Here is a 47,271-nt window from a genome sequence, read left to right on the forward strand (position 1 = left end):
CCTACCTTGAGGGTAGGGAAGGAGGCCTTCACGGAACGCCGGAAACTACCGGTTCGCCCGGTTCACGGCCGAGACGACGGCCCGCAGCGAAGCGGTCACGATCGACGGGTCGATCCCGATACCCCAGTACACCCGGTCGGAGATCGCGCACTCGATGTACGACGCGGCCCGCGCGTCGTCGCCCGGCGAGAGCGTGTGCTCGCTGTAGTCCAGCAGCCGCAGGTCGAACCCGACGGTCGACAGCGCGTCGAAGAACGCCGCGATCGGACCGTTGCCCCGGCCGGTGACCTCGTGCTCGTCACCCTCGACCCGCACGGTGGCGGTGATGTCGTACTCGCCGTCGCCGTTGTCCCTGACGTGCTGGCGCACCAGCTCCAGCGGCGTCTTCAGGTCCAGGTACTCGGCCGAGAACGCGTTCCACATCGTGGCCGGGTCGACCTCGCCGCCCTCGGTGTCGGTGTGGCGCTGGACGACCTTCGAGAACTCGATCTGCAGGCGCCGCGGCAGGTCGAGCTGGTGCTCGGCCTTCATGATGTAGGCGACGCCGCCCTTGCCGGACTGCGAGTTCACCCGGATCACGGCCTCGTAGTTGCGGCCGATGTCCTTCGGGTCGATCGGCAGGTACGGGACCTCCCACGGGTGCTCGTCGACCGGCGTCCCCACCTTGTCGGCGGCGGCCTTCAGCGCGTCGAGGCCCTTGTTGATCGCGTCCTGGTGGCTGCCGGAGAACGCGGTGAACACCAGGTCACCGGCCCACGGGCTGCGTTCGTGCACCGGCAGCTGGTTGCAGTACTCGACGGTCCGCTTGATCTCGTCCATGTCGGAGAAGTCGATCTGCGGGTCGACACCCTGGCTGTACAGGTTCATGCCCAGCGCGACCAGGTCGACGTTGCCGGTGCGCTCGCCGTTGCCGAACAGGCAGCCTTCGATCCGGTCCGCCCCCGCCTGGAAGCCCAGTTCGGCGGCGGCGATGCCGGTGCCGCGGTCGTTGTGCGGGTGCAGCGACAGGATCACCGAATCGCGGCGGTCCAGGTTGCGGTGCATCCACTCGATCGAGTCGGCGTAGACGTTCGGTGACGCCATCTCGACGGTCGCGGGCAGGTTCAGGATCACCGGCTTCTCCGGCGTCGGCTGCCAGATCTCGGTGATGGTGTTGCAGACCTCGAGCGCGTACGACAGCTCGGTGCCGGTGTAGGACTCCGGCGAGTACTGGAACCGGAAGTCGGTGTCCGGCTGCTTCGCGGCGTAGTCGACGACCAGCTCGGCGGCCTGCGAAGCGATCTTCGTGATGCCGATGCGCTCCTCGCGGAACACGACGCGGCGCTGCAGGATCGAGGTCGAGTTGTAGATGTGGACGATCGCGCGCGGCGCGCCTTCGAGCGCCTTGAAGGTGCGCTCGATCAGCTCCGGCCGGCACTGGGTCAGCACCTGGATGCTGACGTCGTCCGGGATGGCGCCCTCGTCGATGATCTCGCGGACGAAGTCGAAGTCCGTCTGCGAGGCCGCCGGGAAGCCGACCTCGATCTCCTTGTAACCCATGCGGACCAGCAGGTCGAAGAACTTGCGCTTGCGCGCGGGCGACATCGGGTCGATGAGGGCCTGGTTGCCGTCACGCAGGTCGACGGCGCACCACAGCGGCGCGGTTTCGATGCGCTTGTCCGGCCAGGTGCGGTCGGGCAGCGAGATGTCCTCGACCAGGTCGTACCAGGGGCGGTAACGGTGTACGGGCATCGAAGTGCCGCGCTGGGTGTTCCACGAAGCCTGCTCGGAAGGGGCAGGACGGGTGGGCTTGCGGATACTCATGAGGGGACGGTTCTCCTGAAGAATCGGGTGCGACGACCGGCACCACGAAGCCCCGCGACGGGGAGCCGGTCCGATCAGGCCCCGTCGCGGCAGCGAAGCAGGAGAGCTCGAGCCACGACGTCACCTTAACCGCGAGATCTCTCGAAAGGAAACCCGGGCCGCGATCGAACCGTGACTCAAGTGGCGCCCATTCGGGTTACTCACGGGTAGCAATCGGACCAGGCGGCGTGCCACACTGCCCGGCATGGGCGAGCACGCTGAAGAGAAGGAAACCGCTGATCAGCCGACCGGACGCAAGGTCGACTGGCGAGCGGGCGGTGGTCGCGCGGCCGGGATACTGGCGAGCGTGGTCCGCTGGGTCGGCTTGATCTTCGCGGCCATCCTCGTGCTGCACGTCGTCTTCGTGATCGGCGAGGCGAACCCTGACAACGGCATCGTGTCGTTCGTCCGCGGCTGGGCCGACGGGCTCCTACTCGGCTTCAAGGATCTCTTCATGCCCGAAGACGCCAAGCTCCGCGTACTGATCAACTACGGTATCGCCGCGATCTTCTGGATGGTGGTCACCGGGATCCTCGCCAAGATCATCCGGCGCGTGGGCGGAGCGAACTAGCCGACGCCGAGCCGTTCGTAAGCCTCGACAGCGGCCTTCGGGTCGTCCGCCTGGAACTTGACGACACGGACGGTCTCGGTCGCGCCGAGCGGCCGGGTCACCGTGATCGGCTCGCGCAGCTCGACGACCAGGTTCGTCTCGTAGAAGTTGTCGTAGCTGAACCAGGTTCCGTCGCGAAAGGCCTTCGCCTTGAGGGGCTCGTGGCTTTCCTTCACGTGCCGCAGGCTGACCACGTTCTCCCTGGGGATCCGCACGTCGTAGAAGGAGCCATAGCGCACCCGCACCTCGCGCGACGAGATCACGTGCGGCCGGACGACGGTGCCGGCGTAGACGCCGAACACCAGCAGCGCCGAGTAAACGCCGAGGGCCAGCAGTAGAAGGTCGACGACGAGGCCGAAGTCGATCAGCCAGAAGAGACCCGCTTCGACGGCGCTCACCACCGCGAACACGATGAAGATCGACTTCCCGTTCGCGCCGTACGGCACCGCGACGGCGTCCCCGTCGACGCCGTCCTGCCGGCGCCTGAGATACAGCCAGAGTCCGGCCATCGTGCGGGATTCGTTGCGGAGAACGCTGCGAAAGGCCCCCATGACCCCAGGTTAGCGATCGAAGTGGGTCAGGATCTTCAGCGCGTCGGCGGATCCCGGGTCCTTCGGCGTGTAGATCTCCAGCCGGTGGTCAGGGCTGTCGGGCTGGAGCCACACCTGGTAGTCGACGCTCACCGCACCGACCGTGGGATGCCGCAGGTGCATGGCGCCGACGGTGCAGTCGGCGACGTCGCCGGTCGCCCACAGGGTCGCGAATTCGTCGCTGCGCATCGAAAGTTCGCCGATGAGCCCGGCGAGGCGGGCGTCGGTGGGATAGCGGCCCGCGGTCAACCGCAGGTAGGCGACGTGGATCGGCGCGAGTTCGGCCCGGTTCCGGTGCAGCTCGCGGGTCAGCGGGTCGAGGAAGAACATGCGCGGCAGCGACGGCCGCCGTTCGGGATCCTTCGGCGCGTCGAAATCGAGGTGTTCGGCCATGAGCGTGTGTCCGGCGTGGTTCCACGCGAGCACGTCGCCGCGACGGCCGAAAACGAGGGCGGGCACGGCCTCGCCGAGGTTCTCCAGCAGCGCGAGGACCCGCGGGTGCGGGTCTTCGGGGCCGGGGTCCGACAGCTTCGGGAGCGAAGTCTGCCGGGCGAGGTTGTGCAGATGGCCGGTCTCGACGTCGTCGAGCCGGAGCGCGCGGGCGAGCGCGTCGAGCACCTGCCGTGAAGCGGTTTCGGCCAGTCCTTGCTCCAGTCGTGTGTAGTACCCGGCGCTCACTCCGGCGAGCTGGGCGAGCTCTTCGCGGCGTAGACCAGGTACACGGCGCGAAGTGCCGTACGTGCGCAGGCCGATCTCGGCGGGCGTCACGCGATCACGACGGCTCTTGAGGTACACGCCGAGGCTCTCCATGACTCCGAGCCTAAGTTCTCCGCCCGCCGCGTGGGTGTACCCGCCGGGTGTACCCACGGCACGGGGATGGCTGCTCACTCGAAGCCGGTACAGCGTCGAGGGCATGACACGACAGCACTCCCGGGCCTGGTTCGGCCTGCTGGTGATCCTCTGCCCGGTGTTCCTGGTCTCCATGGACGGATCGATCCTGTTCCTCGCGATGCCCGAAATCAGCCAGGCGCTCACCCCCACGGCCGATCAGGCGCTGTGGATCCTCGATGTCTACGGCTTCGCGGTCGGCTCGCTGCTGATCGCGTTCGGCAATATCGGCGACCGGTACGGGCGGCTGAAGCTGCTGATGATCGGCGCCGCGGTGTTCGGCATCGGTTCGGCGGGCGCTGCGTTCGCCCCGAACCCGGAGCTGCTCATCACGTTCCGTGCCCTGATGGGGCTGGCGGGAGCGACGCTGCTGCCGTCCGCGCTGGCGGTGCTGAGCGAGCTCTTCCCCGACGCGCGACGCCGGGCGCGGGCCATCGGGATCTTCGCGGCCGCGTTCGCCGCCGGTTTCGCGATCGGCCCGGTCGTCGGCGGTGTCCTGCTGGAACGGTTCGCGTGGGGCTCGGTCTTCCTGGTCAACCTGCCGGTGATCGCGGTGTTCCTGGCGCTCGCGCCAGTGCTGCTGCGGGAGGTGCGGGCCACCGGGAAGGGACGCGTCGACGTGCTGAGCGTCGTGCTGTCCGCCACCGGGCTCCTGCTCGCGATCTACGGGATCAAGCACGCGGCCGCCGACGGACTGTCGGTCACCGCGGTCTCCGCCGCCGTCGCCGGGGCGGGGCTGCTGGTGTGGTTCGCCCGGCGTCAGCGGGGTCTCGAGTACCCGCTGGTCGAGTTCTCCTTGTTCCGCGACCGTGTCTTCACGATCGCGATCGTCACCGGGCTGCTGCCGCTGGCGGCGTGGTCGGCGGCCGCGTACCTGTCGGGGATCCACTTGCAGTCCGTGCTCGGCCTGCCCGTGCTGCACGCGGCGCTGCTGGCGTTGCCGGGCGCGGCCGTGCTCACGATCATGTGCGTCGTCACGCCCGCGCTGGTCGACCGGATCGGCGCACGCGCGGCGCTGGTCGTCTGCCACTTCTCCATCGCCGCCGGGCTCGCCCTGCTGCTCATGACCGGTGTCACGGGCGGAGCGGGCTGGTACGTCGCGTCGACGGTGGTCGCCGGCGTCGGCTACGGCATCTCGTTCAGCGTGGTGGCCGACACGGCCGTCGCCGCGGTGCCCGCCGAGCGCGCGGGAGCGGCGGGCGCGATCGCCGAAACGAGTAACGAGATCGGCAACGCGCTGGGGATCGCGCTCATGGGCTCGCTCGCCGCGCTGGTGTTCCGGCTGGCCGGGCCGGACCTGGCCCCCACCCTCGGCGAAACCCTCGATATCGCGCCCGCGACCGCTAATGACGCGAAGGAGGCCTTCGTCGCGGGTCTCCACACCGCCGTCGCGGTGCTCAGCCTGCTGCACGTCGGGCTCGGAATCCTCGCCCTTCGCTGGCTCCCTCAGCCGTCGAAAGCGCTCGTGCCCCAGGCGTCGGCGTAGGCGAAATCAGCCAGCGGGACTCGCTCGCGCGGCGCCTTTTCACGCTCGACGCGCCAGTCCTCTTCGAGCACCGAGGGGTCCGCGGGCGAGCCGACGGCGATCGCGACCTTGGGGACGACGTCGTCAGGGAGGCCGAAGAAGTCCTTCGCCGCTTCGGCGGAGAAGCCCGCCATCTGGTGCGCGATCAGGCCGAGGTCGACGGCCTGGAGCACGAGGTTCTCGCTCGCCAGCCCCAGCCCGTACTCGGCGTACGGGACTTCGCCCTTCTCGTTCGTGGTCACCATCACGCCGATCAGCAGCAGCCCGGCGCGATGGGCCCACGCTCGGTTGCCCGAGTTGAGCGTCGAGAGGATGCGGTCGAACGACGGCGTTCCCCGCAGGCCGACCAGGTAGCGGGCGGGCTGGGTGTTGCCGAACGACGGCGCCCAGCGGGCCGCTTCGAGCAGCGCGCGGAGCTGGTCTTCGGTGACGATCGCTGACTCGTCGTAGGCGCGCGGGCTCCACCTGGCGGCCAGGATCGGCGCGATCGGGGTACTCGTCTCGGCGGGTTTGTCCACCGCCGGACCCTAACAAGGGGTGCTCTCCGTCACTAAAGCGAAAGCCCTCCGACTATTTCGTTGGTGTTGAGGAAGATTTACTTCCAGGAGTCCTCGAACTGGTGGTCAGGACCACTTACGAGGGTGGCGAGCGCGCGTCACCCCGGTAGGCTTTCGCCCAAATAAGGGACGCGGGGGCTCCTCGGTGCCCACCAGGAGCACGCCCGGCCCGTCGAGGAGGTTCGGGCGTGGCCCTCGTGGTCCAGAAGTACGGCGGTTCGTCGCTGGAAAGTGCCGACCGGATCAAACGCGTCGCGGAACGCATCGTCGCCACCAAGAAGGCGGGCAACGACGTGGTCGTCGTCTGCTCCGCCATGGGCGACACGACCGACGAGCTGCTCGACCTGGCTCAGCAGGTCAACCCGGCGCCGCCGGAACGCGAGATGGACATGCTGCTCACCGCGGGTGAGCGTATCTCCAACTCCCTGGTGGCGATGGCGATTTCGGCGCAGGGCGCGGAGGCCTGGTCGTTCACCGGCTCGCAGGCCGGTGTGGTGACGACGTCGGTGCACGGCAACGCGCGGATCATCGACGTCAGCCCCAGCCGGGTGACGGAAGCCCTCGACCAGGGCTACATCGCGCTGGTGGCCGGGTTCCAGGGCGTGTCGCAGGACACCAAGGACATCACCACCCTCGGCCGCGGGGGTTCGGACACCACCGCCGTCGCGCTGGCCGCCGCGCTGAACGCCGACGTCTGCGAGATCTATTCCGATGTGGACGGTGTGTACACCGCCGATCCCCGGGTCGTGTCCGACGCGCGGAAGCTCGACACCATCGCCTACGAGGAGATGCTGGAGCTGGCGGCGAGCGGGTCGAAGATCCTGCACCTGCGTTCGGTGGAGTACGCGCGCCGCTACGGCGTCCCGATCCGAGTCCGTTCTTCCTACAGTGACAAGCCGGGCACCACGGTGACCGGTTCTATCGAGGAGATCCCCGTGGAACAAGCGTTGATCACCGGTGTGGCGCACGACCGCTCCGAAGCCAAGATCACGGTGACCGGCGTGCCCGACACGACCGGTGCCGCCGCCCGGATCTTCCGCGTGATCGCCGACAACGAGATCGACATCGACATGGTGCTGCAGAACGTGTCCAGCACCTCGTCCGGCCGCACCGACATCACCTTCACGCTGTCGAAGGCCAACGGGGCCAAGGCCGTGCAGTCGCTGGAGAAGATCAAGGACGAGATCGGCTTCGAGTCGGTCCTCTACGACGACCACGTCGGCAAGGTCTCGCTCGTCGGCGCGGGGATGCGCTCGCACCCCGGTGTCACGGCGACCTTCTGCGAAGCGCTCGCGCAGGCGGGCGTCAACATCGAAATCATCAACACCTCGGAGATCCGGATCTCGGTCCTGATCCGGGACGCGCAGCTCGACGACGCGGTGCGCGCGATCCACGAGGCGTTCGAACTCGGCGGCGACGAAGAAGCCGTCGTCTACGCGGGGAGTGGTCGCTGATGCCGGAAGGTCTGCGGGTAGGCGTGGTCGGGGCGACCGGTCAGGTCGGCGGCGTGATGCGCCGTCTGCTGGCCGAACGGGATTTCCCGGTCGCCGAAATGCGGTACTTCGCCTCGGCGCGGTCCGCCGGTTCGAAGCTTCCTTGGCGTGACGGGGAAATCGTCATCGAGGACGCGACGACCGCGGATCCGTCCGGTTTGGACATCGCGCTGTTCTCGGCCGGTGGCGCGACCTCCAAGGCGCAGGCGGAGCGGTTCGCCGCGGCCGGTGCCACGGTCATCGACAACTCGTCGGCGTGGCGCATGGACCCGGACGTCCCGCTGATCGTCAGCGAGGTCAACCCGGAGGCGGTCAGGGAGGCGCGCAAGGGGATCATCGCGAACCCCAACTGCACCACCATGGCCGCGATGCCGGTGCTCAAGCCGCTGCACGCCGAAGCGGGCCTGGTGCGGCTGGTCGCCAGCACCTACCAGGCCGTGTCCGGCAGCGGGCTCGCGGGCGTGGAGGAGCTGGAAGGCCAGCTCGCGGCGGCGGCGGCGAACGCGGGCGCGCTGACCCACGACGGCGCGGCGGTGGACTTCCCCGAGCCGAAGAAGTACGCGCGGCCCATCGCGCACAACGTCCTCCCGCTGGCCGGGTCCATTGTGGACGACGGTGAGTTCGAGACGGACGAGGAGAAGAAGTTCCGCAACGAGAGCCGCAAGATCCTGAGCATCCCGGAGCTGCTGGTCTCGTGCACCTGTGTGCGGGTGCCGGTGTTCTCGGGGCACTCGATCTCGATCAACGCCGAGTTCTCGCAGCCGCTTTCGGTCGCCCGCGCGACCGAACTGCTGACCGGCGCCCCCGGCGTGGAGCTGTCGGACATCCCGACGCCGCTGCAGGCCGCCGGCCAGGACCCGTCGTACGTCGGGCGGCTGCGGACGGACCCGGGCGTCGACGGCGGTCGTGGTCTGGTGCTGTTCCTGTCGAACGACAACCTGCGGAAGGGCGCGGCGCTCAACGCCGTGCAGATCGCGGAACTGGTCGCCGCGAACTCCTGATGTGGGCTGAAAGGGCCCTTCACCGCATGCGATGCGGNAGGGGTCGTGAGCGATAAAGACGGTCCTTACCACTCACGACCCCGATCAAAAAGGGCCCTTTCGCTGCGTCCTATGCGGGGAAAGGGCCCTTCACGTCGTAATTGCGTTGTCGGGGACCTTCGGCCAGTGCATGCTCTGTGGCGACAAACGTTTCCACGAAGGGAAAATCATGTACACGGCGGTCGAAGGCTCGCGGGTTCCGATCCGGATGTGGGCAGACCCCACGTCGGTCGAGGACCAAGCCATGCGACAGCTGCACAACGTCGCCAACCTGCCGTGGGTGCACGGCGTCGCGGTCATGCCCGACGTCCACTACGGCAAGGGCGCGACCGTCGGCAGCGTGATCGCGATGCGCGACGCGGTGTCCCCGGCCGCCGTCGGCGTGGACATCGGCTGCGGGATGAGCGCGGTACGGACCTCGCTCACCGCCGCCGACCTGCCCGACGACCTGCTGAAGCTCCGCCGCCGGATCGAATCGGCCGTCCCGGTCGGGTTCGGCCTGCACAAGACCCCGGTGAACCCGGCGAAGGTGCACGGAGTCGGTGGCTGGGACGCGTTCTGGAAGTCCTTCGGCGACCTGCATCCCGGCGTTCAGGACCTGCACGACCGCGCGTCGCGCCAGATCGGGAGCCTCGGTGGCGGTAACCACTTCATCGAGGTCTGCCTCGAACAGGGCGGCGAAGACGAAGGCCGCGTGTGGCTGATGCTGCACTCCGGTTCCCGCAACATCGGCAAGGAACTCGCGGAACGGCATATGGCCGTCGCGCGGAAGCTGCCGCACAACGCGGATCTGCCGGACCCGGATCTCGCGGTGTTCGTCGCGGGCACGCCCGAGATGCAGGCGTACCGGCGCGACCTGTTCTGGGCGCAGGACTACGCGGCGCGCAACCGCGCCACCATGGTCGCGCTCGTGAAGCAGGCGCTGAAGGACGTCGTGCCGCAGACGACGTTCGACGACGCGATCAGCTGCCACCATAATTACGTCGCCGAAGAGACCTACGATGGCGTCGATCTTCTGGTGACCCGCAAGGGCGCGATCCGCGCGGGTTCGGGCGACCTCGGGATCATCCCGGGCAGCATGGGCACCGGTTCGTACATCGTGCGCGGTCTCGGGAACGAGTCGTCCTTCCAGTCCGCGTCGCACGGCGCGGGCCGCCGGATGTCGCGGAACAAGGCGAAGAAGCTGTACACCGCCGAGGACCTCGCCGCGCAGACCGCCGGCGTGGAATGCCGCAAGGACTCCGGTGTGGTGGACGAGATCCCGGCCGCGTACAAGGACATCGAAACGGTGATCAAGGCGCAGACGGATCTCGTCGAGGTGGTCGCGCACCTCAAGCAGGTCGTCTGCGTGAAGGGCTGAATTACCGGGCGGTTCGTGGGTGGTGGCCGGGGGAACCCGACATACCACCCACGAAATCGCTAGTCTTGACCGTATGAAGAGGTTGGGAATCGCGGCGCTCCTGGCGGCCGCCGGGCTCGCGCTGGCGGGCTGCAGCGAGGTCACGAACGCGGTCGATCAGACGAACAAGGCGGCGACGAAGGTCAGCGCCTGCGCCGAGGCGCTCAGCCTCGCCGACCTCAATCCGGACCCGGCGACGCTCAAGGAGCGTGCCGCGGACAAGGAGAAGCGTCTGCGTGAGCTGGCGGGCAGCGTCGGCGAGCAGAACGTGGCGGGTGCGCTCACCGGAATGGCCGACTCGTACCTGCAGGTGCAGAAGGAGAACATCCAGGACGCGGGCAAGGTCGCGGACTGGACCAAGCGCAACCTCGAGCAGCTGGAAGCCCTCCGGAAGGTCTGCGCCTAGCCGGAGCTGAAGGGGACTTTCCCCGCATGAGACGCCACAAAAGGGCCCTTCACCGCATCGCATCTGGTGAAGGGCCCTTTCGGCTCACGTCAGGAGGAAGTGAGCGCGGGCACCCGCGCGGGGGTGCGGGAGCGGCGCCAGAACAAGCCGACCGAGGCGATCGCCAGCGCTCCCAGCGCCGAGGCCGCGAAGCCCCAGCCGGGGCTGGAGTGGTCGATCACGAACCCGATGATCGGGCTCCCGATCGCCAGCCCGATCCGGCTGGCCGCGTCCAGCAGGCCCATCGCCTCCCCGCGCACGCGGGCGGGCGCCGCGGCGCTGACCGTCTCCGTGCTCGCCGCGAGCGTCGGCGCGCACAGCACGTTGCTCGGGAAGAGCACGATCGCCAGCAGCCACCACGGCTCGGCGATCAGCCCGACCGGCAGGGTCAGCACCGCGAGCAGCACCATCAGCGTGCCCTGCGAAAGCGACCGCCGGACCGCGCCGTGGATCGCCCCGCCGAGCACCGACGCGACGCACATCAGCGTGATCAGCAGCCCGGACCAGGCGATGTCACCGCTCGCGCGCAGCGTCGCCAGCGCGGCGAGCTCCATGCCGACCAGGCAGAACAGCGCGCCCGCGGCGATGAACATCGCCATCACGAGCCGTCCGGTGAGCCAGCTCCGCACGGCCGGCCGCTCCCCGGTGAACACCTCGGCGTCGGCCTCGGCGCGGATCGGCGGGTCCTGCCGGTAGATCAGCGTCGCCGAAAGCGCGAAGCAGACCCCGATCCCGGTGAGCGCGTAGACCGCGGGCAGCTGAGTGATCGCCATGATCCCGGCCGACGGCCCGATCATGAACGACGCCTCCACCAGGATCGTGTCCAGCGAGTAGGCCGCCCGCCGTTGTTCGAGTGGCACGAGCGCGGTGAGCACCAGCCGCGCGAGCGTGCCGGCGGGCACCGACAGCACCCCTGCGGGGAGCGCGACCGCGAGCAGCACCTGATACGGCAGATGCGGCGCGCTGATCCAGAAGGTCGACGAGGCCAGCCCACAGATCGCGACCACCGGCCGCAGCCCGTAGCGGTCGACGTACCGGCCGACGAGCGGTGCCCCGATCGCGCTGCCGAGCGTGGTGGCGGCGCCGATCAGCCCGGCCGCGCCGTAGCCGCGGCCCAGGTCGTTGACCACGTACAGCGTCATCGTCACGCCCATGGCCGTCATCGGGAGCCGGGCCAGGAACATCAGCAGCATCGAGCTGGGAACTCCGGGCACGGCTAACACACGACGATACGGAGCGAGGGCCATACGTCCGATGAGAACGTAACTTGGTACGCGCGTGCAAGTTTTTTTCGCGTAGCCAGGGTCACCCGGTCCGGGGTGTTTTCTTGACTGATTCCAGATTAGGCGAGAGGGTGGAGACGACTGACCGCTCACCACCACGAACCAGGAGGCATCGGCGTGACCTTGCCGACCACGAACAACGTGGGCATCCCCGTCGCGAGCGACAACGATTCCCTGACCGTAGGCGCCAACGGCCCGATCCTGCTCCAGGACCACTACCTGATCGAGAAGAACGCCCAGTTCAACCGTGAGCGGGTGCCGGAACGCGTCGTCCACGCCAAGGGCGGCGGTGCGCACGGCTTCCTCGAGGTCACGGAGGACGTCAGTCAGTTCACGAAGGCCGCGCTGTTCCAGCCGGGCGTGCGCACGGAGAGCCTGGTCCGGTTCTCCTCGGTCGCCGGGGAGAACGGCTCGCCGGACACGTGGCGCGACCCGCGCGGTTTCGCGGTGAAGTTCTACACCTCCGAGGGCAACTACGACCTCGTCGGCAACAACACCCCGGTGTTCTTCATCCGCGATCCGATCAAGTTCCCCGACTTCATCCACTCGCAGAAGCGCCGCGCCGACAACCATCTGCGCGACCACGACATCCAGTGGGACTTCTGGACGCTGCGGCCCGAGTCCGCGCACCAGGTCACCTGGCTGATGGGCGACCGCGGCATCCCGTCGAACTGGCGCGAGATGGACGGCTTCGGCTCGCACACCTATCTGTGGGAGAACGCGGGCGGCGAGAAGTTCTGGGTCAAGTACCACTTCAAGACCGACCAGGGCATCGGCTACCTCGCGCAGGCCGACGCGGACCGGATCGCCGGCGAGGACTCGGACTACTACATCCGCGACCTGTTCAAGAACATCAAGCAGGGCAACCACCCCAGCTGGACGCTGTACGTCCAGGTGATGCCGTACGCCGAGGCCGCGGACTACCGCTTCAACCCGTTCGACCTGACCAAGGTGTGGCCGAAGGGCGACTACCCGCTGATCAAGGTCGGCCGCTGGGTGCTCGACCGCAATCCGGCGAACTACTTCGCGGAGATCGAGCAGGCCGCGTTCGAGCCGTCCAATCTGGTGCCGGGCATCGGCCCGTCGCCGGACAAGATGCTGCAGGGCCGCCTGTTCGCGTACCCGGACGCCCACCGCTACCGGATCGGCGCGAACTACACGCAGCTGCCGGTCAACGCGCCGAAGTCCCCGGTGAACAGCTACTCGCGTGACGGCGCGATGCGCTACAACAACCCGGGCGACCCGGTGTACGCGCCGAACTCGTACGGCGGTCCGCACGCGAACGCGGAGATCGCCGCCGAGACCGCTTCGGGCTACGGCGTCGAGGACGAGGTCATCCGGTCGGCGTACAAGCTCCACGCCGAGGACGACGACTTCGGTCAGCCGGGCACGCTCGTCCGCGACGTGATGGACGACGCGCAGCGCGACCGGCTCGCGAGCAACATCATCGGCCACGCCTCGAACGACGTCTCGCGCCCGGTGCTCGAGCGGGTCTTCGAGTACTGGCGGAACGTCGACAAGGACCTCGGCGACAAGGTCGCGGACGCCTTCCGCGAGTAAAGGACCTCTCCTCAGAGGCTGCTCCCACCACGGAACGCCCCCGGTGCGCGCACCGGGGGCGTTTCCATGTCCCCACTCGCATGTGAAACCAGAAGAGGGCGTGGCGTGCGTGGGGGACAACCCGAGTGGAGCAGTGCGACACGCCTGTCCGACGGAGTGATCAAGCGAAACGATCACCGTTTACACCGCTGTGGGTGAACGAGTCGCACCACGGTGTCGACCGGTCACAGGTGGTCATAAATCGACGGGAAAAGGATGATCTTCAGGGGGAGGCGCAAGATTTCGCCGTTAATCAATTGCGGGAGTCTTACCCGGGAATGAATCCGGCACGTAAGGGTTAGAAAAGTGTTCCAACCGGTGATCGGGTGGTGTTCGGCCGATACGGGGGGTATCGATTTACCTCGTCAGGTCCCAGAGGCCAGGAGGTAAGGGAATGAAAGGCAACATTGCCCGGACGATTGCCGCGGTCGCCGCAGGCAGTCTGTTGGCGGTGGCCTCGGCCGGCGCCGCTACGGCTAGCACCGATGGTGGAAAGGGCTCGTCGAACACACAGGCGCTCGCCGCGCAGGTGCTGCAGATGCGAGACGGCCTCACCAAGGTGGCCTACGCCGGCGACGTCGCCAAGACGCGGGCGGACTTGGACAAGCTCAGCCCCGTCCTCGGTGACATCGCCGCGGGCAAGCGCTACCAGATCCAGACCGAAACGCAGAAGCTCGGCGACCTGGCCCAGGGCCGTTCCGTCGAGTCCAGCAGGCTGCTGGCCGACCCGACGGCGAAGGCACGACAGCTGCCGCCGCTGCCGGTGCCGATCCCCTCGCTCCCGGACCTTCCCGGACCGCTGAAGATCGTCAGTGACCTGGTGAAAGCCCTGCTCACAGCCGTGACCGGCATTCTCGCCGGCCTGCTCGGCGGACTCCCTGTCCCGCCGCTGCCGGTCCCGCCCGTACCGCTTCCCACACCCTAGAGGGAGACCGGGAGTCGTCGGGTTCCGCCGTGCAGGGCGGCGGGCCACGATATGGGGGCCGGAGCCCGAGTGGGGACATTTCTCCTCACTCGGGCTCTGGCTTTCACTTCGGGGCGAGCCCCAGACGCAGGGCTCCCGCCGCTTCGGCCGTCGCCTCACGGAACCGCCGTCCGACGCCGAGGAAGTTGATGTACCCGTGGATCAGGTCCGGCTGGCGGCTCAGTGCCACCGGGACCCCGGCTTTCCGCAATTTCTCCGCGTAGGCCTCGCCCTCGTCGCGCAGCGGATCGAAACCGGCCGTCGCGATATACGCGGGCGGCAATCCGGAAACGTCACCGTGCAGCGGCGACAGTTTCGGGTTGTACAGATCGGTGCCCTTCGGCACGTAATGTCCTTCGAACCACGTCATATCCGTGTCGGTCAGGAACAGATCCTCCGCGAACAATTCCCGGGAGCGGCGGCGCACGGTGAAATCGGTCGCCGGGTAGAACAGCAGCTGGAACGCCGGGACCCCGCCGCCGCGTTTCACGGCCTGCTGCGCCGTCACCGCGGCGAGGTTCCCGCCCGCGCTGTCGCCGCCGACGGCGATGCGCGCCGGGTCGGCGCCCAGGTCCCGCGCTTTCGCGAAGGCGTACTCGAACGCCGCGATCGCGTCTTCGGTGGCGCCCGGGAAGCGCGTCTCCGGCGCGAGCCGGTACTCCACCGAAAGAACTCGCACGCCCGCCTGTTTCGCCAGGTAGCGGACGGTGTTGTCGTGGGAGACGCGGCTGCCGACCACCCAGCCGCCGCCGTGGAAGAACACCAGTAGCCCGGACGGATCCGGCAGCCCGGCCGGCGTGTAGAGCGTGGCGGGCACGTCGCCGTCACCCGTGGGGATGAGCAGTTCCCTGGTGGCGACCGGTTCGATCGTCGGCCCGCTGACCAGGTGCCTGCTCGCCAGGAGCATGGTGCGCGACTCTTCGACGGTTCCCCGCACCAGTGACGCTTTCGCCAGCTTCTGCAGGCGGAGCAGGAGCTGGGCGTCCAGCGCGAGTTCCTGTCTGTCCAGGCGGAGGGGCGGTCCCGCGATGGCCCGTCTGACCGGCTTCGGGAGCCAGAACGCAAGCTGCGAAAACGCGGCCTCGGCACGGATCTGGAGCGGTATCGCCATGCTTCCTCCTGAGGGCTTCCCGTCAGGTTACTTTCGAGTAGGTATGCCGTCTAGCGGGGAACGGGGCGGTTGGGGCGAACGGGTGTGACGCAGGACTCCGTTCCAGATCCTGGTCCTCCACTTAAGTAGAGGGGCTAGCCTCGAAAGCGTGACTTCGACGAACGCGGTGCATGTCCTCGGGATCGGCGGCTCTCTGCGGGAGGGCTCGCAATCCGAGCGTGCGCTGCGCATCGCGCTCGGCGCCGCGGCCGAAGCCGGAGTCACCACCGAGCTGATTTCCGGGCCGGAGCTGGTGTTGCCGTTCTACGACACCGCGCTGGACGAGCGGCACGAGCGGGCCACCCGCTTGGTCGAAGCGATTCGCCACGCAGACGGGATCATCGTCGTCTCGCCCGGCTACCACGGCGCGCTGTCCGGCCTGGTCAAGAACGCCTTGGACTACGTCGAAGACCTGCGTGACGACGCCCGTCCGTACCTCGACGGCCGCGCGGTCGGCCTCGCCGCCGTCGCCTACGGCTGGCAGGCCGCGGTCACCACGTTGGAGCAGCTGCGCACGATCACGCACGCGTTGCGCGGCTGGGCCACCCCTTTGGGTGGTTCGATCAACACGGCGGAGACCAAGTTCGACGAGGCCGGCGGCGCCTCGGACGAGAAGAGCGTCCGCACACTCCGCCTGATCGGAAGCCAGGTCGCCGAGTTCGCGCTGAGTCGCGCCGGTCACTAGTCGTTTGCTCCGGTCATCGTCCGGGTAGTCCCCGGACGTGATGCCTGCCATGGGGTGGCAAGGTTTCGCGGTTGCGGGACGTTGACACCGAAGAGACGCTCAACGGGGCGTGTCTTGAGACCAGGAGGTAGGCGAAGAATGGCTGAGGCTCTGTACACCGCTGTGGCCACCGCTCGCGGCGACGGCCGCAACGGTGAGGTCACGTCCTCTGACGGCGTCATCGACGAGTCGCTGGCGATCCCGAAGGAGATGGGCGGGCCGGGCGGGGACAAGACCAACCCCGAGCAGCTCTTCGCCGCCGGCTATTCCGCTTGCTTCCACTCCGCGTTGCAGCTCGTCGCGCGCCAGGCGAAGGTGACGCTGGACGGCTCCACCGTGACCGCCGAGGTCAGCGTGCTCAAGCAGGGCGAGGGCTTCGGCCTCGGCGTGGCGCTCAAGGTTTCGCTGCCCGGCCTGGAGCAGGCGCAGGCCGATCAGCTCGTCGAGCAGGCGCACCAGGTGTGCCCCTACTCGAACGCGACCCGCGGCAACATCGAGGTCGCACTGTCCGCGACGGTCTGATCCCGTCCGCGGCAGGTCCATTCCCGAACCGACTGATTTCTGAAAGGAAGACCGAAGATGGGCAAGTCTCCGATCAAGAGTCCGCTGAGCGACGCCGACAAGGAGATCACCGGTAACGCCTTGCAGGCCACGCTGGTCGATCTGGTGGATCTGTCGCTGATCGCGAAGCAGGCTCACTGGAACGTCGTCGGCGCGAACTTCCGCAGCGCGCACCTGCAGCTCGACGAGCTGGTCGCCACCGCGCGCCAGTACGTCGACGAGGTCGCCGAGCGTGCCAACGCCATCGGCATCTCGCCGAACGGCCAGGCGAAGGCCGTCGTGGAGAGCTCCGGACTGCCGGACTATCCCGACAACTGGCAGTCCGTCGAGTCCACGGTCGCCGCGATCGTCGACATCCTCGCGGCGCTGATCGAGCGGCTGCGCAAGCGCATCGACGAGACCGACAAGAGCGACCTGGTCACGCAGGATCTCCTCATCGAGATCACCCAGGAGCTCGAAAAGGCGCACTGGATGTGGCAGGCGCAGCAGGCCTGATCCGCCCTCTGACGCGCTCTCGCGTGCGATGAAGGGGCCTTTCATAGCAAAATTTGCTATGAAAGGCCCCNGCCTTTCATAGCAAAATTTGCTATGAAAGGCCCCTTCATCGCACTTGGCGGAGGGCGAGTCCGAGTGCCGGTTCCACGCTGCCGGGTTACGTTCGGTCCATGGTGTTGCACAAGGGATCCGTGCCCGATCCGACGTCCGGCCCGGGCCGCAGGAGCGGGGCCAACCCGCTGCACGCCGGCGCGTATCCGGCGCTCGCCGCGAACATCCGCCTCCCGCACGACAGCCTCGCCGAAGACCCGCTCCCGCCCGACACCGCGCTCCAGCTCGTGCGCGACGAGCTGATGCTCGACGGGAACGCCCGGCTCAACCTCGCCACGTTCGTCACCACGTGGATGGAGCCGCAGGCCCGCGAGCTGATGGCCGAATGCGTCGACAAGAACATGATCGACAAGGACGAGTACCCGCAGACCGCGGAACTCGAGCGGCGCTGCGTCAACATTCTCGCCGATCTGTGGCACGCGCCCGATCCCACCGCGATCATGGGCTGCTCCACCACCGGTTCGTCGGAAGCCTGCATGCTCGCCGGCATGGCGCTGAAACGCCGCTGGTCGAAACTGGGCCGCACCGGGAAGCCGAATCTGGTGATGGGCGCGAACGTCCAGGTCTGCTGGGAGAAGTTCTGCGAGTACTGGGAGGTCGAGCCGCGGCTGGTGCCGATGGACGGCGACCGCTTCCACCTCACCGCCGACGAGGCGATCGCCCGCTGCGACGAGAACACCATCGGCGTCGTCACGATCCTCGGGTCCACTTTCGACGGCAGCTACGAGCCGGTCGCCGAGATCGCGGCCGCGCTCGACGGCCTGGCGGAACGGTCGGGCTGGGACATCCCGGTGCACGTCGACGGCGCTTCGGGCGCCATGATCGCGCCGTTCCTCGATCCCGAGCTGAACTGGGACTTCCGCCTGCCGAGGGTGGCGTCGATCAACACCTCCGGGCACAAGTACGGGCTGGTCTACCCCGGCGTCGGCTGGGTGGTGTGGCGCGACAAGGAGGCGTTGCCGGAGGAGCTCGTCTTCAACGTCAACTACCTCGGTGGCGACATGCCGACTTTCGCGTTGAACTTCTCCCGTCCCGGCGCCGAGGTGGCCGCGCAGTACTACACGTTCGTCCGGCTCGGCCGCGAAGGTTTCCGTGCCGTGCAACAGGCTTCGCGTGACGTCGCGACCCACCTGGCGGACGGGATCGCCGGACTGGGTCCTTTCCAACTGCTGACGCGAGGCGATCAGCTGCCCGTGTTCGCCTTCACGACGAAGGCGGATGTAGAGGGCTTCGACGTCTTCGACGTGTCACGGCGGCTTCGTGAGCGTGGCTGGCTTGTCCCGGCGTACACGTTCCCGGACAACCGGACCGATCTAGCGGTGCTGAGGATCGTGGTGCGCAACGGTTTCACGCACGACCTCGCCGAGCTGCTGCTCGCCGACCTCCGGCGGCTGCTGCCCGAGCTCGATCACGGCCCGCGACCGCGGACCGCGTTCCATCACTGAGCCGGGTGCCCTGCGTCACGCCGGATTTCCCCGCGTCCTACCGGCGCGTAACGTCGTGGGGTATGGGAGTCGCCGGAGACGAACGTCGTGCGTTGAGCGAGCTTTTCGAAGAAGTCGGCCCGGACGCGCCGACCCTGTGCGCGGGCTGGAAGACGCGGGATCTCGCGGCGCATCTACTGGTCCGCGAGCGGCGGCCCGACGCGGCGCCCGGCATCCTGGTCCCTGCGCTGGCGTCGTACACGCAGCGGGTGCAGGACTCCTACGCCGCGCAACCCTGGTCCGAGGTCGTCGGCAAGGTCCGGTCCGGCCCCGCCTGGTACTGGCCGACGTCGATCGCCGCGCTCGACGAGCTGGCGAACAGCGCGGAATTCCTGATCCATCACGAGGACGTCCGCCGAGGGCAGCCCGGCTGGGAACCCCGTCCGGCGGACTCCGCACGGGACGCGGCGGCGTGGAAGTCGGCCAAGCAGGCCTCGAAGCTCAATCTGCGGAAATCGCCGGTCGGCGTGATCCTGAAGACGCCCGAAGGCCGCGAAGCGCGGGTGAAGGAAGGCCCGGACACGGTGACCGTGATCGGCGCGCCGATCGAGCTTCTGCTGTTCGTCTTCGGCCGCGACGCGGTCCGTCTCACCTTCGAGGGTGACGCCTACGCGGTGGACAGGCTCCGGAAGCACGATCGCGGCCTTTAGAGTTCCGGCCATGCCGATGATCAGTGTTTCGATGTTCCCCGGCCGCACGGCCGAACAGAAGCAGGCCCTCGTGCGCGAGGTGACCGACGCCTTCGTCCGCACCTGCGGTGGCAACGCCGAAGGTGTCTGGGTGACGATCAACGAGATCCCCGCCGAACACTGGGCGGCCGGCGGGACTCTCTTCTCCGAGCGCTGATCCCTCCGCGGATGCCGGGAAAGGGTCGTTCAAGACATTTTTCGCCCTGAACGACCCTTTCCCGGCATTTCAGCGAAGCCCGACCGCCCGCAGCGCGAAGAACACCTCGATCGCGGTCTGCTTGATCGTCTCGGCGATCACCAGCGACCCGTGGCCCGCGTCGTACCGGTAGAACTCGAACGGGATCTCCCGCTTCGCGAGCCTGTCGAGGTAGTTCTCGACCTGCCGGATCGGGCAGCGCGGGTCGTTGTCCCCGGCGAGCACCAGCACCGGCGCCGTCACGGCTTCGACGTAGGTGATCGGCGAGCATTCGCGGTACACCGCCGGCACCGTCTCCGGCGAACCGCCGAACAGCGCCCTGTCGAACGAGCGGAGCTGCTCCATCTCGTCCTCGTACGCGGCGACGTAGTCCGCGACAGGCACTCCGGCGATCCCCGCCGCCCAGCGCGCCGGCTGGGTGCCCAGTGCCAGCAGGCTCAGGTACCCGCCCCACGAAGCGCCGTTCACCACGCATTTGGCCGGATCCGAAAGTCCACTTTGGACGGCCCAGTCGTGTACGGCGGCGACGTCTTCGAGTTCGGTCAGGCCGGGACGGCCTTCGATGGCGTCACGCCAGGCCGAGCCGTAGCCGGTCGAACCGCGGTAGTTGACCTCGACGACGGCGAATCCCGCGTCGAGCCACACGGCGCGGTACGCGGAGAAGCGGTCCTCGTCGGCCGAATGCGGCCCGCCGTGCAAGGAGAAGACCGTGGGCAGCGGACCTTCCGGCGCGTCGGCGGGGCGCGAGACGAGTGCGTGGATCCGCCCGCCGATCCCGTCGACGAACGCGTCGGTGACCGGTGCCGAACCCGGGGCGCGCTCGCCCGGCGGTTCGAGGAGCACCGAGTCTTCGCCGTCCGCCGTCCGTGCGCGCACGGACGGCGGCTGCGCGGCACTGGACCACGAGTACTCGACGATGCCGTCGGGCCGCACTCCCGCGCCGCCGATCCGGCCGGGTGGGGTGTCCAAAGAGGACAATTCGCCACTGGCGAGGTCGTAGTGGTGGAGGGAACTGCGGCCTTGGTGGAAGTGGACGATCAGCAGGGCCCGCGCGTCCTGGTACCAGCCCGCGACCACCTCGCCGGGCAGGTCCAGCTCGATCTCCTGCTCGGTGTCCGCGGCCGTGTCCCAGATCAGGAGCTCTTCGCGACCGCGCCGCTCGTGCAGCACCAGCAACCGCTGGTCGCCCGCGACCGGGGAGAACTCCAGTGCGCCGAGGCCCTTGCCCTCGCCGTCCCATTTGTCGGCGACCGTCGTGAAGCCGTCGGTCGACAGGACGCGAAGCGCGGGGTGTCGTGAATCACCGTGCTCGGAGTGGGAGATCACGAGCAGCGACTCGTCGCGGGACAGTGACGCGATCCCGGCGTCGTCCTCGTGCTTGTAGAAGGACGTCGTTTCGCCGTCGATATGGGCGAAGAGTTCGCTGCCGTCGTCGGTCGAGACGCCGACGGCGACCACCTTGGTGCCGATCTCGAGCCCGGCGGGGTAGCCGTCGTGGACGCCCGGCACCGCGCGCTCGGCGGCTGCCCCCGGCGCGAACGGTTCGCGGACCCAGGAGCCGAATTCGTCGCCGTCGGTGTCGTTGAACCACCAGATCCAGCGGCCGTCGGGGGACGGGGTCGCGTGCATGGTGCCGTTGGGCCGGTCGGTGACGCGGCGGTGCTCACCGGTCGACCGGTCCCAGGAGTAGACCTCCCACACGCCGCTGGCGTTGGAAACGTAGACGTTGGCGTCCGGGGCGTCGATGGCCCATTCGGGCACCGAGATGCGCGGCGCGCGGAAGCGGGCCCGCCACCTGGCCTCGGCTTCGGCGTCGTCGAACAGGCGGTCCGGGACCACCGCGGACGGATATTCAGTGCCTGGCTGCGTGCTCACCCCTCGATCCTGCCACTCCGGAGCCGTACTGTGTGCGGGGTGCTGGAGGGAAACGCGCCGCGCGCCGCGGTGTCCGCGCGGTTCGCGCGTCAGGCGGTCGAGCGGGCCGTGTTCGCGCAACCGCTGTTCGGGCCGGGGATGGGGTGCGTCGACGTCGGCTGCGGGCCGGGTTCGATCACCCTCGGTATCGACGATGGGCACAGAAAGTCCACAGTGGACTTTTTAGTGGCGGAGGCGTGCGCGCTGCCGTTCGCCGAGGCTTCGGTGGACGTGGTCTTCGCGCACGCCGTCTTCGAACATCTGAAGGAGCCGGGCGCCGCGCTGGCGGAGCTCCGGCGGATCCTCAAACCGGGCGGCGCACTCGCACTGTCCACATCGGACTGGAGTCGGGCTCGGCTGCGGCCGAAGACGGCGAACGTCGACGCCGCCCTCCGCGGCCACTACCTGCTGTGCCGCCGCGCGGGCGGTGACCCGTTCGCCGGACGCTCGCTGCCCGCCGCGGTCACGGCCGCCGGTTTCACCGACGTGCGAACAAAAATCCGCTACCGTACGGACACGACGTACCGGGCGCTGGCGACCTCCGTGGAGGCGCGGCTGGTGACGGCGCTGGAAACCGCGACGACCCCGGACCGCGATCAACTCGCTTCGGCCGCCCGCTCGGCCTGGTCGTGGGCGCGCTCGGGCGATGGGGATTTCGCCCAGTGCTGGACCGAACTCCTCGCCACCCGCTGAGGCCTCTCTCGCGCGCCCGATGCCCTCTGCTCCCAGGAACCCCCGGACTTCGGCGGCCGCCTCCGTTGTCCACAGCCAATCGCCGTTGTGGACTACCGGCCCCGCCAGCCCCTCTTTCGCCCAGTCCGGACGCCCCCCGCCGATACGCTGGGCTCGGGGTCGCCCCCCTGGGAGTGGCGGGGGCTGCCCAGGGCTCGTGTTTTGGGGATGGGCCTGTTCGGTGGGGGAGGGCGTGTCCTGAAGGGAGCCGTTGGGACGTTGAATGTCTTGAAGGGGGCCTTCAGGACATCCGGTTCCAGCCGCTCGACCAGAGGGCGGGAGCCCACAACGCGAAAGAGCCTTGCCCGCCAATGTTGGACCGCCTGGCAGCACCTGAGACGTNCTGCGTGACCACGGGCCGCTCAAACCCGCCCGGATCGCCGAAGCCCTGCAGCTCGTCCCGAACACGTCGGGGTGGCGGGATTCGAACCCACGACCTCCTCGACCCGAACGAGGCACGCTACCAAGCTGCGCCACACCCCGGGGTACTGCTTAACGGGTCGTGGAGAAGTCTAGCGGACGGTGTTCCGGGCTTTGCGGGGGGCCGCGTTCCGGCGATTGTCGCTGGTCGTACCCCGTGGGACGAGGGTCAGCAGGCTCGCTTCGGGAGGGCACGCGAAGCGCGCGGGAGCGTACGGCGAGGTGCCGAGCCCGGCGGAGACGTGAAGCCACATCTGGGCGCCCCACCGGGACGCGCCGCGGGCGCGGGTGCGGTCGAGTTCGCAGTTGGTGACGAGCGCGCCGTAGCCGGGGACGCGGAGCTGCCCGCCGTGGGTGTGCCCCGCGAGGACGAGGTCGTAGCCGTCGCCGGCGAACTCGTCGAGAACGCGGGGCTCCGGCGAATGCGTGACGCCGATGCGGACGGCGGCCGCGGTGTCCACCGGGCCGGCGATGTCGGCGTAGCGGTCGCGGTGGAGATGCGCGTCGTCGACGCCGGCGGTGAACACGTACTGGTCGGCGACCTCGATGGTGCGGCGGACGTGGGTGAGGTCGTGCCAGCCGTGTTCGACGAAGGCCGCGCGGAGGTCGCGCCATGGCAGGTGCTCGCCGTGGATGCGCTTCTTCTTGCCCTTCGGCATGAGGTAGCGCGCGGGGTTCTTCGGTTTCGGCGCGTAGTAGTCGTTGCTCCCGAAGATGAACACGCCGGGCCGGTCGAGCAGGGGGCCGAGCGCGCGCAGCACGGACGGGACGGCCTGATGATGTGACAGGTTGTCACCGGTGTTGACGACGAGGTCCGGTTCGAGTTCGTCGAGCGCCGCTACCCAGCGTTGCTTGCTCACGTGACCGGGCAGCATGTGCAGGTCCGAGATGTGGAGGATCGTGAAGGGTTTCGCCCCTGCCGCGAGGACCGGGAGCTCCGCGGTGCGAAGCGTCCACCGGCGCCTTTCGATTCCGACCGCGTAACCGAGGGTCGCGGCTCCCAGGGCGACGGTTCCCACGGCCAAGCGCCGTACCGTCGCCCCCGAAGTGCTTTCGTTACTGAGCGTGCTCACAATGTCCAGTTTACGTGCTCTTCGGTGGTGACCGTTCGCCCCCATTCCGGCGATCTCGGTAAATCGCTGGAATGGCCTCTTTCCTTCACCTTCCGTGGTCGGCGCGGGGTGTCGCGATCAACCGACATGATCCCGTCGACCGCTGTTCCCCGTTAGGCCGCCAGCCGCTCACTCAAAGTTAGATTTGTGTGACTCATCGTGATTTGTGCTGGTGAACGCGGCCGTTGCGGATCAGCGTCCGCCGCCCATGTACTTCGGGTCCGGCTGCGGCAGCGGCAACGGTTCCTGGCCTTCGAGGATCTTCGACATCGCCCCGAACCAGGTCTGCGCCGGCGTCTTCCCGCCGAACATGTTTTCGCAGCCGCGAGTGGTCACGTTACCCGGGCCGAGGTAGCAGAGACCGCCGTTTCCACCCTTCGGACGGAACACCATCGCGGCGCCCGCGAGCTGCGGCGTGGCCCCGAGGTACGTCCCCGAGCCGTTGCTCTGGGTGGTCCCGGTCTTGCCCATCACCGGCCGGTTCCACCGGGCACCGTTCGCGGCGCCGAACGACGTCCCGCCGGGCTGGCTGTCCCTGCTCATGCCGACCGCGAGGGTGTTGGCGAGCCCTTCGGGCACCACCTGCTCGCAAGCGGCTTCCTTGACGGGCACCGGCTTTCCGTCCCGGTCGGTGACACCGGCCAGCGGGGTCGGCGGGCACCAGACGCCGCCGCTCATGATCGTGGCGCCGACATTCGCCAGCTCCAGACCGCTCAGCGGGGCGGGGCCGAGGGTGAACGACGCGTTTCCGGGCCAGCCGGGCCTCGGGCCGAAGGCCTGGAGCTGACTGGCGTTGACGCCGGGATTGTCGGACTTCGGGTCGACGGCGCCACCGCCGAGGTTGCTGGCCATGGTGTCGCGCATGCCGAGTTTGCGCGCCATCTCCACGATCGGGCCGGTGCTGCCGACCCGCTCCTCCAGTGCCACGAACGCGGTGTTCGGCGAGGTCGCCAGTGCCTGCTGCAGTGACATGGTCCCGCCCGCCGGGTTGTAGTCGCCCGCGTTGCCGAGGCAGTACCAGCGCGAGCGCAACGGCGGCCCGGTCGGGGCGCACTTGTTCCCACCACCGGCGAACACGTGGGAGGTGTAGAAGTCGGGCACCGGCAAGGGAGAGTTGATCCCCGCCACACCGGCTTCCAAAGCCGCCGCGGCGGTGAAGACCTTGTACGCAGAGCCGGCACCGCCGGTGTTGTAGACGCCGGAAGGCAACGCGAACGTCGTCTGTCCCTGGTCTTCGTGGAGCCCGTAGTCACGGTTCGCCGCCAGCGCCACGACTTCGTGCCGTTGCTTGCCCGGCTTCACCAGCGAAAGCGTGTTCGCGACGTTGTCCTGGGTCTTCTTGACCTGGGCTTCGGCCGACATTTTGGCTTCGTGGTTCGCCCGTTCGTCCAAAGTGGTCTTGATCTTGTATCCGCCGGTGTAGAGGTCGTCCTTCGTCATCCCGGACTTGAGGAGGTAGTCCTCGACGTACTGGCAGAAGAAACCGTTCTCCGGACCGGCGCCGGTGCAGTTCGAAGCGGGCTTCTGCGGGCCGCCTTCGACGACGCCGAGCGGCTCGGTCTTGAAGCGTTCGGCGTCCACCTTCGCGAGCTTCTGGTTGTCGACCATGCGGTCCAGCACCAGGTTGCGGCGCTCGGTCGCCTTCGCCGGGTTCTTCCACGGGTCGTTGACGATCGGGTTGTTCACCAGGCCGGCCAGCAGTGCCGCCTGCGGCACCGTGAGCTTCTCGACGGGCGTGTTGAAGTACGCGTTCGCGGCCGCGCCGACGCCGTAGATCTCGCGCGAGAACTCGACGACGTTCAGGTAGCCGGTCAGGATCTGCATCTTGTTCAGCTTGGTTTCCAGCTGGATCGCGATCCGGGCTTCCTTCAGCTTCCGGGCGACCGACTGCTCCTGTGCGCGCTTCTGCCCCGGCTTGTCGTCCCGGTAGACGACGTTGATCAGGTAGTTCTTGACGTACTGCTGGGTCAGCGTCGACGCGCCCTGCGTGTCGCCGCCGGTGCTGTTGCTGACCGCGGCGCGCAGCGTGCCTTTCCAGTCCACTCCGTTGTGCTCGTAGAAGCGCTTGTCCTCGACCGAGATCAGCGCCCACTTCATGGCGTCGTTGATCTGGGTCTCGCTCGTCGGGATGCGGAACTGCTTGTACAGGGTCGCGATCTGCTTGCCGGTGTTGTCGGTGATCGTCGTCACCAACGGCGGAGGTATGTCCGCAAGGTCCGAAGATGTCTTGTCGACGGTCTCGCTCGCCTGGTTCGACAACACCCCCGCGGCACCCGCCACCGGGAACAACATCCCCGCGACCAGCACCCCCGCGAGCACACACAGGCCAATGAGCTTCAGCAGACCGTCCGTTTTGCGCACGCTGACCAGGGTACGCGGATCCCGTTAGCCCACCGTGACGTCACCTCGCTGTAAGTGGGTATTCGGTCACGAAATCGACCCCATGAGGTGACGTTCGGTAACAGCAGGCATTCTAGGGCTTGGCGGGGGGAACCGAGGGCCCCTACAGTCCGTCAACGTCTCACGTATGAAAAAGCCGACAGACGGGCGAGTGCGAGCGGCAGTCGCATTCGGCCGAACGGAGGCACCGGCACCGGGGAGGTGCCGGCTCAACCGACGTGAGCACACAGGGAGACACGCTCATGGGGGCAGGAGCGCAGGCTTTTCGTCCCCCCGTGGTGTGTCGAACACCAGGGTAGGGAGCTGGGGGTATGGAAACCAACCAGTCGAGCTGGCGAGTCAATGCGTCGTGCCGCGACACCGATCCGGACGGTTTGTTCGTCCGGGGGGCGGAACAGAACCGGGCCAAGGCGGTCTGCCTCGGTTGCCCGGTCAGGACGGAATGCCTCGCCGAAGCGCTCGATGGCCGGATCAACTTCGGCATCTGGGGAGGTATGACCGAACGGGAACGGCGGGCGCTGCTGCGGCGGCGGCCGGACGTTTCCAGCTGGGCGGACCTGCTTGAAGCGGCGAAGCGCCGTTTCACCGGGATCGACGAAGAGGAAGACGTACGCGTCCGAGTCTCGTGATCATGGTTTCGTGGAAGGCCCCTTCCCTGAGTCCAAGGTAGGGAAGGGGTCCTTCACGGAAACTCAGGACTGGGTGGCCAGCCTGGTCCCGATGTCGCGCAGGCCTTCGAGATCGTGCACGTCACTGGGGAGCGCGGGCACCCGCACCAGCGGGACCTCGGGATGCGCCCGCGTGAACCTGGCGAGCAGCCGCGTCTCTCGATCGGCCAGCGCGACCCGGTCCGCGTGCAGACGAAGGACGGCTTCGGCCAGCGGAGCGCTGGCCTCGCCCTTCGCGAGCTGCTCGGCGGCCGCGATGGCTTCGGCGCTGGACAACGGCGCCAGCACCGGGTGCGTCCGGTTCGCGACCAGCCCGGCCAGCGGCATGCTCTCTTCCGAGAGCCGCTCCACGAAGTAGGACGCCTCGCGCAGCGCGTCCGGCTCCGGCGCGGCCACGACAAGGAAAGAAGTGCCGCCGGACCGCAGCAGCTCGGAGGTCTTGCGCGCGCGTTCGCGGAACCCGCCGAACATGCTGTCGAAGGCCTGCATGAACGCCGAAGCGTCGGTCAGCAACTGGCCGCCGATGATCGTCGAGACCGCCTTCGCGAACATCGAGAACCCGGCGTTGACGACCTTGCGCAAGCCCCAGCCGCCCGCCTTGGCGGGACCGGTGAGCAGCCGGATCATCCGGCCGTCGAGCGCGCTGGAAAGCCGCGTCGGCGCGTCGAGGAAGTCCAGCGCGGACCGGCTCGGCGGCGTGTCGACGACGATCAGATCCCACTCGTCGGTGGCCGCGAGCTGCCCCAGCTTCTCCATCGCCATGTACTCCTGCGTTCCGGAGAACGACGTGGAAATGGTCTGGTAGAAGGGGTTCTGGAGCAGCTGCTCGGCGCGTTCCGGGCCGGCGTGCACGCGCACCATGTCGTCGAAGGTGCGGCGCATGTCGAGCATCATCGCCCAGAGCTCGCCCTTGGGTTCGAAGCCTTCGACCCGCACCTGCTTCGGGTGGTTGCCCAGTTCCCGCAGGCCGAGTGCCTGCGCCAGCCGCCGGGCCGGGTCGATGGTGAGCACCACCGTCTGCCGCCCGCGTTCGGCCGCGCGCAACGCCAGCGCCGCCGCGGTGGTCGTCTTGCCGACCCCGCCGGACCCGCAGCACACGATGACCCGGCTCTCCGGATCGTCGATCAGCCTGTCGACCTCCAAGACGTCCGACATCAGCGCACCCCCTGCTCGGTCAGCGCTTCGGCGAGGTCGTAGAGCGCCGCGACGTCGACCCCGTCGGTCAGGTCCGGCAGTTCGAGACCCGGCAAGTCCGCTTCGGACAGTTGCTCGCGGGCGCGTTGCTCGGCCGCGACCCGCACGGCGTGCTCGACGGTTTCCTCGACCAGCGCGTCGAGGGTGCTGTCGGGCAGGTTCAGCCCGGCCGACGCGAGCCCGGCGCGGACGCGCGAGGCGTCGACGCGGCCGTCCGCGGCGGCGGTCACCGAACGGGCGGGCAGCCGCGGCGGGCGAACCCGGTTGACCAGGACCGCGCCGGGGCGCAGGTCGGCGCCGTCGAGTTCGGCGACCGCTTCGACGGTCTCCCGCACCGGCATCTCTTCCAGCAGCGTCACCAGGTGGACCGCGGTCTCGCCGGAGTGCAGCAGGCGCACGACCCCGTCGGCCTGGCCGCGGATCGGGCCGGTCTTGGCGAGATCGGTCAGTGCCTTGGTGACGTCGAGGAACTTCACCACCCGGCCGGTGGGCGGCGAGTCGACGACGACGGCGTCGTAGGTGTGGCGGCCGTCCGATTCGGTGCGGCCGACGCATTCCTTGATCTTCCCGGTGAGCAGGACGTCGCGCAGACCCGGCGCGAGCGTGGTCGCGAACTCGATCGCGCCCATCCGCCGCAGCGTCCGCCCCGCGAAGCCGAGGTTGTAGAACATCTCGAAGTACTCGAGGAGCGCGGCCTCGACGTCGATGTGCAGGGCGCGCAGTTCGCCGCCGCCGGGAACGGCCGCGATGCGCTGCTCGGCGTACGGCAGCGGCTCCGTGTCGAAGAGCTGGGCGATGCCCTGGCGGCCCTCGACCTCGATCAGCAGCACCCGGCGTCCGCCCTTGGCGAGCGCGAGGCCGAGGGCGGCGGCGAGCGTTGTCTTGCCCGTCCCGCCCTTACCGGTGACGAAATGCAGCCTGGCTCTCGCGAGTTCGTCGGTCCAGCCGGCAAGGGGTGTGCTCACCGGTCCCACCCTAATTGAGCGGTCAGCTCGCCAGCATCATGACGCCGAGCGCGGCCGCGACCACCGCGACGACGCCCCAGGTCAGAGCGCCGGGCAGGACCGTGAGCATCACCACACCGAGCAGCAGGAGGGCCACGAAGGCCACCGTGCCGGTGATCGCGACCGTCGCCGAGCGGTCCGTGCGGTCCCGTGCCTTCGCCATCAGGACCAGCACCAGCGGCAGCCCGGCCGCGGCGAGCAGGACGGTCGCGATCACGCGCCAGGTCTCCACGGGCCCAGCCTAGTGGGGGCTGAAGGACGCCATACCCGCATGAGACGTGGTGAAAGCGCCCTTCACCGCGTCGCATGCGGGGAAAGTCCCCTTCAGCTCCCGATGGGGGTCGCGGGCACGCAGGGGACCGGCTTCGCGTGCGCCGGGTCCAGCGCGTTGAGGACGTGCCCGGCGGCGTTGCGGTCGGCGGCGACGCCGGCGTGCTCGGCCAGGTCGAGCACACAACTGTCCTGCAGGACGATGTTCTTCACGTTCGGCCCCTTGCCCATCCCGCTCGTGTACGGGACGACGGCCTCGTCGTACCGGGTCATGATGTTCGTGTAGGTCACGCCTGGCTGGAAGACTCCGTTGCCCGAGCGCAGCTTCGTGAGGAATTCCGAGCCGCGCAGGAACTGGCGGCAGGAGCCGCAGAGCGGGTCGAGGATGCCGTTGAAGCCGGTCGCGAGCCCCAGCGCGCCGGCGAGCCCGTAGAGATGCGAGGCGCCGAACAGGGTCGTGCCGTCCCAGAGCGGGGTCAGGCTGACGTATTTGTCCACTTTGGACGCACCGCCGAGGAACTTCACGTAATAGGAAGGCATCAGCGTGCCTTCGGAATGCCCGAGGAGGTCCACCTTGGACGCGCCGGTCGCGCCGAGCACCTTGTCGACGAACGCCGAAAGCTCCTTCGCGCTCTGCTCCATCGGCAGGAGGCCGCCGGGCTGGTAGACCGGCAGCGGCTTCCCGGGGACCCCGTAGGTCAGGGAGAAGACGCAGTACCCGTTGTTCTTGAGCAGTGGGGAGAACGTCTGCCAGTTCACCGTCTGGTTGGCGCTGAGCCCGTGGGTGAGCACCACCGGATTCGGATGGCCCTCGCTCGGGCGGCAGTCGAAGTCGTTCGCGCCGGGTGGCGGGCCGCCGGGATTCGCCGCCTGCGCGGGCAGCGCCGCGGCGAGAGTCCATGGGACGGGGAGGTCCTCCTCGGCGATCGCCGGTGAAGTGCAGATCAGGGCAAGGGCCGCGGCCAGGAAGATGGCGGCGAGGGACTTCGTCGTCCGCATGTCGGCGTCCTATCTACTCCTGAGTAGGTGTGAAGTGAACCACATCGACGGGAATTCGGCGAACCGGTCGCGAGAGGGTTTTCTCCGCATGTGTGTCGGGCGCGCTTGCCGGTTTGGCTACGCTCCCGGGCATGAGCGCCACCAAGTGGGAGTACGCGACCGTCCCCCTGTTGATCCACGCCACCAAGCAGATCCTCGACCAGTGGGGCGAGGACGGCTGGGAGCTCGTCACCGTGCTCCCGAACCCGACCGGCGAGCAGCATGTCGCCTATCTCAAACGAGCGAAGAACTGAGGGATTGAAGCCATGACCTGGAGCGATCGACTCGCCGAGCTCGGTATCGAGCTGCCCGCCGTCGCCGCCCCGCTGGCGGCTTACGTGCCCGCCGTCCGCACGGGTTCGCACGTCTACACGGCCGGGCAGCTGCCCTTCGTCTCCGGTGAGCTCGAAGCGACCGGCAAGGTCGGTGCCGAGGTCAGCCCCGAAGAGGCGAAGCAGTACGCGCGGACGTCGATCCTCAACGCCCTCGCCGCGGTCGACTCGGTCGTCGGCATCGACAACGTCGTGCGGGTGGTCAAGGTCGTCGGGTTCGTGGCGTCCGCGGAGGGCTTCACCGGTCAGCCCGCGGTGATCAACGGTGCGTCCGAGCTGCTCGGCGAGATCTTCGGCGAGGCGGGTATCCACGCCCGCTCGGCCGTCGGCGTCGCCGAGCTGCCGATCGGGGCGCCGGTCGAGATCGAACTGATCGTGGAGGTGAAGTGATGGACCCGGACATCGAACGGTCCTCGCACGAGCTCCTGCTCCGGCTGGCCGGACGGCTGCCGGACCAGCTCTTGTGGCGGTTCCGTGACTGGCTGGGCGAAGGCGCGATGGGCACGCTCGCGCGGACGCTGCCCAGGTCTTTGCTTAAGCACAGGATCGACCTGGATCAAACCGAGTATCGCCTGCTAGTCGCCGGGCTCATTCCTCACGGAGCCGACTGGCATCAGGTGAGTTCCACCCTGGGGGTAGACGACGTCACCGAGACCAGGTACACATTCACGCAGAGTGCGCCCGAATGGGTGAACTCCGTCGACTCTGTGTCCGTATTGATCCACGCGACGTTGCGGGGACGGCCGGATGTGGGTGAAGTGCGGCAAAGCTGGCGACACCTCGGTGTGGTCGGCGAGGGTGGGGCGAAACGAGTCCTCCTGGTCACGGCGACGAACGGGCTGCCGAGGCTGACCGGCGAACTGCAGCGCGTCCTGCGCGTGCTGGGTGACGAGGAGCCCGGCGTCGAGGTTCTCCCGCCGAGCATCGACCTCACCGGCTATCACCGCACCGCGCTCGCCAACTCCGAGCTGGTCTGTGTGGGCGCGGTGGACACCGGAAGTCGGCTGGTCGCCGCTTAACGCTCGCTCCACCAGGCGAGCCGGGAGGGAGCAGAGCAATGGTGGAGGTCCACGACGGCCCGCCCATGGACGGGTTCTCGGTGCCCCTGCGCCTGCACAACCTGTTACTGGCCTTGGCGGGTCGGATCGACGACAGTGCTTTGACCGAAGCGCGTGAGCTGATCGCGCGTGCGCACATCGACGAAGCGGTGGAGCTCACCACCGGCACCCTGATCGCGGGGAAGATCCCGGTGAGCTCGGCCGAACAGCGTGAACTCGCGCTCGTCCTCGAGATGAGCAGGTCCGACGCCACCCTGGCGAACGACCTGCTGGTCGTCGAGGAGGACGAGCCGGTGCTCACCCACCGGTTCACCGGCGAGAACCAGCCCGAATTCGGCCTCGCCGAGGCGCTCGACCGCACCCTGCAGGTGCTGCCGGACGTCCGGTCGGTGCACGCGGTGTGGCGGAACACGCCGGCGGGCAGCGTGCCCGGCGCGCTGCCGCAGCGGGTGGTCCTGGTCGAGATCGGCCCGGAGGGCAACCCGCCCGCGGTCGCGTTCCGCGTGGACACCGCGCTTCGCCGCGCGGGGATCCGTTCGGTCGTCGAGGTCGCGGGGCCCGGCGTCGCGCGGTCCGCGTACCACCAGGCCGCGTCGTCGGCCGCGAGTCCTGTCTGGGTCACCGGGAGTACTCACTCCAGTGACTTCCGGTCCGAGCCGGTGACCCCGCCGCCCGCTCCCAGCCCGGCTCCCGAGCCGGTCAAGGAGCAGCCGAGCAGGCACGGGTTGCGGCCGGTCAGCAGCAGTACTCACGAACCGGTCGAGCCGATCGCGCCGGTGGTGCCGATCGTGCAGCAGGCGCCCGCGGCGACGCCGTCGTCGTCCTCGTCTTCGTCGGAGTCGGCACCGCCGCGCAAGTCGCGGGCGGAGACCCGCGCCGAGCGCACGGCCGACCTGACGCCCGCCGAGGTGGCGCAGCTGCGCCAGGCGCTCAAGGAGGACCCCGAAAAGGGCCGCGAGATCGCCACAGGCAAGCCGAGCATGCACGAGGTCGTCGAGCTGCCCGCTCTCGATCTCGACGACCCCAGCCTGAGCGAGCGTGACCGCGCGCTCCTGCGCGAGCTGCACGCCGAGCTCGCCGAACGGGAGCGCGCCGAAGCGGCGAAGATCCGGCTGAACGGTGCTTCGCGCAGCAGCGGCTGGTCTTCCTGACATGTTCTGAGCATTTCGTCCTCTGGACGCGGTGGTTGCACGCGCAACTACCGCATCCAGAGGACGAATTGCGATGTTAGGTTGCGAGGGTGGCTGAAGAACTGACATTCGACATCCCGGTGGGGGCCGGGGTGGGCACCCGCGCCAACGCCGACGGCGAGCCGGTGACGCCCAAGGACGCGGCGACCGTGATCCTCCTCCGCGACGGCGCCGGCGGCGTCGAGGTCTTCCTGCAGCACCGGGTGAAGGGCATGCCGTTCGCCGGCGGGATGACCGTCTTCCCCGGCGGTGGCGTGGATTCCCGCGATGTCGACACCTCCGTCAGCTGGGCGGGCCCGGAACCCGCTTGGTGGGCGGAACGCTTCGGCTGTGACGAATCGCTCGCCCGCGCCCTCGTGTGCGCGGCCGTGCGGGAGACGTTCGAGGAGTCGGGCGTGCTGCTCGCGAGCGTCGGTGACGCCGTCGTCACGGACACGACGCCCTACCACGACGCCCGCGCGAAGCTGGTCTCCCGGGAGCTCTCACTCGCCGCGTTCCTCGAAGCCAACGGCCTAACGCTGCGCGCGGATCTCCTGCGCCCGTGGGCGAACTGGGTCACCCCGCCGCAGGAACCGCGCCGCTACGACACCTGCTTCTTCGTCGCCGTGCTGCCCGAGGGACAGGAGGCGGACGGCGCCACCTCCGAGGCCGTCAGCTCCGGCTGGCAGCGGCCCGCCGAGGCCATCGCCGATGCCAAGGAAGGGCGCCGCATGCTCATGCCACCGACGTGGATCACGCTCGCGGAATTGGGCGAATTCGACTCGGCGGCCGAGGCGCGGGCCGTCGAGCGCGAGATTTCGAAGATCATGCCGACGCTGGTGCGCGAAGGCGACAAGGTCCGCGTCGTCCTGGACCCGGCATGAGCGCTCCCGCGTACGGCGTGCTGCGCCAGGTGACGCCGACGGCTTCCGTGCTGCTGGAGCACAACCCGTCGTCGATGACATTGGAGGGCACCAATTCCTGGGTGCTGCGCGGACCGGGTGCGGCCGGTTCCGTGGTCGTCGACCCTGGGCACGAGGACATCGAACATCTGACGCTGCTGGCGGAAACCGGCGCCGTCGACCTGATCGTCCTGACCCACCACCACCCCGACCACGCAGAGGGCGCGCCCTGGTTCGCCGAGCGCGTCGGCGCCCCGGTGCGGGCCTTCGACGAGTCGCTCTGCGTCGGCGGCAAGTCCCTTGTGGACGGTGAGGTGATCGAGGCCGCCGGTCTCCGGCTGTCGGTGCTGCACACGCCCGGCCACACCGGCGACTCGATCTGCCTGGTGTCCGACGGGCAGATCCTGACCGGTGACACCATCCTCGGCCGCGGCACCACCGTGCTGCACGACCTCGGCGACTACCTGCGCTCGCTGCGGAAACTCATCGGCCTGCCCGGCGGCACCACCGGTCTGCCTGGGCACGGCCCCGAACTGCCCGACCTGGCCGTGACCGCGCGCGAATACCTGACACACCGGGAAGAACGGCTGGACCAGGTGCGTTCGGCACTGGAGAAGCTCGGCGCGGACGCCACCCCGCGTCAGGTGGTCGAGGTCGTCTACGCCGACGTCGACAAGGCTCTGTGGGCGCCCGCGGAGTGGAGTGTGCAGGCACAGTTGGACTACCTGAGGTCGGAGGACGGCGAATGAGTGACGTCGAGGTCGAGTTCTACTGGCGCCCCGGATGCGGGTTCTGCGCCGCGCTGGAACGGCCGCTGTCGAAGAGCGGCTTCAAGGTGAAGCGGGTCAACATCTGGGAGGACCCGGACGCCGCCGCGCGGGTGCGTTCGGTGGCGAACGGGAACGAGGTCGTGCCGACGGTCTTCGTGGGCTCGAAGGCGATGGTGAACCCTTCGTTCGGTGAGATCGAGGCCGCCGTGAAGGCCGCGTCCGCCTGACTCCTCGTGAGTGGCTAGGACGGTTCTAACCGTCCTAGCCACTCAGGAGGCGGGTGTCAGCGCGGCAGCATCGGCATCACGTAGTACGTCAGCTCCACATCGCCCGGCTCCACCGCCCGGATGACGCAGGCCCGCATCCCGGGCTGGATCTCGAGCCGCACCCGGTCCCCGGCGAAACCCTGCAGCGCGTCCAGCAGGTAGCGCGCCTGGAACGAAGGTGACGTCCGGCCACCCGAAACCTCGGCCTTCAACGTCTCCTCGGCCTCCCCGGTGTCCTGCTTCGAGCTGGCCAGCCGCAGATGCGAGTCGCCGACCTCCAGCGTCAGCACCCGGCGATCGTCCGCGTAGAGGCCCACCCGGCGCACGGCGGCGGCCAGCGCGTCGGCGGCGACCTCGACCATGGTGTCCACAGTGGACGACTCGATCAGCTTCTCCGACAGGAATCCCGCGTCGAGTACGGCGGTGGTGACGGTGACTCCCGTCCAGCTCAGCCCGAAGCGGGTCTTGTCGCCGTGCAGGCCGACGACGCCGCGTGCCTGCTTCCCAGTCTCCGCGAGCAGGCCTGCCGGGACGAGCGCGTCGATCGGTTCGCCTTCGGACCGCAGCGGCAGGGTGGCCACGGCCATCCGGTACCGGTCGGACGCCGTCAGCCGCAGCTCGCGGCTGAAGCTCTGCACGCGGACACCGGTGAACATGGGCAGCGCGTCGTCCTTAGCCGCCGTGTCCGCGACCGTGCGCAACGCGGTCACCAGCGCGTGACCGTCCACTTCGGACACCTTGGGCGGCAAGTCCGGGAGGTTCAGTTCGCGGCTCAGCAGCGGAAGCGCGTAACGGCCGCCCTCGACCCGCACGGCCAGCCGCGAACCTTCGACGACCAGACGCACCAGGTCGTCTTCCAGCATCCGCAGGGTTTCCGCGAGCGGCCCTGCCGGGACCAGGACTTCGCCATCGGTGTGGACCATGGCGTCACTGGTCAGGCGGACCGCCCGTTCACTGTCGCTGCCGCCGACGGTCAGCCCTTCCTTCCCGGCGCGCAGGAGCAGACCGGAACGGGCCGTGAGCAGCCGGGCGGCGGCGGAAACGGCGGACGAGAGGGAGCGGGTGGCGGCAGTCAGGTCCATACCCGCAAGCTAGCGGGCGGCACCGACAAGTTCGGGGGCCTCGGCGACGGCTCCGGCCGGCTGCGGGCGGAAGGTGCCGCGCAGCAGCCACACCACCGCGGCGAGCGCGAACCCGACACCGCCGGCGGCGAGGAACGCCGCTTCGTGCCCGGCGTGCTCGACGAGGTAGCCGCTGATCGACTGCCCGAACGCGAGACCGAGGGTCACCGCGGTGAGCACCCAGCCGAACGCCTCGGCCGCCGTGCCCTTCGGCGCGGCGATCTCGATGGCCGCCGAGTGCGTCGTCGACTGCGGCGTGATGAGCGCGCCCGCGGCGAGCATGGCGAGCGCGAGGCCCCAGAGCGAGCCGGGCAGCGCGAGCAGCGCCACCAGCGCGCCGAATCCGGCCAGCAGCACCGGCAGCCGCAAGCCCATCTGACGTGGCCACGGGCGCAGGCTGTACGCGACCCCGAACGCGACCGAACTGACCGACCAGGCCGAGAGCAGCAGACCGCCGATGGAGGTGTTCCCCGCCTCGGTGGCGGCCGCCGGGACGGCGACCTCGACGAACCCGATCACGGCGCCGAAGCCCAGCGCGGCGACCGCGAGCGTGCGCATTCCGGGGCTGGCCAGCGCGCCGAGCAGTTTGCCGCCCGACGAAGGCGACGGACCCCAGGCGCGCACGGTCGGGCTCAGCGCGAACAGCACCGCGCCCGCGATCATGGTCAGCGAGCCGGTCACGATCCCGGTGCCCGCCCACGGCGCGGCGATCAGCAGCCCCGCGAACCCCGGTCCGAGGATGAAGAAGACCTCCATGCTGATGGCCTCGTAGGAGAACGCGGCGTTCCGCGTCGGCCCGGCGGGCAGCAGCCGTGTCCACAGCGCGCGCGAGGCCGAACCGACCATCGGTTCCGTGATCCCGGTGCCGAAGGCGAGCGGGACCAGCACGAGAGTCGGCGCGTGCGCCTCGATCGCGAGCACCAGCGCGGTCATCGCCAGCGCGAAAAACACCGTGGTGGTCAGCAGCGGCCTTGTCGGCCCGAAGCGGTCGATGAGCCGTCCCTGCACGACCGCGCCCACGGAGACGCCCACCAGCGACCCGGCCGACACCAGCCCGGCCGCGGCGAAGGAGCCCGTCTCGCGCTGGACGTAGAGCAGTGCGGAGATGCCGATCATCGCGATCGGCAGGCGGGCGAGCAGGGACGCGATCACCGCCCCGCGGGATCCGGGCGCGGTCAGCGCGGCTCGGTAGTCGGCGAGGGAGGTGCGGTGGCTCTCGGCGGAAGCGGACACAGACTGGGACACGCGTACCAGTATGAACTACTTTGGTACGCGAGTACCAGATCGACGGCGGTAAGTTTGGTCACCGCCGCTTTCGGGTATCAGGGGTGGCGAGGCGCCCGGTTCATCACGATCGAGTAACAGTTGGTCGATTCTGGGTCATTCGGGGCAACAAATCGACGCGTTTGGCGTCCTTGAGAGTGAAAGAACTTGAGTTCACGGCCGATGGCCGTGGATGGTTGTACGACAATCACACAGACTCCAGCTCCCTCCGGCGTACGGGTCGGGGCCTTGTTCCGGAGGGCGGGGAGCGCGGATCGTCGGGGGATGATCCGCGCACAGCGAAGAGCCGGTGCGCCACGTCGGGGGTGGCGCCCGGCTCTTCGTTGTGTTCGGCACCCGCACTCGAACCGTCCGGCGCGGGCAGCGGCGCGTGGTCGCCGTCCGGCGGGGCGAGCAGGTTGCCCTGCGCGATCNTCCGATCTAGGCGCGATGAAGGGGCCTTTCATCGCGAAATTTGCGATGAAAGGCCCCTTCATTGCACGTGAAGCGGGGTCCTAACGGGCGCGGCGGGCCAGGCGCTCCGGGTCCAGGATCAGCACGCTCTTGCCTTCGAGCCGCAGCCAGCCGCGGTGCGCGAAGTCGGCGAGAGCCTTGTTGACGGTCTCGCGCGAAGCGCCGACGTACTGGGCGATCTCTTCCTGCGTCAGGTCGTGCGTGACCCGCAGCAGACCGGCCTCCTGGCTGCCGAAGCGCTGCGCCAGCTGCAGCAGCGCACGCGCCACGCGTCCGGGGACGTCAGTGAAGATCAGCTCGGCGACCATGTTGTTCGTCCGCCGCAGCCTGCGGGCGACCACCCGCAGTAACTGCTCGGCGATCTCAGGGCGGGTGGAGATCCACTGCCGCAGCGCCGGGCGGTCCATCGTCACCGCGCGGACCTCGGTCACGGTCGTCGCGCTGGACGTCCGCGGGCCGGGGTCGAAAATGGACAGCTCGCCGAACATGTCGGACGGGCCGAAGATGCCCAGCAGGTTCTCCCGGCCGTCGGGTGACTTGCGGCCGATCTTCACCTTGCCGGACTGGATGATGTAAAGCTTGTCGCCGGGTTCACCCTCGTTGAAGATGACATGCCCGCGAGGGAACTCCACGGATTCCAAGGTCTGTGCCAGCGCCTCGGCGGCTGCCGGCTCAACACCCTGGAAAATGCCCGCTCGGGCCAGGGTTTCGTCCACCTCGGGTGCCTCCTCATCGAGATACGACGTCGATCCTCATTCTGCCGAGGACCGTGTCGTCGATCACTTTTCGCGTCAGTCTAGGTCGTGCGCGCGAGATCGCTCGTCGGCACGCCGAACGTGCGCGCGGCCGGGAACGATCTCGCTCGAACGTGGAGCCTAACTCCGCACGCGTCGCGCGCGAAGCCTGGCCGCCTTCCCGCCCAGCCTGCGCAGCCGGAAAAGCTCGAGCGCGCGCCCGATGCCGTGCCCGTAAAGGGCCCTGACCTCGTTGGGCTGAGCCTGCTCGAGGAACTCCTCGACCTCGTTCTCCTGCACCGCGACGTGCTTGAGCCTGGTCTCCACGCGTTCCATGAACAGCGCGAAGAACATGATCACCAGGGGCACCAGGATGACGAACCAGACGGTCATGAGCCCTGCCCAGGGAATTCCGAAAAGTTGTGCATTACTCCAGATCCTCGCTCATGGCGTCCTCGATCGAAGCGCCGAGGTGGTGCTCTGGCGTGTCGGCCGTCGACCGGCGGGTGCTCCCACTGGCTCGTCCGATGGCGCCCGTAGGCTATCGGGGTGCCTCCTGCCCCCACCAATGCCCCCCGTGCGGAGGGCAAGGGTGAAAGCCGGCTCGCGTTGGTGAGACGCGCCAGGCGGATGAAGCGTTGCCTCGACGACGAGTTCCCGGACGCGCACTGTGAGCTTGACTTCACCACTCCGCTCGAATTGCTGGTCGCGGTCGTGCTTTCGGCGCAGACCACCGACGTCCGCGTGAACCAGGTCACGCCCGCGCTCTTCGCCCGCTACCGGACGGCCGCCGATTACGCCGGCGCCGACCGCGCCGAACTCGAGGAGTACCTCCGGCCGACGGGGTTCTTCCGTGCGAAGGCGAACTCGCTGATGGGCCTGGGCGCGGCGCTGGTGGAGCGCTACAACGGCGAAGTGCCCGGCAAGCTGAAGGACCTCGTCACGCTGCCGGGTGTCGGCCGCAAGACGGCCAACGTCGTGCTCGGCGACGCCTTCGGGGTTCCCGGGATCACCGTCGACACCCATTTCGGCCGTCTCGTCCGCCGCTGGGGCTGGACCGAGGAGGAGGACCCGGTCAAGGTCGAGCACGCCGTCGGCGAGCTGATCCCGCGCAAGGAGTGGACGCTCCTCTCGCACCGGACGATCTTCCACGGCCGCCGCGTGTGCCATGCCCGTAAACCCGCCTGTGGCGCCTGCCCGCTGGCCAAGATGTGCCCCTCGTACGGAATCGGCCCGACGGGGTTCGAAGAGGCCGCGAAGCTGGTCAAGGGCGAAGAACGCGAGCACATCCTGGAACTGGCGGCCGGCCGGTGACCAGGGTCACCAAACTGGCCCTCGGGGCCGCCGTGCTGGTGGTGGCCCTGATCGTCGCGCTGCTCACGACGCGTGACGGCCAGGCACCCGCCAAGACGTCGGGGGATCTCACGGCCGCGCGTGCGAAGGCCGCGCTCGCCCCCTGTCCGCCGCCTGGGCCGGGCGAAGTGGCGAAGCTGCGCGGAGTCGATGTCGAATGCCTCGGCGACGGCTCGCGGGTCGACCTCGCCAAGGTGGTCTCGGGTGGTCCCGTACTGGTCAACCTGTGGGCGTCGTGGTGCGAGCCGTGCCGCGCCGAACTGCCGTTGCTCCAGCAGTACGCCGCGCTGCCCGGTGCCGCGCGCGTGCTCCTCGTCCAGGTCGCGAGCTCCGGGGCCGACGGGCTCGCGATGCTGAGCGAACTGGGTGTCCGGTTGCCGTCGGTGTTCGACGGTGACGGGCAGTCGGGGCCGGTGCGGACGGCACTGAAGGTCCCTTCCTCTCTCCCCGCGACGTACCTGGTCACGACGGGTGGCGACGTCCGGCTCATCGAGAACCCACGCGTCTTCCTGAACACTGACCAGGTGCGCGCCGCTGTGGAAGGGACACCATGACCGGCCCACTCGTGGACCCGGAGGACGTGCCCGCCTGGTTGCAGCCGCTGGTCAAGATCAGCGGCGAGGTCGGCGCGGACGCGTTCAGCCGGTTCAGCGTGCCGAGGGACGCGACCTACCGGTCCGCGTCCGTCCTGATGCTCTTCGGCGAGGGCCCGCGGGGGCCCGACGTCCTGCTCCAGCGCCGCGCCGACACGCTCGGCTCGCACGCCGGGCAGGTCAGCTTCCCCGGCGGGGGCGCCGAGCCGGATGACGGCGGGCCGGTCGGCACCGCGTTGCGCGAGGCGGAGGAGGAGACCGGCGTCGAACCCTCCGGCGTGCTGCCCATGGCGGTCTTCCCTGAACTGTTCGTGCCGGTGTCGAGCTTCGCCGTGACGCCGGTGCTCGCCTACTGGCGGACGCCGTCGCCGGTGCACGCGGTCGATCCCGGCGAGACCGCGGCGGTGGCCAGGGTGCCGATCGCCGAGCTCACCGACCCGGCCAACCGGTTCCAGGTCAAACGCGAGGGTTACGACTGGAAGGGGCCCGCGTTCGACGTCGGCGGGATGTTCGTCTGGGGGTTCACGGGCGGACTGCTGGCGATGACGTTGTCGCTCGGCGGCTGGGAACGGGACTGGGACCACGGCGATGTCCGGGAGCTTGACGTAGCGTTGGCCGAACATCAGGCGCGGGTCGACGGGCGGCAAGTGCCGGAGAAGGAGTAGGCGCCGGTGAACTGGGTCGACGTACTGGTGATCCTCCTCGCGCTGCTGGCGGGCGTGTCCGGCGCGTTCCAGGGGGTGATCATCGCCCTCCCCTCGCTGGTCGGGGTGGTGCTCGGCGCGCTCGCGGGGATCAAGATCGCGCCACTGGTCGTCGAACTCTTCCAGCATCCGGCGGCGAAGGTCGCCTTCGCGGTGGCCACCGTGGTGTTCCTGGTCGCGCTCGGCGAGACCCTCGGTGTCTGGGCAGGCCGGAAGCTGCGGCAGAAGATCAATCCGGACAAGCTTTCCGGTGTCGACAAGACGCTCGGCGCGGTGGTGCAGGCCGCCGTGGTGTTCGTGGTCGCGTGGCTGATCGCGACGCCGCTGACGGCCGTCTCGGGTGTGCCAGGGCTGGCGAAGTCGATCAACAGCTCGGTGGTGCTGGGCGGCGTCAACGACGTGATGCCGGAAGCGGCGCAGGGCTTCCCGAGCGAACTGCGCAAACTGCTGGACGCGTCCGGCTTCCCGTCCATTGTGGACCCGTTCCAGAAGCCGAACGTCCAGGACACCAGCCCGCCGGACACCGCGCTGCAGGCGAGCGCGATCGTCAAACAGGTGCACCGCAGTGTCGTGAAGATCCGCGGCAACGCGACTTCGTGCTCGCGGGCGCTGGAAGGCAGCGGATTCGTCGTCGCGCCGCAGCGCGTGATGACGAACGCGCACGTCGTCGCGGGGACCGACGAGGTCGCCATCGAATCGACTTCGGGCAGGTTCCCGGCCAGGGTCGTCTACTTCGACCCCGAGGCCGACGTGGCCGTGCTCGCGGTGCCGAGGCTTCAGGCGCCGGTGCTCCCGTTCACGCCGCGGGTCGCGCGCGCGGGTGACAACGCGATCGTGCTCGGCTACCCGCTCGACGGCCCGTACACCGCGACGCCCGCCAGAGTGCGCGGCCGGATCAACCTGCGCGGACCGGACATCTACGAGGCCAACACCGTGCAGCGGGACGTGTTCACCGTGCGCGGGCAGGTGCGCAGCGGTAACTCGGGCGGGCCGATGATCAACCCCGAAGGCGAGGTCATCGGAGTCGTCTTCGGCGCGGCCGTCGAGGATCCGGAGACCGGCTTCACGCTGACTTCGGAGCAGGTGCGGCCGGTGGTGGAGACGGCTCCCGCGCTGAGCGCGAACACCTCGACGGGGCCCTGCGCCAACTGAGCCCATCGCACGCGCGAGGAGGTCAGGCGTTCGGAGAGAGGCCTTCGCGCCACGAAGCGACCGTCTCCTCCACATCGAGCGGCCGTGCCCGCAGCACCGGGCCTCCGGCCGGACGCCGGTGCTCGGCGCGGATCCGTTCGTTCAGGTCCTCGACGATCTCCCGCACCCGTGCCTCCCGGCGCACCTTCGCCAAGGTGTCCGGCAGGTCGTCCAGCTCCTTCGCGATCGCCAGCGACGGCGGCAGGAGCGCCGAAACGTCGTGCCCTTCGGCGCGCACCTTGTTCACCACCCAGGCCAGCGCGGTGTCCTTGCCGTCCGTTTTCGGCAGCGGCTTCCCCGCGCCGGGCAGGTCGTCGAACTCGCCCTTCGCCTCCGCGGCGCTGATCTGCCGGTCCACCCAGGACTCGAACGACACGCCCGTCGGTTTGCGCTCGGTCATGTTCCCAAGATACGGAAGAAGTCCAGCAGCGCGGCCGACGTGCGCTCCGGGGCCTCCAGATGCGGGAAGTGCCCGATCCCGGGCCAGCGCTCGAGGCGGGCGTCCGGGGCCCAGCGACGTGACGCCGCCGCGGTGTCGGGCAGGACGCACCTGTCCTCCTCGCCGTGCAGTTGCAGCACACGGGGAGCGAAGCGGCCTCGCAGTGCTTCGCTGAATCGGCGTCCTTCGCCGCGGAACTGTGCGCGGAACGCCCATCGGTAGTACTCGAGCGCGCTGTGCGGCACCCCCGGCACGAGCATCGCCTGCCGGAACGCGCGCACGGTCTCGGTGAAGTCGGAAGTGACCGTCCACTGTGGACCAGACCAGGCGCGGAAGAGCTCTTCGACGGCGAGCGCGTCGTCCTTGACCAGCCATTTTTCCGGCGCCATCGGCAACTGGAAGCGGAACAGATGTCCCGAAGCCCGCAGCTGTCCCGGCCGCCGGACGGCCCGGCGCAACGCCAGCGGATGCGCGCCGCCCAGCACGCTGACCGACGACACCAGCCGCGGGTGCAGCGCGCCGACCGTCCACGCGAGCATGCCGCCCCAGGCATGCCCGACGAGATGGGCCTTGCGCGCGCCGAGCGACTTGATCAGCCCGCCGACGTCGCCCGCGAGAGTCCAGGCGTCGTAGCCGCGCGGGGGTTTGTCCGAGTCGCCGTACCCGCGCAGATCGACCGCGACCGCGCGGAAACCGGCGTCGGCGAGCGCCTTCAGCTGGTGATGCCAGGTCCACCAGAACTCGGCGAACCCGTGCAGCAGCAGAACCACCGGCCCGTCACCGAGTTCGGCGACGTGCAGCCGGATGCCGTTCGCCGAGACGTCACGATGGGTCCACGGACCGTCGATCCGGACGATCGACGGATCCGGTGTCGCCTGCACCGACTCGAGGACTTCTCAGTCGCGGTCCGCGGACGCGTCTTCGTGACGCGGCTTGAACGCGGCGGCGGTGTCCTTGAAGCTGTTGATCGTGCGCTCCGGCGCCTTGATCTTCTTCACCTTGCGGTAGCCGAGGAAGCCCGCGGCCGCCGTCGCGACGAGCATCAGCCCGAACACGATCGCGAACGCCGCCCAGCGCATCAGCCACTCCGACAGCAGTTCGCCGAGGAAGAAAAAGAAGAAGAACGAGCTGTACAGCCCGATGACCAGCGCGACCAGGAAGAAGATGGCGCCTTTCAGGCCCTTCTTCGCCTCCGCGACGACCTCGGATTTGGCCAGCTCGACCTCGGCGCGGATCAGCGTCGAGACGTGCTGTGTGGCATCGCCGACGAGTTTCCCGAGGGACTGCTCGCTCGCTACCACGTCGTCATCGCTCGACAGGGGGAGGTAGGGCACGGCCCCCACGCCGTCGGGGCCGGTACGTTCGTGCTTGGGGCTGCTCACACCGGCCATCGTGCCACGTGCCCCGATCACGGGCGCGACGGACCGGCGAGTGTCGCCTTCCCAATGTCCTCCGATGAACCCGCGACCGCGATCGCGTCGCCAGGGCGCGGCTGGGTGACGCCGCCGCGAGGAGCGGCCACGGGCACCCTGCCGCCGAGATGGCGAGGCCTCCGGCCGGGCCGGTTCTCACTCTTCGCGCGCGTGCACCCGGCTGCGGTGCAGCAGCATCGCGGCGGCCGAGAGCGAGGCGATGGCCGAGGCGATCAGCACCGCCGCCTTCGCCAGTTCGACGGCCTCCCCGTCGAGTGCGAGATCGGCGATCAGCAGGCTCACGGTGAACCCGACACCGCCGAGCATCGACAGCGCGCCGATGTCCCGCCAGCCCATGCCCCTGGGTTTCTCCGCGAGCTTGAACTTCACCGCGAGCAGGCTGGCGCCGAAGATCCCGACCAGCTTCCCGCCGACCAGGCCGACCAGCACGGCCAGCGGCAACGCGGTGGTGAACACCGCTCCGAGCGATTCGCTGTCCACTTTGATCCCGGCCGCGAACAGCGCGAACAGCGGCACCGCGACCGCGGCCGACCACGGCTGCAACCGGTGTTCGAGCCGGATCGCGGGCGCGTGCTCCTCACCGTCGTCGGCGCGGACGCGGGTGAGCAGGCCGAGCGCGACGCCGGCGATCGTGGCGTGGATACCCGCCGAGTGCACCGCGACCCAGGTGATCAAGGCCAGCGGCACGTAGATCCAGGCGCTGCGGACGCGGCGGTGCTGCAGGTAGGCGTACAGCGCGAGGGCGACGACCGCGACGCCGGCGGCGACGAGGTCGAACTTCGCGGTGAACAGGATCGCGATGAGGAGGATCGCGCCGAGGTCGTCGACCACCGCGAGCGAGAGCAGGAAGACGCGGGCGCTGTTCGGGAGGTTCGACGCGGTCAGCGCGAGGACACCCAGCGCGAACGCGATGTCCGTGGCGACCGGGATGGCCCACGCGCGTTCGATGCCCGGCGCTCCCCAGCCGACGGACAGCGCGACCAGCGCCGGGACGATCATGCCGCCGATCGCGGCGACCACCGGCAGGATCGCCTGCTTGAACCGCGAAAGTTCACCGACCACGAGTTCGCGTTTGAGTTCGAGCCCCGCGACGAAGAAGAACAACGCGAGCAGGCCGTCCTTCGCCCAGTCGCCGATCGTCAGATTCAGGTGGAGGAATTCGGGGCCCAGCCGGAAATCGCGGATCGCGCGGTAAATGTCGTCGATGGGCGAATTGGCCCAGACGAGGGCGACCGCGGTGGCGGCGAGCAGGATCATTCCGCCGGTCGTCTCCGTGCGGAGGTAACGGGCGAATTCCGCGACGGCTTTCGCGGGACGGGTGGGGCCGGTGCTCACGGCATCCTCCGGTTTTCGGCAACGACGAATACTGTTGCCGACCAGACTTCCCGGCGCACCTTGACGACATTTTAACGCCTCAAGCTGCGGAAATCTCACCTTCATGACAGCTGCCACAGAGATCATGCGGACGTCGGTGTCCCGTCCACATAGTGGGCTTCTAGCATGTCAACCGGAAACCGACAACGATGTCTTCACTAAGGACGGCATGGTGAGTACCTCTACCGAGGTCCAGCGGGACACGAGGTTTTTCGGGCACCCACGAGGGCTCGCGAACCTCTTCGGCGTCGAGATGTGGGAGCGTTTCTCGTTCTACGGGATGCTCGGCATCCTCCCGATCTACCTCTACTACGAAGTCAGCCAGGGCGGCCTGGCGCTGCCGAAGGCCTCCGCGCTCGGCATCGTCGGCGCGTACGGCGGCATGGTCTACCTGTCGGCGGTGATCGGCGCCTGGGTCGCGGACCGGGTGCTCGGCTCGGAACGCACGCTGTTCTACAGCGCGATCCTGATCATGATCGGCCACATCAGCCTCGCGGTCCTGCCCGGTCTGGCCGGTATCGGTGTCGGTCTCGTCTGCGTGGCCGTCGGCAGTGGCGGGCTGAAGTCCAACGCCACCGCCATCGTCGGGACGCTGTACGCGCCGGGCGACGAGCGCCGTGACGGCGGTTTCACGATCTTCTACATGGGCGTGAACGTCGGTGGCTTCGTCGGCCCGCTGCTGACCGGGCTCGCGCAGAGCGAGATCGGTTTCCACGTCGGCTTCGGGCTCGCCGCGTTCGGGATGGCGCTCGGCCTGATCCAGTACACGATCGGCCGCAAGAACCTCGGCGAGAAGGCGAGCGAGGTCCCCAACCCGCTGCCCGCGTCGCAGCGGCCGCTGGTCTTCGGCGGCACCGCGGCAGGTGTCGCCGCGATCGTGCTGCTCGTGGTCTTCGGCGTGATCACCCCGGCGAACCTGGTCGACGTCGTCGTCTGGGCCGTCGCGGTCATCTCGGTGATCTACTTCGTGGTGATCATCAGCAGTAAGAAGATCACCGCCGACGAGCGCAGCCGGGTGTACTCGTTCATCCCGATGTTCATCGCGAGCGCCGCGTTCTTCTCGCTGTACCAGCAGCAGTTCACCGTGGTCGCGGCCTACACCGACGAACGCCTGAACCGGACGATCTTCGGCTGGGAGATGCCGGTGGCGTGGGTCAACTCGATCAACCCGGTGTTCATCATCCTGTTCGCGCCGGTGGTCGCGGCGATCTGGACGAAACTCGGCTCGCGGCAGCCGTCGTCGCCGATCAAGTTCGTACTCGGCACGGTCACCATGGGCGTGGCGTTCCTGCTGTTCCTCCCGATGGTCGGCAGCGGCAAGAACGCGAGCCCGCTGCTCGCGCTGGCCGGCATCCTGTTCGTGTTCACCATGGCGGAACTGATGCTTTCGCCGGTCGGTCTCTCGCTGTCGACCAAACTCGCGCCGGAGGCGTTCCGGACGCAGATGGTGGCGCTGAACTTCCTGTCCATCTCGCTCGGTACGGCGATGTCCGGAAAGCTCGCCGAGTTCTACACGGTGGATGACGAAGCGCCGTACTTCAGCATCGTCGGCGGGGTGGCCATCGTGGTCGGTGTGGCGCTCCTGGTGGCGACGCCGATGATCCGCAAGCTGATGAAGGGCGTTCACTGACGCGCTTCATGTCGCACTGACGAGCGATCCTCGAACGTGCTGAAAGGGCCCTTCACCGCATAGGAAGC

The 47,271-nt window shown here is 68.7% G+C and carries 49 protein-coding genes and 1 tRNA gene; 28 read left to right on the forward strand and 22 right to left on the reverse strand.

Annotated features, from left to right (window positions below):
- Window positions 1-45: 45 nt before the first annotated feature.
- A complete protein-coding gene (gene leuA / locus LCL61_RS02120) occupies window positions 46-1,803 on the reverse strand; it encodes a 2-isopropylmalate synthase (protein ID WP_340685262.1) in 1,758 nt (585 codons plus the stop codon).
- Between the two features lie 244 nt (window positions 1,804-2,047).
- Here leuA and LCL61_RS02125 point away from each other — a divergent pair, with 244 nt between their 5' ends.
- Window positions 2,048-2,413: a hypothetical protein gene (locus LCL61_RS02125; protein WP_340685263.1), complete on the forward strand. Its 366-nt coding sequence runs from the start codon at window positions 2,048-2,050 to the stop codon at window positions 2,411-2,413.
- Here LCL61_RS02125 and LCL61_RS02130 read toward each other — a convergent pair.
- Both LCL61_RS02130 and LCL61_RS02135 read right to left on the reverse strand, forming a co-directional pair.
- Window positions 2,410-3,003 (reverse strand): hypothetical protein, encoded by a 594-nt coding sequence (locus tag LCL61_RS02130; RefSeq protein WP_340685264.1) that lies wholly within the window; start codon window positions 3,001-3,003, stop codon window positions 2,410-2,412. The two genes, LCL61_RS02125 and LCL61_RS02130, sit on opposite strands and share 4 nt — an antisense overlap.
- Before the next feature lie 9 nt (window positions 3,004-3,012).
- On the reverse strand, window positions 3,013-3,852 hold the full coding sequence (locus LCL61_RS02135; protein ID WP_340685265.1) for a helix-turn-helix transcriptional regulator: 840 nt from the start codon (window positions 3,850-3,852) through the stop codon (window positions 3,013-3,015).
- Window positions 3,853-3,955: 103 nt separating this feature from the next.
- Between LCL61_RS02135 and LCL61_RS02140 the strand changes: the two genes are divergently transcribed.
- On the forward strand, window positions 3,956-5,416 hold the full coding sequence (locus tag LCL61_RS02140) for an MFS transporter (protein ID WP_340685266.1): 1,461 nt from the start codon (window positions 3,956-3,958) through the stop codon (window positions 5,414-5,416).
- Here the strand turns inward: LCL61_RS02140 and LCL61_RS02145 are convergent.
- On the reverse strand, window positions 5,377-5,973 hold the full coding sequence (locus tag LCL61_RS02145) for a nitroreductase family protein (protein WP_340685267.1): 597 nt from the start codon (window positions 5,971-5,973) through the stop codon (window positions 5,377-5,379). The genes LCL61_RS02140 and LCL61_RS02145 overlap by 40 nt on opposite strands.
- Before the next feature lie 227 nt (window positions 5,974-6,200).
- On the opposite strand from LCL61_RS02145, the gene LCL61_RS02150 reads away from it, so the two are divergent.
- The 4 genes from LCL61_RS02150 to LCL61_RS02165 all read left to right on the forward strand — a co-directional run bounded on the left by LCL61_RS02150 (window position 6,201) and on the right by LCL61_RS02165 (window position 10,350).
- Window positions 6,201-7,466: an aspartate kinase gene (locus LCL61_RS02150; protein ID WP_034314653.1), complete on the forward strand. Its 1,266-nt coding sequence runs from the start codon at window positions 6,201-6,203 to the stop codon at window positions 7,464-7,466.
- The gene (locus LCL61_RS02155; protein ID WP_340685268.1) at window positions 7,466-8,506 is read left to right on the forward strand and encodes an aspartate-semialdehyde dehydrogenase; all 1,041 of its coding nucleotides are present in this window, start codon (window positions 7,466-7,468) and stop codon (window positions 8,504-8,506) included. The genes LCL61_RS02150 and LCL61_RS02155 overlap by 1 nt, the downstream gene beginning before the upstream one ends.
- Window positions 8,507-8,714: 208 nt before the next feature.
- Window positions 8,715-9,905, forward strand: a complete 1,191-nt coding sequence (locus tag LCL61_RS02160) for an RtcB family protein (protein ID WP_034314834.1) — start codon at window positions 8,715-8,717, stop codon at window positions 9,903-9,905.
- Between the two features lie 73 nt (window positions 9,906-9,978).
- Window positions 9,979-10,350, forward strand: coding sequence for a hypothetical protein (locus tag LCL61_RS02165; protein ID WP_034314657.1), 372 nt, complete (start codon window positions 9,979-9,981; stop codon window positions 10,348-10,350).
- 89 nt (window positions 10,351-10,439) lie between these two features.
- On the opposite strand, the gene LCL61_RS02170 is transcribed toward LCL61_RS02165, so the two are convergent.
- Window positions 10,440-11,582, reverse strand: coding sequence for an MFS transporter (locus tag LCL61_RS02170; protein ID WP_340688473.1), 1,143 nt, complete (start codon window positions 11,580-11,582; stop codon window positions 10,440-10,442).
- 207 nt (window positions 11,583-11,789) lie between these two features.
- Between LCL61_RS02170 and LCL61_RS02175 the strand changes: the two genes are divergently transcribed.
- Together LCL61_RS02175 and LCL61_RS02180 are read left to right on the forward strand one after the other, a co-directional pair.
- Entirely contained in the window at window positions 11,790-13,232 is a 1,443-nt protein-coding gene (locus LCL61_RS02175) for a catalase (RefSeq protein WP_340685269.1), read from the forward strand.
- A 433-nt stretch (window positions 13,233-13,665) separates the two neighbouring features.
- Window positions 13,666-14,196, forward strand: coding sequence for a hypothetical protein (locus LCL61_RS02180; RefSeq protein ID WP_219147444.1), 531 nt, complete (start codon window positions 13,666-13,668; stop codon window positions 14,194-14,196).
- Between the two features lie 103 nt (window positions 14,197-14,299).
- Here LCL61_RS02180 and LCL61_RS02185 read toward each other — a convergent pair whose 3' ends face one another.
- Window positions 14,300-15,346 carry an alpha/beta hydrolase gene (locus LCL61_RS02185; protein ID WP_340685270.1) on the reverse strand — a complete coding sequence of 349 codons (1,047 nt, stop codon included), beginning with the start codon at window positions 15,344-15,346 and terminating at the stop codon, window positions 14,300-14,302.
- A 148-nt stretch (window positions 15,347-15,494) separates the two neighbouring features.
- Here LCL61_RS02185 and LCL61_RS02190 point away from each other — a divergent pair, with 148 nt between their 5' ends.
- The 6 genes from LCL61_RS02190 (at window position 15,495) to LCL61_RS02215 (ending at window position 19,606) form a co-directional block, all read left to right on the forward strand.
- Window positions 15,495-16,070, forward strand: a complete 576-nt coding sequence (locus tag LCL61_RS02190; protein ID WP_340685271.1) for an NADPH-dependent FMN reductase — start codon at window positions 15,495-15,497, stop codon at window positions 16,068-16,070.
- Between the two features lie 138 nt (window positions 16,071-16,208).
- Window positions 16,209-16,631, forward strand: a complete 423-nt coding sequence (locus LCL61_RS02195; protein ID WP_126737210.1) for an organic hydroperoxide resistance protein — start codon at window positions 16,209-16,211, stop codon at window positions 16,629-16,631.
- A 57-nt stretch (window positions 16,632-16,688) separates the two neighbouring features.
- Entirely contained in the window at window positions 16,689-17,165 is a 477-nt protein-coding gene (locus tag LCL61_RS02200; RefSeq protein WP_034314675.1) for a Dps family protein, read from the forward strand.
- Between the two features lie 170 nt (window positions 17,166-17,335).
- Window positions 17,336-18,721, forward strand: coding sequence for a glutamate decarboxylase (locus LCL61_RS02205; protein WP_340685272.1), 1,386 nt, complete (start codon window positions 17,336-17,338; stop codon window positions 18,719-18,721).
- A gap of 62 nt (window positions 18,722-18,783) precedes the next feature.
- On the forward strand, window positions 18,784-19,410 hold the full coding sequence (locus tag LCL61_RS02210; protein WP_340685273.1) for a TIGR03085 family metal-binding protein: 627 nt from the start codon (window positions 18,784-18,786) through the stop codon (window positions 19,408-19,410).
- 10 nt (window positions 19,411-19,420) lie between these two features.
- Window positions 19,421-19,606, forward strand: coding sequence for a 2-hydroxymuconate tautomerase (locus tag LCL61_RS02215; RefSeq protein ID WP_181775136.1), 186 nt, complete (start codon window positions 19,421-19,423; stop codon window positions 19,604-19,606).
- Window positions 19,607-19,675: 69 nt separating this feature from the next.
- On the opposite strand, the gene LCL61_RS02220 is transcribed toward LCL61_RS02215, so the two are convergent.
- Complete coding sequence (locus LCL61_RS02220) at window positions 19,676-21,520, reverse strand: S9 family peptidase (protein WP_340685274.1); 1,845 nt, start codon at window positions 21,518-21,520, stop codon at window positions 19,676-19,678.
- Between the two features lie 39 nt (window positions 21,521-21,559).
- On the opposite strand from LCL61_RS02220, the gene LCL61_RS02225 reads away from it, so the two are divergent.
- Window positions 21,560-22,252 (forward strand): class I SAM-dependent methyltransferase, encoded by a 693-nt coding sequence (locus LCL61_RS02225; protein WP_340685275.1) that lies wholly within the window; start codon window positions 21,560-21,562, stop codon window positions 22,250-22,252.
- Between the two features lie 448 nt (window positions 22,253-22,700).
- Here LCL61_RS02225 and LCL61_RS02230 read toward each other — a convergent pair.
- The 3 genes from LCL61_RS02230 to LCL61_RS02240 all read right to left on the reverse strand — a co-directional run bounded on the left by LCL61_RS02230 (window position 22,701) and on the right by LCL61_RS02240 (window position 26,184).
- A tRNA-Pro gene (locus tag LCL61_RS02230) sits at window positions 22,701-22,774 on the reverse strand.
- A 29-nt stretch (window positions 22,775-22,803) separates the two neighbouring features.
- On the reverse strand, window positions 22,804-23,730 hold the full coding sequence (locus tag LCL61_RS02235) for a metallophosphoesterase (RefSeq protein ID WP_425342026.1): 927 nt from the start codon (window positions 23,728-23,730) through the stop codon (window positions 22,804-22,806).
- Between the two features lie 285 nt (window positions 23,731-24,015).
- The gene (locus tag LCL61_RS02240) at window positions 24,016-26,184 is read right to left on the reverse strand and encodes a transglycosylase domain-containing protein (protein ID WP_340685277.1); all 2,169 of its coding nucleotides are present in this window, start codon (window positions 26,182-26,184) and stop codon (window positions 24,016-24,018) included.
- A 350-nt stretch (window positions 26,185-26,534) separates the two neighbouring features.
- Between LCL61_RS02240 and LCL61_RS02245 the strand changes: the two genes are divergently transcribed.
- Window positions 26,535-26,852, forward strand: a complete 318-nt coding sequence (locus tag LCL61_RS02245; protein ID WP_037318605.1) for a WhiB family transcriptional regulator — start codon at window positions 26,535-26,537, stop codon at window positions 26,850-26,852.
- 63 nt (window positions 26,853-26,915) lie between these two features.
- On the opposite strand, the gene LCL61_RS02250 is transcribed toward LCL61_RS02245, so the two are convergent.
- The 4 genes from LCL61_RS02250 to LCL61_RS02265 all read right to left on the reverse strand — a co-directional run bounded on the left by LCL61_RS02250 (window position 26,916) and on the right by LCL61_RS02265 (window position 30,358).
- The gene (locus LCL61_RS02250; protein ID WP_340685278.1) at window positions 26,916-28,046 is read right to left on the reverse strand and encodes an ArsA family ATPase; all 1,131 of its coding nucleotides are present in this window, start codon (window positions 28,044-28,046) and stop codon (window positions 26,916-26,918) included.
- Complete coding sequence (locus LCL61_RS02255) at window positions 28,046-29,050, reverse strand: ArsA-related P-loop ATPase (protein WP_340685279.1); 1,005 nt, start codon at window positions 29,048-29,050, stop codon at window positions 28,046-28,048. Before LCL61_RS02255 ends, LCL61_RS02250 begins: the two co-directional genes overlap by 1 nt.
- A 22-nt stretch (window positions 29,051-29,072) precedes the next feature.
- Complete coding sequence (locus LCL61_RS02260; protein ID WP_340685280.1) at window positions 29,073-29,321, reverse strand: hypothetical protein; 249 nt, start codon at window positions 29,319-29,321, stop codon at window positions 29,073-29,075.
- 92 nt (window positions 29,322-29,413) lie between these two features.
- On the reverse strand, window positions 29,414-30,358 hold the full coding sequence (locus tag LCL61_RS02265) for a lipase (protein WP_340685281.1): 945 nt from the start codon (window positions 30,356-30,358) through the stop codon (window positions 29,414-29,416).
- A gap of 131 nt (window positions 30,359-30,489) precedes the next feature.
- Here LCL61_RS02265 and LCL61_RS02270 point away from each other — a divergent pair, with 131 nt between their 5' ends.
- The 7 genes from LCL61_RS02270 (at window position 30,490) to LCL61_RS02300 (ending at window position 34,855) form a co-directional block, all read left to right on the forward strand.
- Complete coding sequence (locus tag LCL61_RS02270; protein WP_005166970.1) at window positions 30,490-30,651, forward strand: DUF4177 domain-containing protein; 162 nt, start codon at window positions 30,490-30,492, stop codon at window positions 30,649-30,651.
- Between the two features lie 12 nt (window positions 30,652-30,663).
- Window positions 30,664-31,119: a RidA family protein gene (locus LCL61_RS02275; protein WP_125679755.1), complete on the forward strand. Its 456-nt coding sequence runs from the start codon at window positions 30,664-30,666 to the stop codon at window positions 31,117-31,119.
- Window positions 31,119-31,748: a hypothetical protein gene (locus LCL61_RS02280; RefSeq protein ID WP_016337887.1), complete on the forward strand. Its 630-nt coding sequence runs from the start codon at window positions 31,119-31,121 to the stop codon at window positions 31,746-31,748. Before LCL61_RS02275 ends, LCL61_RS02280 begins: the two co-directional genes overlap by 1 nt.
- A 38-nt stretch (window positions 31,749-31,786) precedes the next feature.
- On the forward strand, window positions 31,787-32,938 hold the full coding sequence (locus LCL61_RS02285; RefSeq protein WP_340685282.1) for a hypothetical protein: 1,152 nt from the start codon (window positions 31,787-31,789) through the stop codon (window positions 32,936-32,938).
- An 89-nt stretch (window positions 32,939-33,027) separates the two neighbouring features.
- The gene (locus tag LCL61_RS02290; RefSeq protein ID WP_340685283.1) at window positions 33,028-33,840 is read left to right on the forward strand and encodes an NUDIX hydrolase; all 813 of its coding nucleotides are present in this window, start codon (window positions 33,028-33,030) and stop codon (window positions 33,838-33,840) included.
- Window positions 33,837-34,607: an MBL fold metallo-hydrolase gene (locus tag LCL61_RS02295; RefSeq protein WP_340685284.1), complete on the forward strand. Its 771-nt coding sequence runs from the start codon at window positions 33,837-33,839 to the stop codon at window positions 34,605-34,607. The genes LCL61_RS02290 and LCL61_RS02295 overlap by 4 nt, the downstream gene beginning before the upstream one ends.
- The gene (locus LCL61_RS02300) at window positions 34,604-34,855 is read left to right on the forward strand and encodes a glutaredoxin family protein (RefSeq protein WP_034314716.1); all 252 of its coding nucleotides are present in this window, start codon (window positions 34,604-34,606) and stop codon (window positions 34,853-34,855) included. Before LCL61_RS02295 ends, LCL61_RS02300 begins: the two co-directional genes overlap by 4 nt.
- Window positions 34,856-34,911: 56 nt before the next feature.
- Here LCL61_RS02300 and dnaN read toward each other — a convergent pair whose 3' ends face one another.
- The 4 genes from dnaN to LCL61_RS02320 all read right to left on the reverse strand — a co-directional run bounded on the left by dnaN (window position 34,912) and on the right by LCL61_RS02320 (window position 38,879).
- Window positions 34,912-35,976, reverse strand: a complete 1,065-nt coding sequence (gene dnaN / locus LCL61_RS02305; protein WP_340685285.1) for a DNA polymerase III subunit beta — start codon at window positions 35,974-35,976, stop codon at window positions 34,912-34,914.
- A gap of 9 nt (window positions 35,977-35,985) precedes the next feature.
- Entirely contained in the window at window positions 35,986-37,248 is a 1,263-nt protein-coding gene (locus tag LCL61_RS02310) for an MFS transporter (RefSeq protein ID WP_425342027.1), read from the reverse strand.
- Between the two features lie 545 nt (window positions 37,249-37,793).
- A complete protein-coding gene (locus LCL61_RS02315; protein WP_003081747.1) occupies window positions 37,794-38,468 on the reverse strand; it encodes a Crp/Fnr family transcriptional regulator in 675 nt (224 codons plus the stop codon).
- A 159-nt stretch (window positions 38,469-38,627) separates the two neighbouring features.
- Window positions 38,628-38,879 carry a hypothetical protein gene (locus LCL61_RS02320; protein ID WP_005166943.1) on the reverse strand — a complete coding sequence of 84 codons (252 nt, stop codon included), beginning with the start codon at window positions 38,877-38,879 and terminating at the stop codon, window positions 38,628-38,630.
- 237 nt (window positions 38,880-39,116) lie between these two features.
- On the opposite strand from LCL61_RS02320, the gene nth reads away from it, so the two are divergent.
- From nth to LCL61_RS02340, 4 genes are read left to right on the forward strand one after another with little or no spacing between them, the layout of a single operon-like run.
- Window positions 39,117-39,800 carry an endonuclease III gene (gene nth, locus LCL61_RS02325; RefSeq protein ID WP_340688474.1) on the forward strand — a complete coding sequence of 228 codons (684 nt, stop codon included), beginning with the start codon at window positions 39,117-39,119 and terminating at the stop codon, window positions 39,798-39,800.
- A complete protein-coding gene (locus LCL61_RS02330) occupies window positions 39,797-40,393 on the forward strand; it encodes a TlpA disulfide reductase family protein (protein ID WP_340685287.1) in 597 nt (198 codons plus the stop codon). Before nth ends, LCL61_RS02330 begins: the two co-directional genes overlap by 4 nt.
- Window positions 40,390-41,097, forward strand: coding sequence for a CoA pyrophosphatase (locus tag LCL61_RS02335; RefSeq protein ID WP_340685288.1), 708 nt, complete (start codon window positions 40,390-40,392; stop codon window positions 41,095-41,097). Before LCL61_RS02330 ends, LCL61_RS02335 begins: the two co-directional genes overlap by 4 nt.
- A 6-nt stretch (window positions 41,098-41,103) precedes the next feature.
- A complete protein-coding gene (locus LCL61_RS02340) occupies window positions 41,104-42,288 on the forward strand; it encodes a MarP family serine protease (protein WP_340685289.1) in 1,185 nt (394 codons plus the stop codon).
- A 22-nt stretch (window positions 42,289-42,310) separates the two neighbouring features.
- Here the strand turns inward: LCL61_RS02340 and LCL61_RS02345 are convergent, their stop codons facing one another.
- The 4 genes from LCL61_RS02345 to nhaA form a co-directional block, all read right to left on the reverse strand.
- Window positions 42,311-42,727 (reverse strand): DUF1992 domain-containing protein, encoded by a 417-nt coding sequence (locus tag LCL61_RS02345; RefSeq protein ID WP_340685290.1) that lies wholly within the window; start codon window positions 42,725-42,727, stop codon window positions 42,311-42,313.
- Window positions 42,724-43,647 carry an alpha/beta hydrolase gene (locus tag LCL61_RS02350; RefSeq protein ID WP_340685291.1) on the reverse strand — a complete coding sequence of 308 codons (924 nt, stop codon included), beginning with the start codon at window positions 43,645-43,647 and terminating at the stop codon, window positions 42,724-42,726. The genes LCL61_RS02345 and LCL61_RS02350 overlap by 4 nt, the downstream gene beginning before the upstream one ends.
- 15 nt (window positions 43,648-43,662) lie before the next feature.
- A complete protein-coding gene (locus tag LCL61_RS02355; protein ID WP_340688475.1) occupies window positions 43,663-44,157 on the reverse strand; it encodes a phage holin family protein in 495 nt (164 codons plus the stop codon).
- A gap of 177 nt (window positions 44,158-44,334) precedes the next feature.
- Window positions 44,335-45,456: a Na+/H+ antiporter NhaA gene (nhaA, locus tag LCL61_RS02360; protein WP_340688476.1), complete on the reverse strand. Its 1,122-nt coding sequence runs from the start codon at window positions 45,454-45,456 to the stop codon at window positions 44,335-44,337.
- Window positions 45,457-45,742: 286 nt separating this feature from the next.
- Here nhaA and LCL61_RS02365 point away from each other — a divergent pair, with 286 nt between their 5' ends.
- Window positions 45,743-47,203 (forward strand): oligopeptide:H+ symporter, encoded by a 1,461-nt coding sequence (locus LCL61_RS02365; protein WP_340685292.1) that lies wholly within the window; start codon window positions 45,743-45,745, stop codon window positions 47,201-47,203.
- Window positions 47,204-47,271: the final 68 nt, after the last annotated feature.

This window comes from Amycolatopsis coloradensis, assembly GCF_037997115.1.
Classification (GTDB): Bacteria; Actinomycetota; Actinomycetes; order Mycobacteriales; family Pseudonocardiaceae; genus Amycolatopsis; species Amycolatopsis coloradensis_A.

Coding starts and splice junctions, on each gene's coding strand:
- leuA (WP_340685262.1), bottom strand. CDS start 1,803: ATGAGTATCCGCAAGCCCACCCGTCCTGCCCCTTCCGAGCAGGCTTCG.
- LCL61_RS02125 (WP_340685263.1), top strand. CDS start 2,048: ATGGGCGAGCACGCTGAAGAGAAGGAAACCGCTGATCAGCCGACCGGA.
- LCL61_RS02130 (WP_340685264.1), bottom strand. CDS start 3,003: ATGGGGGCCTTTCGCAGCGTTCTCCGCAACGAATCCCGCACGATGGCC.
- LCL61_RS02135 (WP_340685265.1), bottom strand. CDS start 3,852: ATGGAGAGCCTCGGCGTGTACCTCAAGAGCCGTCGTGATCGCGTGACG.
- LCL61_RS02140 (WP_340685266.1), top strand. CDS start 3,956: ATGACACGACAGCACTCCCGGGCCTGGTTCGGCCTGCTGGTGATCCTC.
- LCL61_RS02155 (WP_340685268.1), top strand. CDS start 7,466: ATGCCGGAAGGTCTGCGGGTAGGCGTGGTCGGGGCGACCGGTCAGGTC.
- LCL61_RS02160 (WP_034314834.1), top strand. CDS start 8,715: ATGTACACGGCGGTCGAAGGCTCGCGGGTTCCGATCCGGATGTGGGCA.
- LCL61_RS02165 (WP_034314657.1), top strand. CDS start 9,979: ATGAAGAGGTTGGGAATCGCGGCGCTCCTGGCGGCCGCCGGGCTCGCG.
- LCL61_RS02170 (WP_340688473.1), bottom strand. CDS start 11,582: ATGCTGCTGATGTTCCTGGCCCGGCTCCCGATGACGGCCATGGGCGTG.
- LCL61_RS02180 (WP_219147444.1), top strand. CDS start 13,666: ATGAAAGGCAACATTGCCCGGACGATTGCCGCGGTCGCCGCAGGCAGT.
- LCL61_RS02185 (WP_340685270.1), bottom strand. CDS start 15,346: ATGGCGATACCGCTCCAGATCCGTGCCGAGGCCGCGTTTTCGCAGCTT.
- LCL61_RS02195 (WP_126737210.1), top strand. CDS start 16,209: ATGGCTGAGGCTCTGTACACCGCTGTGGCCACCGCTCGCGGCGACGGC.
- LCL61_RS02200 (WP_034314675.1), top strand. CDS start 16,689: ATGGGCAAGTCTCCGATCAAGAGTCCGCTGAGCGACGCCGACAAGGAG.
- LCL61_RS02205 (WP_340685272.1), top strand. CDS start 17,336: ATGGTGTTGCACAAGGGATCCGTGCCCGATCCGACGTCCGGCCCGGGC.
- LCL61_RS02210 (WP_340685273.1), top strand. CDS start 18,784: ATGGGAGTCGCCGGAGACGAACGTCGTGCGTTGAGCGAGCTTTTCGAA.
- LCL61_RS02215 (WP_181775136.1), top strand. CDS start 19,421: ATGCCGATGATCAGTGTTTCGATGTTCCCCGGCCGCACGGCCGAACAG.
- LCL61_RS02245 (WP_037318605.1), top strand. CDS start 26,535: ATGGAAACCAACCAGTCGAGCTGGCGAGTCAATGCGTCGTGCCGCGAC.
- LCL61_RS02250 (WP_340685278.1), bottom strand. CDS start 28,046: ATGTCGGACGTCTTGGAGGTCGACAGGCTGATCGACGATCCGGAGAGC.
- LCL61_RS02265 (WP_340685281.1), bottom strand. CDS start 30,358: ATGCGGACGACGAAGTCCCTCGCCGCCATCTTCCTGGCCGCGGCCCTT.
- LCL61_RS02270 (WP_005166970.1), top strand. CDS start 30,490: ATGAGCGCCACCAAGTGGGAGTACGCGACCGTCCCCCTGTTGATCCAC.
- LCL61_RS02275 (WP_125679755.1), top strand. CDS start 30,664: ATGACCTGGAGCGATCGACTCGCCGAGCTCGGTATCGAGCTGCCCGCC.
- LCL61_RS02280 (WP_016337887.1), top strand. CDS start 31,119: ATGGACCCGGACATCGAACGGTCCTCGCACGAGCTCCTGCTCCGGCTG.
- LCL61_RS02285 (WP_340685282.1), top strand. CDS start 31,787: ATGGTGGAGGTCCACGACGGCCCGCCCATGGACGGGTTCTCGGTGCCC.
- LCL61_RS02295 (WP_340685284.1), top strand. CDS start 33,837: ATGAGCGCTCCCGCGTACGGCGTGCTGCGCCAGGTGACGCCGACGGCT.
- LCL61_RS02300 (WP_034314716.1), top strand. CDS start 34,604: ATGAGTGACGTCGAGGTCGAGTTCTACTGGCGCCCCGGATGCGGGTTC.
- dnaN (WP_340685285.1), bottom strand. CDS start 35,976: ATGGACCTGACTGCCGCCACCCGCTCCCTCTCGTCCGCCGTTTCCGCC.
- LCL61_RS02320 (WP_005166943.1), bottom strand. CDS start 38,879: ATGACCGTCTGGTTCGTCATCCTGGTGCCCCTGGTGATCATGTTCTTC.
- nth (WP_340688474.1), top strand. CDS start 39,117: ATGAAGCGTTGCCTCGACGACGAGTTCCCGGACGCGCACTGTGAGCTT.
- LCL61_RS02335 (WP_340685288.1), top strand. CDS start 40,390: ATGACCGGCCCACTCGTGGACCCGGAGGACGTGCCCGCCTGGTTGCAG.
- LCL61_RS02345 (WP_340685290.1), bottom strand. CDS start 42,727: ATGACCGAGCGCAAACCGACGGGCGTGTCGTTCGAGTCCTGGGTGGAC.
- LCL61_RS02355 (WP_340688475.1), bottom strand. CDS start 44,157: ATGGCCGGTGTGAGCAGCCCCAAGCACGAACGTACCGGCCCCGACGGC.
- nhaA (WP_340688476.1), bottom strand. CDS start 45,456: ATGATCCTGCTCGCCGCCACCGCGGTCGCCCTCGTCTGGGCCAATTCG.
- LCL61_RS02365 (WP_340685292.1), top strand. CDS start 45,743: ATGGTGAGTACCTCTACCGAGGTCCAGCGGGACACGAGGTTTTTCGGG.